The sequence below is a fragment of the Crossiella sp. NPDC003009 genome, from assembly GCF_053591555.1.
Window position 1 is genome coordinate 1 of the sequence record NZ_JBSFUA010000025.1, and the last position, 56908, is coordinate 56908.

The window sequence follows — 56908 nt, forward strand, 5'->3', positions numbered from 1 at the left end:
CGGCACCAAGGACTCCAAGGTGCGCCCGCGCTTCAACGAGGCGCTGTCCAGGATCGAGCAGGGCAAGGCCACCCCGGAGGCGGCCTTCGGCGAGTTGCGCGGCTTCTCCCGCATCTCGTAGGTCTCGATGATGTCCTCGACCTTGAGATCGGAGTAGTTGCCGAGCGTCAGACCGCACTCGAAGCCCTCGCGGACCTCGGTGACGTCGTCCTTGAACCGGCGCAGCGTCGAGATCGGCAGGTTCTCCGCGATGACGTTGTTGTCGCGGAGGAGCCGGGCCTTGGTGTTCCGCTTGATCTCCCCGGAGAGCACCATGCAACCCGCGATGGTGCCGACCTTGGAGGACTTGAACACGTCGCGGATCTCGGCACGGCCCAGCTGGATCTCTTCGTACTCCGGCTTGAGCATGCCCTTGAGGGCCTGTTCGATCTCGTCGATCGCCTGGTAGATCACGGTGTAGTACCGGATCTCCACACCCTCGCGGTTGGCCAGCTCGGTGGCACGCCCCTCGGCCCGGACGTTGAAGCCCAGGACGATGGTGTTCTCCGCGGTGGCCAGGTTGATGTCGCTCTCGGTGACCCCACCGACGCCGCGGTGCACGACGTGCAGCTGGACGTCGTCGCCGACCTCGATCTTCATCAGAGCGGCTTCCAGCGCCTCGACGGTACCGGAGTTGTCACCCTTGATGATCAGGTTGAGGCGGTTGGTCTCCTTCAGCGCGGAGTCCAGGTCCTCCAGGCTGATCCGCTTCCGCTTCGCCGCGTTCTGGGCGTTGCGGATACGGGCCTGGCGGCGCTCGGCGATCTGCCGGGCGACCCGGTCCTCCTCGACCACCAGGAAGGTGTCACCCGCACCCGGCACCGAGGTCAGACCGATGACCTGCACCGGACGCGACGGAGTCGCCTCGGTGACGTCCACGTTGTGCTCGTCGACCATGCGGCGGACTCGGCCATAGGCGTCACCGGCCACGATCGAGTCACCCACGCGCAGCGTGCCGCGCTGGACCAGCACGGTGGCCACCGGGCCGCGACCGCGGTCGAGGTGCGCCTCGATCGCGACACCCTGGGCCTCCATGGCCGGGTTGGCCCGCAGGTCCAGCGAGGCGTCCGCGGTGAGCAGGATCGCCTCGAGCAGACCGTCGATGTTGATGGCCTGCCGCGCGGAGATGTCCACGAACATGGTCTCGCCGCCGTACTCCTCGGCGACCAGCCCGTACTCGGTGAGCTGCTGGCGGATCTTGGCGGGGTTCGCCCCCTCCTTGTCGATCTTGTTGACCGCGACCACGATCGGCGCGTTGGCCGCCTGGGCGTGGTTGATCGCCTCCACCGTCTGCGGCATCACACCGTCGTCGGCGGCGACCACGATCACCGCGATGTCGGTGGAGTTCGCACCACGGGCACGCATGGCGGTGAACGCCTCGTGACCAGGGGTGTCGATGAAGGTGATGAGTCGGTCGTTGCCTTCCAGCTGAGTCAGCACCTGGTAGGCGCCGATGTGCTGGGTGATGCCGCCTGCCTCGCCCTCGTGCACGTTGGCCTTGCGGATCGTGTCCAGCAGTCGGGTCTTACCGTGGTCGACGTGACCCATGACGGTCACCACCGGCGGGCGGATGACGAGGTCTTCCTCGTCACCGGCGTCCTCGCCGTAGGTGATCGCGAAGGAGGACAGCAGCTCGCGGTCCTCTTCCTCCGGGCTGACGACCTGGACCTGGTAGTTCATCTCCGAGCCGAGGAGCTCGAGCACCTCGTCGGAGACGGACTGGGTCGCGGTGACCATCTCACCGAGGTGGAACAGCACCTGCACCAGCGCGGCCGGGTTGGCGCCGATCTTCTCGGCGAAGTCCGTCAGCGAGGCGCCACGGGGAAGCCGGATGGCCTCGCCGCTGCCCTTCGGCAGGCGCACACCGCCGATGGACGGGGCCTGCATGTTGTCGAACTCCTGGCGCTTCTGGCGCTTGGACTTGCGACCACGGCGAGCCGGACCACCGGGACGGCCGAAGGCACCCGCGGCACCGCCACGGCCACCGGGACCACCCGGACGACCGCGGAAGCCACCGCCGCCACCGGCAGGCGCGCCACCGGGGCCGCCACCAGGACCGCCGCGGAAACCGCCGCCGCCACCGCCACCACCGGGACCGCCGCGGAAGCCACCGCCACCGCCGCCGCCACCACCGGGACGGCCAGCGCCGCCACCGCCACCACCGGGGCCACCGCGGAAGCCACCGCCACCGCCGGCACCGCCACCGGGACGGCCAGCGCCGCCACCGGGGCCGCCACGGCCGCCGCCGGGACCACCCTGGCCACCGCGGCCACCGCCGCCGGGACCAGCAGGCCGTGCGGGCCGCGGAGGCATCATGCCCGGGTTGGGCCGAGGCGGCATGTTGCCCGGAGTCGGGCGCGGGCCACCACTGCCCGGAGCGGGCCGGTCACCACGCGGCGCGGCCGCGGGACGCCCGTCGCCGGGCCGCGAGTCGCTCGGCCGGGGCGGCATGGCGCCCGGCGAGCCGGGACGCGGGCCGGAAGGACGCGCGGGCGGCGCACCGGCGCCGACACCGAACGGGTTGTTGCCGGGACGCGGCGCGCGCGGACCGGGCTTCGGGGACTGCGGCTTCGGCGGCACGACACCGGCGTCCGGCGCCGGCTTGGGGCCGGGGCGCGGTCCGGGACGGCTTGCCGAGGGCCGGTCGGTCTTGGGCTGGTCGGACCGGGGCGCGTCGGCCTTCGGCTGCTCGACCTTGGGCTGTTCCACCCGCGGCTGCTCGACCTTGGGGGCCGGCTTCGGCTGTGCGGGCTTGGGGGCCGACGGCGCGGGAGCCGCCGCCGGAGCGGCCGCCGCCGCGGGGGCCGGGGCCTGCTCGGCCGGCTTGGGGGCCGGCGGGCGCGGACCGGGCTTGGGGCCGGGGCCGGGACGACCCGGCGTCGCGGCCGGGCCGGGAGCCGGCGCGGCCGGCCGGGGCTGCTCGGCGGACTTGGGCTTCACATCGGTCGGTGACGGACGGGAAGCGGGCGGCGTGGGTCGCGGAGCGGAGCGCTTCGGACTGTCGGTGGCGCCCAGGGAATCCCGAAGCCTGCGGGCGACGGGGGCTTCCACGGTGGACGACGCGGACTTGACGAACTCGCCAAGCTCCTTGAGCTTGTTCAGCACTTCCTTGCTGGTGACTCCGAGCTCCTTAGCGAGCTCGTGCACACGGGCCTTGCCTGGCACTGGTCTCCTTATCTGGAGGCCAAGCGGCAATCCCGCTCGACCTCGCCTACCGTCGAAACGCGCTCATGGCTTCAGCTTCACGGCTGACTCATGACGGGTCGACCTGCTTCCTTGTTCCGGACATGACTCGAGAGGTCCTCGTGTCGGTGGAGATTCTCAAGCGTGCTGTTCCAGGTGGTTCCTGACCTCGACCGCGTCCACCGGTCCCGGAACGCGCAACGCACGCGGGAACGCTCGACGCCGCTCAGCCAGGCGCAGGCATTCCGGGTCGGGGTGCAACCACGCTCCCCTACCGGGCAACCTACGCCGAAGATCGACAACGAGCGAGTCGTTATCGACCACCAGTCGCAGCAGCTCACGGGCCAACGCCCGGGACCGGCATCCGACACACGTCCGAACCGGACCTTCGTGCACGAAAACCGCTCCCCAGCGTTGCGCCAAGTTAGAGTCTAACGCTTCAGGCTCCGTCAGCCGAACCGGATGCCGTAGCACCGGCCGCCGCCGCCCCCGCCGCAGGTCCGGCAGGGTCCGCGTCGCTGCGGATGTCGATCCGCCAGCCGGTGAGCCGCGCGGCGAGCCTGGCGTTCTGGCCCTCCTTGCCGATGGCGAGGGAGAGCTGGAAGTCCGGCACGACCACCCGGGCCGTCTTCGCCCGCTCGTCGACCACCCGAACGGAGACAACCTTGGCGGGCGAGAGGGCATTCCCGACGAAGGTCGCGGGGTCCTCGGAGTAGTCGACGATGTCGATCTTCTCCCCGAACAGCTCGCTCATCACGTTGCGCACCCGCGCGCCCATCGGCCCGATGCACGCGCCCTTGGCGTTCACCCCGGGCACGGTGGAGCGCACCGCGATCTTGGAGCGGTGGCCGGCCTCGCGGGCGACCGCGGCGATCTCGACGGTGCCGTCGGCGATCTCCGGGACCTCCAGCGCGAACAGCCGGCGCACCAGGTGCGGGTGGGTGCGGGAGAGGGTGATCTGCGGGCCGCGCATGCCGCGGGAGACGCCGACCACGTAGCACTTGATCCGGTTGCCGTGCTGGTAGTCCTCGCCGGGCACCTGCTCGGCCGGGGGCAGCACGCCCTCGGTGTCGCCGATCTGCACCACGACCATGCCGCGGGAGTTGGCCCGCGCGTCGCGCTGCACCACTCCCGCGATGAGCTCGTTCTCCTTGGCCGCGAACTCGCCGAAGGTCTTCTCGTGCTCGGCGTCGCGCAGCCGCTGCAGGATGACCTGGCGCGCGGTGGTCGCGGCGATCCGGCCGAAGCCCTCCGGGGTGTCGTCCCACTCCTGGGCGATCGACCCGTCGTGCGCGAGGTCCTGCGCCAGCACCCGCACCATGCCGGTCTTGCGGTCGATGTCAACCCTGGCGTGCGGGGCGTGCCCGTCGGTGTGCTTGTACGCGGTGAGCAGCGCGGTCTCGATGGCTTCCAGGACGGTCTCGAAAGGGATGTCCTTGTCCCGTTCGATTGCCCGGAGTGCGGCGATATCGACGTTCACTTCGACTCCTCCTTCGATGCGTCCGTGCCCTGGCAACGGTCCAGCTTGATCAGGTCTTCGGCGGGCGGCTGGCGGAACTCCACCTCGACGACGGCCTTGGCCATCTCGCGGTAGGCGACCGTGCGCAGCTCGCCGTCCACCAGCAGCACCACGCCGCCGGTGTCGTGCTCGTCGGCGGGACCGACCCGGCCGACGTACTCGGCGCCCTCCAGCGGGCGCACCTTCACCAGCCGGAGCCGGTTGCGCCGCCAGTGGCGCGGGTGGGTCAGCGGGCGGTCGATGCCCGGCGAGGTGACCTCGAGGGTGTAGGCGCTGGCCAGGATCGCGTCGTGGGCGTCAAGGGTGGCCGACACCGACCGGGACACCTTGGCGATCTCGTCCAGCCCGATGCCGTCGTCGGAGTCGACGACCACCCTGACCAGCCGACGCCGTCCCGCCTGCCGGATGTCGAGCTCCTCCAGCTCGAAGCCCACCTCGTGCACGGTTTCCCGCACGAGGGGTTCGAGCTGGGCGACGAGCTCGTCGCGCGGCGCGCTGGACACGTGGTCACTCCTTGTCTGCGGTGCAGAGGGCTGCGACGGCGACCGCAGATGGCAAGAGCCGTCCCGCGTCCGGTGCTGCACTTCACCGGCCGAGGTTGCTCAGCGTATCTCGTCGGAGGAGGTGCCCGGGTCCAGACGATCACCCCTCGTTCGGTTGAGTCGCCGAGTGTGCGGTTCCGCGGCCCTGGTCGGCGGCCTGGCAGGATGACTCGGTGTGACCATCGTCCTCCCGCGTTTCGGCCGCCGCCGGGTGCTGCTGGCCGGCGCACTCGCCGTGACGGCGCTGCCGCTGGCCAGCGCGTGCACCCCCGAACCGGCCCCTGAGCAAGCCGATCCCCTGGAGGCGCTGCTCACCCGGGCCCAGGCGGACACCGCCCTGGCCAAGGCCACGGCGGCCACGCACCAGGGCCTGGCCGCGCAGGCCGACGCCGTGGCCGGTGACCGCCTGCAACACGTCCAGGCCCTGCGGAAGGAGCTGGACCGGGCCCGCCCCGCCCGCGCCTCCAGCACGGCCTCAGGCGCGCCGACGAGTGCGGCCCCGCCGCCGGTGGCCGGGCAGCAGAACGCCGCGCTGACCGCGCTGCGGGAGGCGGTGGCTGCTGCGGAGAAGGAGGCCGCGGGCCTGGTCGCCGGCCTGCCGCCGTACCGGGCGGGCCTGGTCGGCTCGGTCGCCGCCTGCTGCGCAAGCCTGCGGGAGGTGCTGGCATGACCTCGCCGCAGCCGAGCGGTTCGACCGCCGCGATGGAGCCAGAAGCGCTCGCCGCCCTGCAGCGCGCCCTGGCCGCCGAACACGCCGCGGACTGGGCCTACGGCCTGGCCACGGCGTTCGTGAAGGACACGCAGCAGAACGCGCTCCGCGAAGGCACGACGCAGCACCGGGCCCGCCGCGACACCACCGAGCGCCTGCTCCGCGACGTCGGCACCACGCCGGTGCCAGCCGAACCCGCCTACGCCCCGCCGCAGCCGGTCACCGACCAGCCGACGGCCATCACGCTGCTGGTCACCGCCGAAACCGACACCGCGGCCGCGTGGCGCGCGGTGCTGGAACGCACGACGGACGCGAACCTGCGCCGCACCAGCCTGGATGCCCTGACCGCGGCCGCGGTCCGCGCGACCCGGTGGCGCAAGGCCGGCGGTGCGACGCCGCTCACTGTGCCGTTCCCCGGCCAGCCCTGAGCCGCGGCGGAAGGCGCGAACCACGCTCAGCCAGTCGACCGCCGGAGGGTCCTGCGAGCAGCGCTGTCCGCACGCTCAGCTCATGATCGCGCCGAACCGCAACGCGTCGGTGCTGATCGCCTTGAGCAGCTCGACATCCGCCCGGCCCTCGGTGAAGAAGTCCGACTCGACGATGGTGACCACGGAACCGCTGACCCTGGAGGCATAGCCAGCCCCGGTCAGCTTCCGTGGCCCGTCCGGCACGGTGTAGCCGTCGCGGAGCAGGTCGGCGATGTTGCCGGTCTTGTCCCGCGACGCGAGCCGGTTCAACTCCACCGCGTCCTTGCTGTCCGCCATGCGCACCACGGCCACGGACACCACCACCTTGGTCCCGTCCGCGGTGCTCGTCGTGTGCAGCGACCGGACCACCTGCTGGCAGGAGGACTTCGCCAGGAACTCCGCGACAGCCCCGTAGGCCCGCTTCCCGCAGTCAGCGTCCCGGTGCTCGGCATGCGCCGCGAACTGGTACGCCGGCACCCCAGGCGGCGTGGTCGGCGTGCCAGCCACCAGAGAAGGCTGGAAAGCCACCCACAGCAACCCGGACAGAACGGCCACCCCGACCAAGCCCAGGCCCTTGATCGCGTAGTTGACCACCGGCCGCTCAGCAAGCGAGGGCGTCCCCGGCTCACCCACGAGCGAGTGACCCCCGTCCATCCCAAACGACACAGCCGGCAACTGCGAGGTACCGCCCCCGCGCCGCGGGTCCGACAGTTCCCTCACCGGTCCGGATGACAGATGCTCCGACACGGTCTCTCACCGTAATCGCATCCGCCCGGGACCACGAACCGAGTGGTCAATTGTGATTATCCCTGCTGGTAGGTCACCTCCAGCCGAGGCGGCCGCCCCTCAGTGGCCTCACTCGCCGACCACTTCTTCCACCCGAACACGTCGGCTTCGTTCTCAGCCCGCAAACCCAGCCCACCCAGCTCGGCACCGCCACCGGCCCACTCACGCACCAGCCCGGTCAACTCCACCTCAACGGCACCGTCCGGGCAACTCGCCGAGTGCCCCAGGGTCTTCGTCGAACCTGCCACCTGCCGCAACCATGCCGGCTGCCTGCTCCAAGCGGTCTTCGCGTCAGCGGCCCCGGTCTCCCACACCTGCCAGGCCCGAGCCTGACAAGACCACGAGTGCCAGTTCCACAGCTTCAGCTCCGCTCGCCGAACCTGCTTGCCCCGCAGCCCTGCCAACTGCCAGCTGAGAAACGACCGCGCCACGATCGTCCCGTCGAACGTCCCGACCCGGATGTCCGGCTGGTGTCCCATCGGCGCGGTCAGGATGTTGCTCTGCACGTAGGTGTCCAACACCGGCCCCAGGGACACGCTCGCGGGCTCGGCGACCACATCCGACCCCTCGCTCCCGGCACTTTCACTCGCCACCGTCAGCGGCACCGTTCCGCCACTAGGCACCAGTCGCTGGGTGAAGCCACTGCGCGTCACCGTCACTACCAGGTCCTCGCCAGGCCGCGCGCCGGGATAGGTGACGCGACTGCCCGCCAGCACTGGGGCCGGCAGCGGCGTCGGCCACGCTCGGGTGAACCGAGTCTGCCCGTCCACCATTCGCGCCAGCTCCGTGCTCCCCTGCCCACCGAGGCTCAACCGCCGCGGATGCGCCACCGGCTCGACCCGCCCGTCCGCGCTCGCTCGCAACGTGAGGTCGACCGGCCGCCAGCCACCGCCTTCCCGAACATGAACCGGCCCGGTGTGTAGCACCAGCGTTCGGGAGCCATCGGGGTTGGCGAACGTCGACGAGTACTCGGTCCGAGCATCTACGACTTCGACTGGCTGTGGCCGCGACTGCGCGGATCCAACCGGGACAAGAACGCTGACAAGGGCAAGGACAACTGCGGCACGGCGCACGGGCATGTCCTCCACCATTGTGGTCCACCCCAGACCACCGAAAGCCACCGCGGCAACGTTCACCGACCTGAGTGATTCCACAAAATCCACCCCCTCCCCAGCTCGAAAAATGTCGTCCCCTCCCCCTAGCGTCGAGCGCATGATGACTGACCTGCGAAAACAACTCCGCGACCAGTGGCGGCAGCTCACCCGGCTCCAGGCCGAGTTCAGCCGCACCATCGGCGAGGCGGACGCCCGCGCCGACTACAAACTCGACCGCCACACTTCGATGCGATCTTGGTTGGTCGGCGAATTGCGGATGACTGGATCTGAGGCGTCCCAACGGGTCTGCGTCGCCCGGCAACTCCGCGAGCTCCCCAAGGTCGCCACCCTGTTCACCGAAGGCGAACTTCCTTATCCCCACGTAAGCCTGTTCGCCCGGACCCGCGTGGGAATCGGGGCCACCGCGTTCACCGCCGCTCTGCCGGACCTGCTGACAACAGCTCGAACCCTCGACGCGAGCCGCTTCCGCGAGCACGTCCGGCAAGTCCGCAGGGCACACACCGCCACCCGCCGAGGCACTGCCCAGGACCAGCCTGAACGCGGCCGCCTGGCCATCCGCACGCACGAGGACGGCACCGTCACCCTGCACGGCAGGTTGGACCAGTCTGGCGGCGCGACCCTGCAAGAGGCACTGAACACCGTCCTGCCCACGCCAACCGGCAAGGCGCCAACCCCGAAATCCGAACGCCGGGCCGAGGCACTGGTCACCTTGTGCAACCGCCAACTCAACACGATGCGGCACACCAAATCCCGCACGATCCCCAGCTGGCTGGGCGCCCGCATGCGCCCACGCCACTCCGACCGCCACACCACGCCCAAGCACCGCGGCGGCGGCGCCCGCTCGTCCCTGATCGACCTTCCGCCGCTTCGTGCGGCAGCCACCCACACCCCGGCAGCAATCGCCTCGCCCGACCCTATCCCCTTGCCGCGCCGAGACCAGGAACCGACTTCACGCATGACTCCGGGCAGGAAGCTCACCCACGCCTCGGCTCGAGCCGGCCGATGGGGCGCTCGAACTACGTGAGCCCGTCCAGCACCAAATCGACGTCTGCCGCGGTGTTGTAGAGGTGAAAAGACAAACGCGCCCTGCCCGCCCGCATGCTGAACCGCACTCCCGCCGCGCGCACTCGTCCGATCTGGTCCGTCGAGAGGTCAAGAGAGGTGATCGCTGACCCGCCCTCGGGAAGCTCAAGCCCACGGCGCACAGCGTTGGCAAGCCCTACGCAATGGTCGCGAACCGCGCCCAAGTCCAGCCCTGCCAGCCACGGAAGCGCGGCCGCGGCACCCACTTGGGCAAGCCACGCTGGTGACAGGTCAAGACGTCGAGCATCGCTCGCCAGCCGCAACGGCAGTCCGTAGATCGAGGCCCAAGGGTCCTCTCCGGCGTACCAGTTGGCGGCCAGCGGACGCGTGCGCTCAAGCGCGTCCGGTCGCACGGCCAGCCACGCCGCGCCACGGGGCGACAGCAGCCACTTGTAGGCGGCGCCCACAACCCAGTCTGCCCAGTCGAGCGAGAGCGGCAGCCAACCGGCCGCCTGGCTGACGTCAAGCAGCACCGGGACGCCTGCGGCTGAGGCTGCCTCGCGGAGTGCGTTTGTGTCGAGCACAGCGCCCGTGGCCGACTGCACGAGGCTGACCACGATCAGGTCGGCCTGGTCCACAGTGGACGCGAGCTTCTCGGGCTCGACCTCGGTGACGGTGACGCCGCGATGGGCCTGAGCCGCGAAAGGGAACGTGACGCTGGTGAAGTCATCGGGCACGGTGAGCACGCGGGTGCCGTCGGGGATGCTGCCCGCGACCAAGGCCACCAACTGAGACACGCTGGCGCCGCTGGCCACCTGCTCCGGTGGGACACCGACGAGGGCAGCGAAGCCCGCGCGGGCTTTGGCGACGTGCTCGTCGAAGTCCGGGGCGGCGTCGGCGCCGGTGCGCCAGCGGGTGATGGAGTCGCTGACGGCGTCCGCCACGAAAGCGGGAGGGATGCCGATGCTGGCGGTGTTCAAGTAGCCGGGCGGGGTGTCGAACCTGTGTTCTGGGGTGGGACGCACGAACGCGACCCTAGGCCCGGATCGGTAGCGTGCAAGGGGTGTTGACTGAGGAGATCGAGATCCGGACCGGGTCGGTCGAGGTGGTCTACGACCTCACGGCCGAGTGCGAGCGGTTCCTGGCGAATGCTGGTGGGCGCGACGGCCTGCTGCACGTGTGGGTGCCGCACGCGACGGCGGGCCTGGCGGTGTTGGAGACCGGGGCGGGCAGCGACGACGACCTGTTGGCCGCGCTGCGGGAGCTGTTACCGAAGGACGATCGGTGGCGGCATCGGCATGGTTCGCCAGGGCACGGCCGGGACCACGTGTTGCCCGCGTTGTTGCCGCCGTATGCGACGGTTCCGGTGTTAGGTGGGCGAATGGCGTTGGGGACGTGGCAGTCGGTGTGCTTGGTGGACACCAATGTGGACAATCCGGTGCGGAAGGTGCGGCTCAGCTTGTTGGTGGGGTGAGTTGAGGGCTCGCGGTGTGGTTGACGATGATCGCCCCTCAGTCGTTGTCCGGATAGCGGACAAAGTCGTCCGAAAATCTTGACTCCGCGCTGGGGGCGCTTCAGGCTGCCGCGCATGGGTGACGGAGTGCGGGCGGGCTCTGACGGGACAGTGGCGCGTGGGCCGCTCATGCGGGTGGTGAGTGCCGGGGTCATCGGCACGACGGTTGAGTTCTACGACTTCTTCCTCTATGGCGCGGCCGCGGCGACGATCTTCGGGCCGGTGTTCTTTCCGCAGGCCGATGGCCTGGTCGGGGTGTTGCTCGCGCTGGTCACCTATGCCGTGGGGTTTGTCGCGCGGCCGTTGGGTGGCGTGGTGTTCGGGCATTTCGGAGACCGGGTCGGGCGGAAAAAGTTGCTCGCGGTCAGTCTGCTGCTCATGGGGGTGTCCTCGTTCCTGATCGGCTTGCTGCCGGGGTATGCCGAGATCGGGATCGTGGCGCCGCTGTTGCTGACATTGTTGCGCCTGGTGCAGGGGTTCGCGCTGGGTGGGGAGTTCGGTGGGGCGGTGTTGCTGGTCGCTGAGCACGGGCCTGCCCGGCAGCGGGGGTTCTGGACGGCGACGCCACAGACCGGGGGGCCGTTGGGCAACCTGTTGGCGACGGCCGCACTGGCGGCGACCGCGTACTCGATGAGCGGCGCCGACTACGCCTCCTGGGGCTGGCGGATTCCGTTCCTGGCCTCGGTCGTGCTGGTGCTGGTGGGGTTGTGGGTTCGGTTGCGGGTGGCGGAGTCGCCGTTGTTCGCGGAGGTGAAACGGGAGTCGGGACCGGAGCGGGCGCCGCTGGTGACGGCGTTTCGGCGGCATCCGCGGGAGTTGTTCAGCGTGTTCGCGGCACGAGTCGGGGAGAACGCGACGTTCTACGTGTTCACGATCTTCTTGTTGGTCTACGCGAACCACATCGGGTTGCCGGCCGGTGCCGCCACGGCGGCGGTGACCGTGGGTTCCGTGGTTCAGGTGCTGGCGATGCTCGCTGGTGGGGCCTTGTCCGACCGGTTTGGGCGGCGGCCGGTGTCGGTGGTCGCGGCGGTGCTGGCGGCGGGGTGGACGGCGGTGTTCTTCCCGCTGGTGGCGACCAGGGACCAGGCGTGGGTGTTGCTCGCGGTGGGCGTGGGGTTGCTGCTGCACGGGTTGCTCACCGGGGCGCAGGCGGCGTTCTACGCGGAACTGTTCGACACCACGGTGCGGTATTCGGGCGTGTCGATCGGCTACCAGGCGGCGACGATGCTGGCCGGTGCGGCCGCGCCGCTGGTCGGGACGCAGTTGCTGCGCAGCACCGGGTCGCCCGCACCGGTGGCGTGGATGCTGGCGGCGTGCCTGGGTTTGACGGTGGTCGGCATGTTGATCGTGCCGGAGACCCGGCGGTCTCAGCTGCGTTAGGTACGGTGTCCAGCCGTGACGTGGTCTGGGGATCAAGGCAACAGGGGCGGCGGCGAGTTCACCGGGGCCTACGGGGGTCTGGGCGTGTTCGGCGAAGGCCAGCCCGAGCCGCCGAAGAACCGCTGGCGAACGGCGATCATCGCGGCGTTGAGCCTGGTCATCGTGGTGGGACTGGTGCTGGTCGTGGTGCTGCTGTCCCGGGATGAGACCCCGCCACCGGTGGCGCAGACCACCCCAGCGACCTCGTCGGCCTCGGGCGGTTCCGGTACCGCGGGGGCCACGGCGGTGCAGACCATCACCAACGCCGAGGCCGGTCTGACCTACAAGGTGCCCGCCAACTGGGAGAAGGGCGCTGAGGGCATGTCGCGCACGACCTCGGGGCCGATCCTGCGCGGTATGGCGGCGAGGCACCCGTACACCTGCAACTCGTTGCAGTACACCCGCGCTGAGGTCGGTTCCGGCCGCACCGATGACAACAACCTGGCTCGCGCCGCCACCGACCTGGCCAAGAACGTGGCGACCAGGGGCTACACGGTCGACAAGGTCGAGCCGAAGGTGACCACGAACGAGCCGAAGAACTTCGACAACGCCGGGACGACCGGGGTGCTGGTGGTCGCGAACACCACGGCGGCGAAGACCAGCGAGTGCAACGCGCCGCGCGGACAGGTCGTCGCGCTGGCGACGAAGGGCGCGAAGGGCACCTCGGTGTTCGTGCTCGACGTGTCGTACGAGGGGAAGTTCGCCGATCGCGGGCCGACCGACGCCGAGGTGCGGCAGATCCTCGACTCGGTGCGGCTGGTCAAGTAGCCGGTCACTCCGGCTCGGGACCGGTACGGTCGCGGGGTGACATCGTCAGGACCCGGCAACGGACAGGATCCGGCCTACTGGGAGCGGTATCAGAACACCGAGTTCTACGGCTCGGGGCCGGAGTACGGCGGGCTGGGCGTGTATCGGAGCGACGGCCCGGCTCCGCCGCAGCAGCCGCCGCCTGGACGGTCCGGGCGCCGGATCGCGGTGGTGGCGCTGAGTGCGGTGATCGTCATCGGGCTGGTGTCGATCGTGTTCCTGGTCAGCGGTTCGGACGAGTCCGGGTCGGGTGAGTCGGCCGCGCCCGCCGCCGCCAGCTCAACCGCGCGGACCACTCGGAGCACCACCTCGCGCTCGATCCCGCCGACCACTACGTTGCCGAGCAAGTCCATGGTTCCGCAGGTCAGCGGGTGGCAGGCGGTGTGGACGAAGCGCGGGCTGGCCTATGACGTGCCGAAGGAGTGGAAGGTGCTCAACTCCTCCACGATCGTCGGGTTCGAGGACGGGAACGGGCCGAAGGTCGCGATGAGCGGGGTGTCGGCCTTCAAGGAGGGCTACTGCACCGCCGATCCGAAATGGCGCAATGCCCGGCGTGGGCTGGTCGGGGTCGGTGGCGCGAAGATCTCGGACGCGGGCGTCACCGCGGCCGAAGGGGCGAAGCTGTGGGCTGACGGCCGGTATGGCGAGAACGCGGGTGTGCAGCCGCGGGTGGAGCTGAGCACGGCGACACCGATGAAGGTGGGCAGCCGCTCGGCCGCGCGGGTCACAGCCAAGGTCGAGGTGACGTCCAAGCACGAGTGCAACCCGCGAGTGGGTGTGGTGCACGTGGTGGCGGTGGCGGGTGAGACGCCGGAGACCGGGGCGGTGTTCGTGGTCCAGGCTGACCAGGAGACGCCGGACTCGCCGAACCCTGGCGACCTGGAGAAGATCATCTGCAGTTTGCGGCCGGTGGACTGATGACGCCGCACACGCTGGTGCTGTGGGACATCGACCTCACCCTGGTCGACCTGCGCGGGATCGGCGCGGACTGGTACGGGACGGTGTTGCGGCGGGTCGCCGGGCAGGTGATCCGGCATGTGCCGTCGATGCAGGGACGGACGGAACGGGCGATCACCACCGAACTGCTCAACCGGCACGGCATCCCGGAGAGCGAGGACGAGGTTCGGCGGGTGTTCGCCGCGCTGGTCGACGTGGTCGCCGAGGATCGGCTGGTGCTGCCCGAGCGGGGTAGCGCGTTACCCGGCGCGGCGGCGGTGTTGCGGGCGTTGGCGGGCACGCCGGGGGTGGTGCAGAGCCTGGTCACCGGGAACCTGCCGGAGGTGGCGCGGTTCAAGTTGGACGCGTTCGGGCTGGATGAGCACGTGGACTTCGAGGTCGGCGGGTATGGGCACGAGTCGGTGGAGCGGCATCCGCTGGTGGGCACGGCGGTGACGCTGGCCGAGCGCAAGTACGGGGTCGCGTTTCCCGCGGGCCGGGTGGTCGTGGTGGGTGACACGCCGCATGACGTGGCGGCGGCGTTGCACCACGGGGCGACCGCGGTCGGGGTGGCGACCGGACGTTGTGACGCGGCTGAGCTGTGGGCGGCGGGGGCGCATGTCGTGCTGCCGGACCTGGCGGACACGGCGGGGGTGCTGGCGGCGTTGGTGCGCTGACCAACGGCGGGACTGCCCGTGACGTTGGTGCTGACCAATGACGGGATTGGCGCTGACCAGCCGCGTGATCGGCGGCGGCGTTGGTGCTGACCAGCAGCGGAACCGGTCGTGGGGCGGTTGCTGGGCTGGTGTGGACGTGACAGCGCCCCGGCGGTTGGTCGCCGGGGCGCTGTGGTCAGTGCTGGTGGTGCGGGCCGCCGGGAGTGCGCGGCCCCTGAGCGTCGGTCAGAAGCCGAGGGCCTTGCGGCCGCCGACCACCGGGAGCTCGACGTGGCTGGTCAGCAGCGAGATCGAGTTCTTGCCGGCCTTGGGGTCGACCGAGACGTAGCTCGCGTTGTTGGCCACCACGACCAGGCCGATGCGATGCCCGGCGGCGAAGATGTAGTCCTTCGGGTGCAGCTTCCAGCGCACGTAGTAGGACTGGCCGGGCTTCAGGTCGTGTTCCCAGCTCAGCGACAGGTGGTTCTTCACGTCGATCGCGCCGCGGGTGACCACGACGGGACGGAAGGCCGGGTCGCTGGCCGGGCCGTAGTCCACCAGCAGCGCGGTCAGCGGGGTGCTGGTGGTCTCCGGGGTGACCCGCACGGTGACCTCGGAGGTGCCGGAGATCCTGGCCGGCTGCTTCAGCTCCGGGGTCAGGTAGGCGAGGCGGTTGGCCTTCGCGGCTTCCGGGCCGCCGATCGCGTTGGCCTCGGTCTGCGCCGGGTCGTCGGTGAAGGACTGGGTGCCGGTGGGCCAGCTAGGCAGCGAGCCGAGGGTGCCCGCGACGCCGTTGGCGGCCGGGCCGAAGAACAGGTGGGTGTCCTCTGCCTTCTTGTCCGGCCAGCTGGTCTGGGTCTCCCACTTGCCGTCCGGGCGCTGAATGTCGGCGATCGGTTCCTTCATCACGCCGTTGTCCAGGCCGTACAGCCAGTGGTCCATCCAGCGGTGCATCGCGGCCTGCCACTCGGCCTGGCGCACGCCGTTGGGGTCGATGTGCCCACCTCGCAGCAGCCACAGCTTGCGCGGGATGTGGTTCTTCGCCAGCAGGTCCCACAGCTTGGAGTAGTGGGCGGGCTTGACGTTCCAGTCCTCCTGGCCGTGCACGACGAACACCGAGGCGCGGATGTTGTCCACGTCCGGCTTGTAGTCGCGTTCCCGCCAGAACGGGGTGTAGTTGAAGGTGTCGTCGCCGGAGTTGTCGCCGAGTGCCTTCAGTTGCTCCTTGCAGCGCTCACGCGCGGCGGGGCTGGCGACGTAGCTGGCGAGCCATTCCGCGTAGCGCTCGTCCCAGCCATTGCTGTAGCCGATGCCCTGGTCGCGGGTGTAGTCGTACCAGCTGGAGATCGCCGACATGGGGACGATCGTCTTGAGGCCCTTGATGCCGGTGGCCGCCACCGCGGTCGGCAGGGTGCCGTTGTAGGAGCCGCCGAGCATGCCCACCGCGCCGGTGCTCCAGGAAGCCACCGCGGGGGTGCCGTCGGCGTAGACGGCCTTGGCACGGCCGTTGAGCCAGTCGATGGAGGCCGCGATGGAGCGGGTGTCCTCCTTGCCGCCGGTGGTCGGGCAGCCGTCGGAGCGGGCGGTGCCCTGCATCTCGACCTCGACCACGGCGTAGCCGCGCGGCACGAAGAACTCGTCGTACCAGCGGCGGAAGTCCTTCGGCAGCATCGGGATCTGCCGATCGATCCGGTCCCTGGTCAGCAGCGGGGCCAGCTGGTAGTACGGGCTGGCCTCCATCACGATCGGGACCTTCAGGCCGGAGTTGGTCTCCTTGGGACGCATGACGTCCGCGGCGATCCGGTCGAGCTTGCCGTCCGAGTCGCTGTCGATCTTCGACTCGATGTAGACGGTCTCCTTCACCGCCTCGGCGTGGGAGTAGATCGGCTTGGTCTCGTTGCCGACCACCGGCCCCTGCGGGGTCGCCGCAGCGGAAAGCGGCATCATCAGCGCCGACGCGGTGGCTAGGGCCACCGCACTGGCGAGCAGCGCGACAGGTCTGCGCGCGTGTTCCATGAATCCTCCTCCGGCCATACCTGCCTCACCGAGGCATGGCCGCTGACAGCACACATGACGACCCGGTTCCGTGAATCGGCCTAATGGCCCAATGTTTTGGATCTGAACGACTTTCGGGTTGTTCGGTTGTGGACGTTGGCTACGAAACGACCGGTGGTCCCGCCCGGCGCGGTGCCGGACGGGACCACGGTTGACCTGGTGTTACCCGCTGTTGGGTGATCTGATGCGGTCAGCCGCCGAGTGCGGTGCCGCCGCCGACCAGGGGCAGGTCGATGCTGCTGTTGGCCAGGGACACCCGGACGCCGCGAGCGGCGGCGTCCACCGAGACGTAGCTGCTCAGGTTGGCCACCAAGACCACGCCGATGCGGTGCCCGGCCGGGAACACGTAGTCCTTCGGGTGCAGCTCGAACCGCACCCGGTAGGCGGTGCCCGGGGTCAGCGCGGTGCCGGTCTTGAGCGAGGCGTGGTTCTTCACGTCGATGGAGCCCTTGGTGACCACCTGGTAGGTGGCCGCCGCCTGGCTTTCCGCGGGCGGGGCCGCGCAGCCGGTGCGCATGGCCAGGTCAGCCGCCTCGCAGGACTCGGTGAGCAGCTGCTCCGGGGTCTTGTCCGACAGCGTGGTGGTGGTCGCCGGGCCGTAGTCGACGAGCACCGCGGTCAGCGGGGTGCTGTTGCTGTCCGGGGTGACCGTGACGTCGAGCTTGGTGGTGCCGGACAGGGTGGTGTTCTTGGCCAGCGGGGCGGTCAGGTAGGCGAGCCGGTTGGCCTTGGCGGTCTCCGGGGTGGACACCGCGGTGGCCTCGGTCTGGCTGCTGTTGTTGGTGAAGGACTGGGTGCCGGTGCTCGCGGTCTTGTTCAGCGAGCCGACCGCGCCCGCGGCGGCCGGGCCGAAGTAGAGCTTGGCGTCGGCGGTGCCGGCCTGCGGCCAGGTGGAGTGGGTCTCCCAGGCGCCGTTGGGGCGCTGGATGTCGGCCATCGGCTCCTTCATGACCCCGTTGTCCAGGCCGACCAGCCAGTGGTCCATCCACTTGTGCATGACCTTCTGCCACTCGGCCTGGCGGAACCCGATCGGGTCGAGGTGCGCGCCGCGGTGCAGCCAGATCTTGCGCGGGATGTTGTTCTTGACCAGCTCGTACCAGAGCTTGGAGTAGTGGCCGGGCTTGACGTTCCAGTCCTCCTGGCCGTGCACCACGAAGACCGAGGCCTTGATGTTGGCGGCGTTGGGCCGGTAGTCGCGCTCCTGCCAGAACGGGGTGTAGTCGAAGGTGTTGTCACCGGCGTTGTCGCCGAGGGCCTTCACCTTGGCCGCGCACTTGGTCTTGGCCTCGGCGCTGATGACGTAGTTCGCCAGGTACTCCGGGTAGCGCCGGTCCCAGCCGCCGCTGTAGCCGATGCCCTGGTCGCGGGTGTAGTCGTACCAGCTGGAGATGGCCGCGATCGGCACGATGGTCTTGAGGCCCTCGATGCCCGCGGTGGCCACCGCGTTGGGCAGGGTGCCGTTGTAGGAGACGCCGAGCATGCCGACCGCGCCGGTGCTCCAGGAGGCGACCGCGGGCTTGCCGTCGGCGTAGAAGGCCTTCTTGCGGCCGTTGAGCCAGTCGATGGAGGCCGCGATGGAGGCGGTGTCCTCCTTGCCGCCGGTGGTCGGGCAGCCCGCGGAGCGCGAGGTGCCCTGCATCTCGACCTCGACCACGGCGTAGCCGCGCGGCACGAAGAACTCGTCGTACCAGCGACCGAAGCCGCGGGGCGCGGTGCCGGGGATCTGGCGGTCGGCGTCGACGGCGCGTTCCCGCGCGGTGGTGCCGCGGTAGTACGGGCTGGCCTCCATGACCACCGGTGACTTCAGGCCCGCGGTGTTGGTCTCCTTGGGCCGCATCACGTCGGCGGCGATGCGGTCGGGCTTGCCGTCGGAGTCGCTGTCGATCGCGGACTCGATGTAGACGGTCTCGCGGATGGCCTCGGCGTGGGAGTAGATCGGCTGGGTCTCGTTGGCGACGACGGACATCCCGGGCGGGGCCGGGGCGGCGATGGCCGGCAGGGCGGCCAGGGTGCCCGCGAACGCGGCGGTCACCGCGGTCAGCAGGGTCAGTGTGGTGCGTGCAGGGCGCATGAGATCCAGCACACAAGATCGCTGTGACCAGCAGATACGAACTAAAGGAGGTGCGTTTCAACAGATACATAAGCGACGTGGGCGATTCCGCCTAGTCGGTTGCTCCATTCGGGCGCACATGGATGTAGACCTTGGTGGCGTTGCCCGCGGCGATGCCATGCACCAGGCGTTCGGCGGACCTGGTGGACAGGGCGTCGTCGGCGAGCCAGGTGTCGACCAGGCGGCCCAGGCCGCGGCGCCACAGCTTGGCGCCCAGGAACAGCAGCTCAGGCAGGCCGTAACCGTCGGAGGAGTAGCAGACCGAGCTGAACGGGGCCAGTTCCAGAAGTTCGGCGAGCACCTCATGGGCGCGCTCTCCGACGTAGGGCACGGCGAGTCCGACGTCAACCCTGACCTGTCCGTAGACGTGCGCGAGGTAGCCGGCGTTGCGGTGGAACGGCCAGCAGTGCAGCAGCATCACGGTGGCGCTGCCGTGCCGGGTGGCGGCGAGGAAGTCGCTGAGCAGCAGCGGGTCGGCGCGGTGCAGCCGCAGGTCGGGGTCGCCGAAGCCGGTGTGCAGTTGCAGCGGCAGGCCGAGCTCGGCGCCGACCCGCACGCCCAGGTGGGCGAGCCAGCCGAGCAGCACCGGGTCGGCCAGTCTGCCGCCGCCCTCGCGCAGCCAGTGGTCAGCGGCGCGGGTGAACTCCGCCGCCGAGGGTGGCTGGGCGGGCAGGTCGAGGCCGGTGCGGTAGGCGACGATGCTCTTCAGCCCGACCGCGTGCGCGCCGCGCGCCCGCACCGCCGCCTCCACTGCCTCGGCCAGGCCCGCAGAATCGGCTTCTCTGGAGATCTCCTCGAAGACCTGTTCCAGGCGGAGGACCTCGTGTGCCACGCCGCCGCCGAGTCCGGCCAGCTCGGCGGGGGTGGTCAGGGACACCGAGCTGTACCCGGTGTCCACCAGCCAGATGCCGACCCCGGCTGCGCTCAGCAACCGCCTGCTGACCTCGACCCAGCCCAGTTCCCAGCGTCGCGCGAGGTAGCGCTCGGGGTCGCAGTGCGGCTCCAGGTCCAGCAGCGGGGCGCACCAGCGCAGCACGGCCGCGCCGAGCAGCGAGTCGAAGCCGCTGCGGCCAGGGTGCGCGGTGGGCGCCTCGGTGAGCAGCGCCTCGAAGGCGGGCCGGTCCAGGTCGGCGTCGACCACGCCGTGGCAGTGGTGGTCGAGCAGGACCACCTCGTCGGTGATCATTCAGAACAGCCAGCGGGTGCGCGCGACGATCTCCTCGGGGTCGGCTTCGGCGAAGCGTTCCGCCTCGCCGCGGCGCACGGTGAGGATCGCGTCGTGCAGCGGCGCGCCCAGTGCCTCGGCCAGGATCTCCGAACCGGCGAGCGCGTCCGCGGCAGCGAGCACCGAGGTCGGCAGCCGGTGCACTCCGGAGGCGGCGCGCTGGTCCTCGGTCATGGCGACCGGGTCGCCGGTGATCTCCGGTGGCAGGGTCAGCTCGTCACGCACGCCCGCGAGTCCGGCCGCGATGATGCCGCCGACCACCAGGTACGGGTTGGCGGTGGCGTCGAAGCACTTGACCTCGGCGTTGGCCGCGCTGACCCGCTGACCGGCCGAGGGGGTGATGAACCGCAGCGCCGCCTCCCTGGTCTCCCGGCCCCAGCACTGCCAGGCCCCGGCCCAGAACGAGGGCTGCAGCCGCAGGAAGCTGGCCGGGTTCCCGGCGCCGATGGCCAGCAGGGCGGGCAGCTCGCGCAGCACCCCGGCCAGGAACGCCTCCCCCACCGGCCGCAGACCGTGGCGACCGGGTCCGCCGGAGAACACCGGCCCGTCCTTGCCGTGCACGGACAGGTGAACATGGGCGCCGGAGCCGGAACGGCCCGCGATCGCGGTCGGCGCGAAGCTGGCCCGCCAGCCGTGCGCCGCGGTGAGCCTGCGGATGGTGTGCCGGACCAGCAGCACGTCGTCAGCCGCGGCCACCGGGTCGTTCGGCTCGATGGACAGCTCCAGCTGGCCGGGCGCGTACTCGGGGTGGAACTGCTCGACCTGGATCTCCTGCCGGTCGAGCACCTGCACTAGTTCACGCGCGTAGTCGGCGACCGCGGACAACCGGGACAGCCCGTATCCCGGCCCCTCGAACGCGGGCGCGAACTCCGCGCCGGTGCCGGGCAGCCCGACCTGCCACTCGGTCTCGAACGCCATCCGCAGCTCCAGGCCGAGCTCGGCCGCCGCGGCGACCTGACGGGCCGCGAAGCTGCGCTGACAAGCGGTGAAGACCTCACCGTCCTGGGTGAACTTGGTGGCGGGGGCCAGCGCCCAGCCGGTCTGCCCGGCCAGTGGCACCAGCCGGTTCAGGTCCGGGATGAGCCGCAGGTCGCCGTCGGGTCCGCCGAGGTACTTGCCGACCAGCGGCCGGTCGTCGCAGGTGAAGGTCTCGAAGCAGGGCGAGGCGCCCACCCCGTGCCGGACGGCCGCCGGCAGCCTGCGGGTGGGCACCGCCTTGACCCGCGCGATCCCCGCGTTGTCCACAAAGGACAGTGCGATCAGGTCGATGCCCCCCGCCCGCAGGCGAGCCGCCAGTTCGTCCACGCCGTTGGCGTCCAGGGGTAGCTGCGCAGTCACCTACGCAGGTGTACCCGGTGCCTGGTTGTCACGCCAGATTCAGCCGCGCACCAGGGCGACCAGCTTGGCCACGGCCTCCTCGCGCGGCACGTCCTCGCGCTCGCCGGAGCGCCGGTCCTTGACCTCGACCACGCCGTTGGCCAGGCCGCGCCCGACCACCACGATGGTGGGCACGCCGATGAGCTCCGCGTCGGCGAACTTCACCCCCGGGGAGGCGGTGCGGTCGTCCAGGATCACCCGGATGCCCTGGGCGTCCAGCTCGGCGGCCAGCTTCTCGCCGCCCTCGCGCAGGGTCTCGTCCTTGCCCGCGATGACCACGTGCACGTCGGCGGGCGCGATCTCGCGCGGCCAGATCAGGCCGCGCTCGTCATAGCTCTGCTCGGCGACCGCGGCGACCGCGCGGGAGACGCCGATGCCGTAGGAGCCCATGGTGATCCGGACCGGCTTGCTGTCCGGGCCGAGTGCGTCCAGGCCGAAGGCGTCGGCGTACTTGCGGCCGAGCTGGAAGATGTGGCCGATCTCGATGCCGCGCGCCGTGACCAGGGTGCCGGCGCCGTCCGGCGACGGGTCGCCCGCGCGGACCTCGGCGGCCTCGATCACGCCGTCCGGGGTGAAGTCGCGGCCGGCGACCAGGTCGACGACGTGGTGGTCGGCCTGGTCCGCGCCGGTCACCCAGGCGGTGCCGGTGACGATGCGCGGGTCGGCGAGGTAGCGGACCCCGTTGTCCTGGATGGCCTTCGGGCCGATGTAGCCCTTGACCAGCCAGGGGTTGGCCTTGAAGTCGGCCTCCTCCAGCAGCGCGACCTCCAGCGGCGAGACCGAGGCTTCCAGGCGCTTGAAGTCGACCTCGCGGTCGCCGGGCACGCCCACGGCCAGCAGTTGCCACTCGGCGTCGCCGGGCTTGCGCACCTTGACCATGACGTTCTTCAGCGTGTCCGCCGCGGTGAACTCGCGGCCGAGACCGGCGGCGTTGAGGAAGTCGACCAGGGTCTCGATGGTCGGCGTGTTCGGCGTGTGGTGCACCTGGGCCGCGGGCAGTCCCTCGATCGGGCGAGCCGGGGGCACCGGAGTGGTGACGGCCTCGACGTTGGCCGCGTAGCCGGACTCCAAGGACCGCACGAACGTGTCCTCGCCGGTCTCGCTCTCGGCCAGGAACTCCTCGGAGGCCGAGCCGCCCATCGCGCCGGAGACCGCGGAGACGATCACGTACTTGAGGCCGAGCCGGTCGAAGATCCGGATGTAGGCCTCGCGGTGCAGCTCGTAGGAGCGCTTGAGGCCCTCGTCGTCGAGGTCGAAGGAGTAGGAGTCCTTCATGACGAACTCGCGGCCGCGCAGGATGCCCGCGCGCGGGCGCGCCTCGTCCCGGTACTTGTTCTGGATCTGGTAGAGCACGGCCGGGTAGTCCTTGTAGGAGCTGTACTCGCCCTTGACCATGAGGGCGAACAGCTCCTCGTGGGTGGGCCCGAGCAGGTAGTCCGCCCGCTTGCGGTCCTTGAGCCGGAAGAGGGTGTCGCCGTACTCGGTCCAGCGGTTGGTGGCCTCGTAGGGCTCGCGGGGCACCAGCGCGGGGAAGTGCACCTCCTGGCCGCCGATGGCGTCCATCTCCTCGCGGACGACCTTCTCGACGTTGCGCAGCACCCGGTAACCGAGCGGCAGCCAGGAGAAGATGCCCGGGGCGACCCTGCGGACGTAGCCTGCGCGCACGAGCAGCTTGTGGCTCGGCACCTCGGCGTCCGCCGGATCCTCACGCAGCGTGCGCAGGAACAACGACGACATCCTGGTGATCACGACGGGACTCCTGGGGTTTCGGTGTCGGGTGGGCGCGGTGTGACTGGGCGCGCACGGAAGCGTAGTGAAGGGTATCCGCGCAGCGCAGGCGGGTTGTCGGTGGCGGGGTCTAGCGTGCCCGCCATGACAGAGCAGACAGCAGCACTGAGCATCGGCATGGTGACCATCGACTGCGCGGATCCGCAGGCGCTGGCCGGGTTCTGGACCCAGGTGCTGGGCACTTCGGTCTCGGTCGACTACGGCGACTACGTGGTCACCGCGCCGGCCGTGCCCGGTGCGACCGTGCTCGGGTTCCAGAAGGTGCCCGAGGAACGAGCAGGCAAGAACCGGGTGCACATCGACCTCGGCGGCGTGGACCCGGCCGGGCAGATCGAGCGGGTGGTCGGGCTGGGCGCGAAGGTGCTGGCCACGCACGAGGTGCCGGGCCTGGCCTGGACCGTGCTGGCCGACCCGGAGGGCAACGAGTTCTGCATCGCCGACCACGGCGAGCTGACCGCCGCGAGCTGAGGACGGCTCAGCGCTGGTCGCTCTCCGGCGGTCGCGGTTCGTCAGTGGCGGGCGCCAGTCGTTCGCCGTGGCTGACCCAGCGCTGGGTGACCACGAACCCGGCGCGCCGGTACACACCGAGCGCGCCGGTCGGGTTGTCCGCGTCCACGCCGAGCACCGCGCGCGGCACCCCGGCGTCGACGAAGCGGGTGAGCACGTCGGCGATCATCGCGGCGGCCAGGCCGCGGCGGCGCCAGGGCCGTCGCACGCCGATGTCGCCGAGCCACACCCGTTCCTGACCATGGGCGCCGCGGTCGTGCTCGCCCTGGAAGCAGAGCACGTACCCGGCGATCTGGTCGCCGTCGTAGGCCACCCTGGACAGGTCGCGGCGGAACTGGCTGGAGCCGACGAAGTGGTGCTGCCAGTGCTCGGGGTCGGCGTAGGGGCTGCCCCAGTGGTCGCCGAAGGCCTCCACGTGGGCGAGCCGGACCGCCTCGTCCTCGCTGACCGGGAAGTCGGTCAGGTGCAGGCCCGCCGGCATCGGCGCGGCGGCCGGGGGTGTGGTCAGGTCGCATTCCATGTCGAAGAACCAGCGCACCGGCTCCATGCCGGCGACGGTGAGGATCTTCTCGTGGTCCGCGGCGTCCTGGTGGCGGCCCGCGGCGACGAAGCCGGGCAGCGCGCTGCCGCTGTCGCGGTGCATCTGCCTGGCGCGTTCGCGCTGCCAGCGCAGCAGGTTGGCGCCGATGCCGCGGCGGCGGTAGTCGGGGTGCACGTCGGCGTCCAGCCGGTACCACAGCTCGGGCTCGCCGGAGGGTTTGCGGTGGACCAGGGCGACCGCGACCAGCGTGTCGCCGTGGAAGACACCGAGCGAGTCCGCGGCCGGGTCGAAGCCGGGCACGGTCAGGTCCTCGGCGAGCTCGCTCGCGGAGAACTCCTCGGCGCCGGGGTCGGTCTTGGCCACGGCCGCGCTCAGCTCGGCCCAGGCCGGCGTGTCGGCCGTGGTGAGGGGCCGATGGACGAGGTCCGTGCCGGAGGTCCGCATGAGTAAGGAAGGTAGGGACCACTCGAGGAGGTGACGACTGAATTTCCCGGCGCTGTCCCCGGATAGGGTGCGTTGGTGCTGGTTCTGCTCCCCCCTTCGGAAACCAAGGCGCCCGGTGGCGACGGGCCCGCGCTCGCGGTGGACGGGCTGTTCGCGCCCGAGCTGAACCCGGTGCGGGAGAAGTTGTTGGACGCGCTGGTGGAGTTGTCAGCCGACGTGCCGGCCAGCCTGGCCGCACTGGGTCTGTCCGCGCGGCAGGCCGCTGAGGTGGCGCGCAACGCCGAGCTGCGGCGCGCGCCGACGCTGCCCGCGCTGCGGCGCTACACCGGGGTCCTCTACGACGCCCTGGACGTGGCCGCGTTCACCAAGGCGGAGCTGGCCAGGGCGAACGCGCGGCTCGCGGTGGGTTCGGCACTGTTCGGAGTGCTCGCCGCGGGCGATCGGATTCCGGCCTACCGGCTCTCCGGCGGCAGTGTGCTGCCCGCGATCGGGCCGTTGGGCTCACTGTGGCGGCCCGCGCTGGAGCCCGCGCTGGCCGCGGTGCATGGGCTGGTGGTGGATCTGCGATCCGGGGTCTACGCGAACCTGGCCAAGGTGCCGGGCGCGGTGGCGGTGCGGGTGCTGACCGAGGACGCGCGCGGCAAGCGGACCGTGGTCAGCCACCACAACAAGTCGCACAAGGGCAGGCTGGCGCGGGCGCTGGCGGTGTCCCGGTCCGAGCCGGGCACGGTGGAGGCGGTGCGCAAGGTCGCGGTGGCGGCGGGCATGCGGGTGGAGCGGGCCGGGGACCTGGCGCTGGATGTGATTGTCAGCGGCTGATGAATCGCTGCTGACAAGTAATTCGGTTGTGCGGCGCGCCGGTGGTCGGCATGCTGCCCTTCGCACGCACCGGCGCCGGTGAGCACACCGGCTGGGTCGAGGAGGTGGGACAGATGGATCTGACTGTCGCCATGGGCGCGGTCCGCCGCTGCCCACCCGTTCTCCCCGCCGGTCGCTGACCTCTTTTCCGCGCGCGGCTGGGGTGTAGTCACCTAGGAGACCCAGCGTGCGCAGGCACGAGTACGACAACGCCTTCAGTTCCACCCGCACCCCGCGTCGCAAGAAGCGCTTCGACGACGAGGAGCCGCGCGACGCGACCCGGCGACGGCGGTTCGAGGAGCTCTCCCGGTCCGAACGCGGACCCGCGCCGATCCCAGAATGGCTGGTGACCGACCCGGACGTCACCGACGTCGAGCTGGGTGTGCTCAAGACCGGCAAGGAAGCCGACGTGCACCTGATCGAGCGGACCGGCGCGGACGGGACCTCCTGTCTGCTGGCCGCCAAGCGGTACCGGGCCCGCGAGCACCGCATGTTCCACCGCGACGCCGGGTACCTGGACGGCCGCAAGGTCGCCGAGTCGCGGCAGATGCGCGCGATGCAACAGCGCACCTCCTTCGGCCGCGACGTGATCAGCCAGCAATGGGCGGTCGCCGAGTTCGCCGTGCTCAGCCGGTTGTGGCTGGCCGGGGCGCCGGTGCCGTACCCGGTGCAGCTGGCCAACACCGAGCTGCTGCTGGAGTTCCTCGGCGAGCCGGACGGCACCGCCGCACCCCGGCTGGCCCAGCTGCGCCCGGACCCGGACGAGCTGCGCGGCCTGTGGCGGCAGCTGGTCCAGGCGCTGCTGGAGCTGGCCGGACAAGGCCTGACCCACGGCGACCTGTCCGCGTTCAACCTGCTCGTGCACCGCGGGCGGTTGATGCTCATCGACGTGCCGCAGGCGGTGGACCTGGTCGCCAACCCGGCGGCGAGCAGCTACCTGGAGCGCGATGTGCGCGGGGTGTGCGACTGGTTCGTCAGCCGCGGCATGCCGCCGGCGGTGGCCGACCCGGAATGGCTGGTCGACCTGCTGGCCAGGGAGGCGGGAATGCGGTGATCAGCTGAGGTGCCGGGGCGGTGCGGTGGACAACGCGCGTCCGCCGGACCGCCCCTCCGCTGACCAGTGCCGACGTTAGCTCGCTCACTAGGAGCTGGATCGGTGCGGAGCTTGTTCGGACACCAGCTACACTGATCGAGTACCGCGATCGGGCGGATGACATATGTCCCCGCCCAGCCACACTGAACGGCCCGTGGTGCCAACCACACCCACCAGAGGCGCGCAACGCGCCGGGCTCGTCCTTGCGATCAGCTCCCGAACCGCCATCCATGGCGGGGGGCATCCCCGAGACGTGCCACGTCTCGGAGGTCATCTGTGTCCGTTGACACATCTGTCAGTCCCGTTCGCCCTGAGGACGCTGCCGGCGTCGTCGAGCAGGCGGTTCCTTCCTTCAGCGAGCTGGGCCTGCCCATCCAGTTGGTGCAGACGCTGACGCGCAAGGGCATCATCACCCCGTTCTCGATCCAGGCCGCCGCGGTGCCGGACGCGCTCGCCGGCAAGGACGTGCTCGGCCGTGGTCAGACCGGTTCCGGCAAGACCCTGGCTTTCGGCCTGCCGATGCTGACCCGCCTGGCCGGCTCGCACGCCAAGCCGCGCCAGCCGCGTGGCCTGGTGCTGGTGCCGACCCGTGAGCTGGCCATGCAGGTGCAGGACTCGCTCACCGACTACGCCGACGCGCTCGGCCTCAGCTGCCGCATGGTCGTCGGGGGCACCTCGTTCCCGAAGCAGATCAGCGCGCTGCGCCGCGGCGTCGACCTGCTGATCGCCACGCCCGGCCGGCTGGCCGACCACGTGCGCCAGGGCACCGCGGACCTGTCCGAGGTGACCGTGACCGCGCTGGACGAGGCCGACCAGATGGCTGACATGGGCTTCCTGCCCCAGGTCCGCGAGCTGCTCGACCTGGTCGACCCGAACGGTCAGCGGCTGCTGTTCTCCGCGACCCTCGACGGCGACGTGGACAAGCTGGTCCGCCAGTACCTGAAGAACCCGGTCACGCACTCGACCGCGCCTTCCTCGGCGAGCGTGACCACCATGGACCACCACGTGCTGTTGATCTCGGCCGAGGACAAGAACACCATCGTGGCCGAGGTCGGCGCGCGTGAGGGCCGCACGATCATGTTCGTGCGGACCAAGCACACCGTGGACCGCCTGACCAAGAAGCTGCGCAGCCTGGGCGTTCGCGCCGGCGCGCTGCACGGCGGCAAGACCCAGGGCGCGCGCACCCGCACGCTGGCCGAGTTCCGCGAGGGCATCGCCCCGGTGCTGGTCGCCACCGACGTCGCCGCCCGCGGCATCCACGTCGACGGCGTCAGCCTGGTGCTGCACGTGGACCCCCCGGCCGACCCGAAGGACTACCTGCACCGCGCCGGGCGCACCGCCCGCGCCGGCGAGTCCGGCACCGTGGTCACCCTGGTGCTGCACAACCAGCGCCGCTCGGTGCAGGCGATGACCGGCAAGGCCGGCGTCAGCCCGGTGACCACCAAGGTCCGCCCCGGCGACCAGGCGCTGATCGAGCTGACCGGCGCCCGCGAGCCCAGCGGCGTGGCGATCCCGGACGAGCCGGAGCGCCCGCAGGGCCGCCGCAAGTTCGGTGACCGGCCGGATCGCGGCGAGGGCGGTGGCTACCGCGGTCGCAGCAGCTGGGGTGACCGCGGCCAGGGCAGTCGTCCGAGCCGCTTCAAGCCGAGCACCGATGAGCGTGGCGGGGCCTCCCGCCGGGACTTCACCGACGCGCGGCGCGACGGCGGCGAGAGCCGGTTCGAGGCCAACCGCGGCGGTGACAACCGTTCGCAGGAGCGTGGCGAGTACCGGGGCAACGGCGGCGGCTACCGCAGCGCCGAGGGTTACCGGGGCGGCGACAACTACCGTCGCAACGATGACCACCGCGGCCCGCGTCAGGGCGGCTACCGTGACGGCGCCGCCAGGGACGCTGCCCCCAGGGACGGTGCGGCCAGGGACACCCGCGAGGGTGGCTACCGGGAGAACCGCTCCTACGGCAACCGCTACCCGGAGAACCGCAACGGCGGCTCCTACGGCGAGAACCGCTCCTCCTACGGCGAGAACCGCGGCACCGGTGAGCGCACCGGTGGCTACCGCGGCGGTGACAACCGCTACCGCTCGGACAACCGCGCCGGTGGCGAAAGCCGTTACGACAACACCCGCTCCGAGAGCCGGCACAGCACCGGCGGCAGTGGCGCTGGCGACAACCGCTACCGCACCGAGAACCGTTCCGGTGGCGACAACCGGCGCGCCGGCGGCGAAGGCTGGCGCGGCGAGGGCCGCCCGAGCGCCAACCGCGGCGGCTGGCAGCCGCGCAGGCACACCGGCGGCGCCGCCCGCCGCCCGAGTGCGGGTCGCTGACCAACAGCAGTACTGACGGGGACGGCCCCGGCGCCATTCATCTGGCGCCGGGGCCGTTCTCGTTGTGCGTGCCGCGCTTGGGTCCAGCCCAGCGCTCATGCGCTTGGCGCCCGGATCGCTCGCCGCCTCCGCAGTTTGCCGCTCAGCGTGACGCGGGAACGCCGGCGCTCGATCAGCCGGAACGGCCGGGCAGCTCCGCGGCGAGTCCCGCGACCGGCCCGACCACGATGATCGCGGGCGGCCGGATGTCCTCGTCCTTGATCGCCGCGCCCAGCCCGTCCAGCGTGCAGCGCAGCACGCGCTGACTCCGCGTCGCGCCTTCCTGGATCACCGCGACCGGCGTGTCCGCGGGCCTGCCGTGCTCCACCAAAGCGGCGGCGAACACCTCGGCCCGCTCCACCGCCATCAGCAGCACGAGCGTGCCGCGCATCCGCGCCAGCAGCGACCAGTCCACCAGCGAACGCGGGTCGTCCGGCGCGACGTGCCCGGAGACCACCACCACCTCGTGCGCCACCCCGCGGTGCGTCACGGGCACCTCGGCCAGCGCGGGCACGGCGAACGCGCTGGTCACCCCCGGCACCACGGTGACCGGCACGCCGGCCTCGGCGCAGGCGATGAGCTCCTCGAAACCGCGCCCGAAGACGTAGGAGTCGCCGCCCTTCAACCGGACGACGAACTTCCCGGCCAGCGCGTTCTCGATCAGGGTCCGGTTGATGAACTCCTGGCTGGCGGCGCGCCCGTACGGAATCTTGGCCGCGTCGACGACCTCGACCTGCGGCGGCAGGTCCTCCAGCAGCTCGCGCGGGGCCAGCCGGTCGGCGACCACCACATCCGCCCTGGCCAGCAGCCGCCGGCCGCGCACGGTGATCAGCTCCGGGTCGCCGGGACCACCGCCGACCAGCGCGACACCCGGCAGCTCACCGGCCTGGCTGTCCTCGCCTGCCCGCTCGGCGGTGCGCTCGTGGGCGTCGTCGAGCTGCCCGGTGCGCAACGCGTCCAGCACGGTGTCGCGCACGGCCGCGGAGCGCAACGGCCGTCCACCGGAGAGCACCCCGAGCAGCAGCCCGTCGTGCTCCCCCATCGCGGGCGTGACCGCGGTGCCCTTGGCGCCGATGTCGGCACGCACGCAGAACACCCGCCGCGCCTCGGCCTCGGCGACCACCGCGGCGTTGACCTCGGGGTCGTCCGCGCAGGCCAGCGCGTACCAGGCGGCGTCCAGGTCGCCCTCGGCGTAGCGTCGCCGGGTCCAGGTGATCTCGCCGGACTGGGCCATGGCATCCACCGCCGGAGTCGCCTCGGGGGCGATCACTTCGACCGCCGCGCCGACCGCGACCAACCTGGGCAGGCGGCGCTGGGCCACGGTCCCGGCGCCGATGACGACAACCCGGCGGCCGGTGAGGTCCAGCCCGGCCAGATAGTGGTGCTCTGCGTGCATGGCAGACAGCATGCCCCGGCACGCGGCGAAGTCCACGATCACGACACCGAGCTGTGTCGATGACCATAGCCACCGCCGAGTGGAATATTCGCCGTGCTGACATGACGAGGAGGGACGACCCGCACGGTCGCCCCTCCGTCCTGCTCGCCCGGCCGGTTGGCCGCCGCCGGTTCGTCAGTCCCGGCCGGCCAGCCGACCAGCTCGATCAGTCGGCCAGCTTTGTCAGCCGATCAACGTCGATCAACCAGCCAGCGCCGATCAGCCGGTCAGCGCCGGGTAGTCGGTGTAGCCGCGGTGGTCGCCGCCGTAGAAGGTCGCCGGGTCCGCCTCGTTCAGCTCCGCGCCGGTGCGGAACCGCTCCGGCAGGTCCGGGTTGGCCAGGAACTGCCTGCCGAAGGCCACCAGGTCGCTCGCGCCGTCGGCGATCGCCTGCTCGCCGTGCTCCTTGCCGGTCGGCAGGCCGTCGTTGACCGGGGAGAGGATGACGACACCCGGCCACTGCGCGCGCAGCTTCTGGGTGAACTCGCGGCCCGCGCTCTCCACGATGTGCAGGTACGCCAGGTTGAGCGAGGCGATCTCGCGCAGCAGCGCCGGGTACAGCTCCTCGGTGTCGGTCTCGGCGGTCCCGTTGAATGTGTTTGCCGGCGAGATGCGCAGGCCGACGCGCTCCGGGCCGATGGCCTCGGCGACCGCGGTGGTGACCTCGACGGCGAACCGGATGCGGTTGTCCACCGAGCCGCCGTACTTGTCAGTGCGCTGGTTGGTGTTGCCGGCCAGGAACTGGTGGATCAGGTAGCCGTTCGCGCCGTGCAGTTCGACGCCGTCGGCGCCAGCCCGGATCGCGTTGCGCGCGGCCTCGGCGAAGTCGCGGATGGTCTGCTCGATCTCGGCGGTGGTCAGCTCGCGCGGCGGTTCGTTGTCGAGCAGCCCCTCGTAGGTGTAGGTCTGCCCTTCCAGGAGCACCGGGGACGGCGCGACCTGCGGCTCACCGTCGTGCAGCGCGGGGTGGCCGACGCGGCCGGTGTGCATGAGCTGGATGAAGATGCGCCCGCCCTTGTCGTGCACCGCGTCGGTGACCCGCCGCCAGCCCGCGACCTGCTCCTCGGTGTGCAGGCCGGGCGTGGTCACGTAGCCCTGGCCGATCGCCGACGGCTGGGTGCCCTCGGTGACGATCAGTCCGGCGCCCGCGCGCTGGGCGTAGTAGGTGACCATCAGGTCGGTGGGCACCCCGGCCCGGTCGGCACGGTTGCGCGTCATCGGGGACATGACGATGCGGTTCGCCAAGCCCAGACCGCCGACCTTCGTCTCGTCGAACAGGATGCTCACGTACTTCCTCCAAGGTTGCCCACTGACTTACCTATCGTAAGAATGCTGACGAAAGGTGAGTTTGTCAAGCGGAAGGCGCTAATCGGAGGTAAGCTGCGCAAATGGACCAGATCACCCCCTACTGTCCGCAGTTCCAGGACGCCATGGAGGTGCTCGGTCGCCGGTGGACCGGGGCGATCGTGCGCGCCATGCTGGCCGGCCGGACCCGCTTCTCGGAGCTGACCGAGACCATCCCCGACCTGACCGACCGGCTGCTGTCGATCCGGCTCAAGGAGCTGGAGAGCGAGGGCATCGTCACCCGGCACGTGGAGCCGACCCGGCCGGTGCGCATCGAGTACCGGCTGACGGACAAGGGACGCGAGCTGGCCGACGTGGTGACCCTGCTCGGTGACTGGGCGCACCGGCACTCCACGCCCGAGCAGAAGGCCGCCTACGCCGCGGCCAAAGCGGCCGAGGCCGACGAGTCCGAGGCGACGGAACCAGTCAGACAAAGCTGAGTCTTATTCGGCAACAGAAAAAGCTCTGCCTGCCCCGGGCGGCGGATGGGGCAGGCAGAGCGGTCTCTCTTCGGCGCGATCAGCACACTGGGTGCGGAATTGACCGCCCGCCGCGAACGCGTCGCGGACTACCACTTCACACTCCGTTCTTCGGCACCGTGGCGTCGGGGGGCTTCGGATAATCATTTCGCCACTGCTCATGCCGCAGTGGCCACCACTTGCCTGCCGTGACAGGCCCGTTTCTCGACCTCCCCGAGTCTGGCCCGACTACGTCCCGGTGCTGACTCAATGCCAACACGCGGCCAACTAGCTGGTCAACTGCACGGAAGTTGGATTCGCGAGACCCTGTGGAAACACGAGCAGCGACGATCACACGACGGTCACGGCCACAGAAATGACCGAACCAGCGAGTTCCCGCCGCCCGGGTACACATTCGGCTGAACTCGCGCACGCGACCGGTTCCCACCGGCGCGATTTCCTCAGCGCTTCGCACCCCTGTGGACAACCGGGACACCGATCACGACGGCAGTGCTAGCGTCGAAATCGGCCGGGTCCAACTCGGCCAGCGGAATCCACCGGGCGGTCTGATCGGACCGGCCCGCGTCGCGGACCACACCGGCAGGGGTGTTCGGTCCACGGGACTCCACCAATACCGCGAGGACCTCGTCCGCCCGGGTTCGCCAGGCGGTCGTGGGACTCAGCCGCAACGGCAGATCGCTCGCGGCGAGCACACGCAGACGCTGTTCCTGTACGGGCCACGGTTCGGTCGCGGACAGGGTCAGCTCGATGTGGCCGCCGGGCGCGGTCGTGCCGCCATGAGGTGCCGCGTCCACATCCGACGCCGCGCCCGGGGAGAGCGCCGCGGTGAGCCGCGGTGCCGTGCCGGGGTGTGACGAGGTGTCGGGATGCGGCGCTGTGCCGAGGGCTGACGCCGCGTCGGGGGCTGCTTGCTGGCCTCGGTGCGGCGGCACACCTGCATGCAGTGGGGTGCCCGCCTGCAGCGGCATGTCCGTATGCGGTGACACGTCCGCGCGAGGTGGCGTCTCTGCGTGCGGCGGCGTCTCTGCGTGCGGCGGCGTCTCTGCGTGCGGCGGCGTCACTGCGTGCGGCGGCGTCTCTGCATGCGGCGGTGCCTCCGCGTGCGCTGGGGTCTCTGGGCGCGCTGGGATCTCTGGGCGCGCTGGGATCTCTGCGTGCGCTGGGGTGCTGCCGGGCTGAGTGCTGGCCGGGGCTGGGTCGGCGTTCGCCGTCGGCTCGGTGTTGCTGTCCGGGTCGGTGGCTGGGTGCGGTGGCTCGGCGGTCTGGTGCGCGCTGTCGCTGGGTGACGCGTTGGCTGGGGTGCCCAGCAAAGTGGTGGCCGCGACCGCTGCTGGGGACAGGCCCGGGACGGTGACCACGGTGACTTCTGGGCCGGTGGCTGGGGCTGTTGGGCTCAGCAGGGCCACGGCGCGGCCGGTGGTGGCCAGCTCGACTGCCTGGCGGGCCGCTTCGTCCGGGTTGCCGCTGGACCAGAGTTCGGTGCCGGGGCGGACCAGGGTGCGGACCTGGTTGAGGGTGTCCTCGGTGCCGACTACCACGGCGGCCTTGCGGAGTTCGGTTTCGGCGCGGGGGACGCGGAGGTCTGGGCTGCCGGGGCCGAGGTCGATCACGGCCAGGCGGCCCCGCGGGCGGATGCGGGCGGCTGCGACGGTGACGTTGCCGCGGATGGTTTTCTCGGCGGCGAGTTCGGTGGGGGCGCCGTGGGCGAGGGTGGCGGCGGCGTGCAGGGCGGCGGCTTCGGCGACGCTGGGGGTGCCGGTGGTGGTGTGGGTGTGCGGGCTGGGGTTGGGGACGGGGATGGTGGCCAGGGTGGAGGCCGCGTAGTGCAGCAGGCGGGGGGTGCGGGCGGTCCAGAAGCCGTGGTCCTCGACCGCTTCGAGGATGCCGGGTTCGGTGGCCTTCGCCTCGACGGTGGCGAAGGCGAGGATGGCGCGGTGGTCCAGGCGGTGCTCGTCGGTCAGGGCGGCGACCGCGGTGGTGACGGCGGTGGTGGACACGCCGCTGGTGGAGCCGACGCCGACGATCAGGGTGCGCGGGACGATGCGCAGCAGGTGGCCCTCGGGTTCGGGGCTGGGCAGGCGGTCGTCCAGCAGGATCGTCCACTGTGGACTTTCGTCGCCTAGGGGGGCGTTGGCGAGCAGGACGTTGGACGGCAGGGCGGGCAGGGGGAAACCGAGGGGGTTGGCCAGGCGGACGCGTTCGCCGGCCAGGACGGCGGCGCCGCAGGCGGTGAGGTCGCCGTCCACCGCGGCGTCGAGGAGTTCGACCAGGTCGTCCAGCGGGGTGGTGCCGGTGGCGTGGTCGGCGGCGGTGACCACGGCGGTGCCGCCGAGGATTTCGGCCACCTGCGCGGCCAGGTCGCGGGCGTTGCCCGCTGGGCCGTCGATGAGGGCCACGGCGAAGCGTTCGGCCTCGTCGACGCAGACCACGGCCGGGTCGTTGTGGCGTTCTCGCAGCAGGGGGGCGACCAGGCGGATGGCCGAGTCGGTGGCGAGCAGGAAGACCGCGGCGTCCAGCTGGGGCCACAGGCGTTCCAGGGCGGGGCGGATGGGGCCGTCGGCGAGGACGGCGGCCGGGCCGAGGCGGCCGGCGAGCTCAGCGGCGGCTTGCCTTCCGGCGGCGCTCGCCGCGAACAGCCCGATCACGCGCCAACGCTATCCGGCGTCCTCGCGGCGGCCGAACAGCAGGGTGGTCGGGTTGACCGCGGTGAGGGTGCTGGAGCCGTCGGCCAGGGTGCTGAGGCGGGCGGCGATGAGCTGGCAGCCGTCGACCTGGTAGCCGCCGGCGCGCAGCGCGTTGCGGCAGGAGGCGACCTCGTCCAGGGCGTTGAGGCCGACCACGACGCGTTCCGCGCCGACCGCGGCGCAGGCCTCGACGACCTTCGGGCCACCGCCACCGATGTACACCGCGTCCGGGGTGGGCAGGCCGGACAGCACCGCGGGGGCCTCACCCTCGACCATGCGGACGTCCACGCCGTGGTTGACCGCGTTGGCCACGATCCGCATGGTGTGCACCGGGTTGCGCTCCACCGCGATCACCGCGGCGCCCAACCGTCCACATTCGACACCGATCGCGCCGGAGCCCGCGCCGACGTCCCACACCAGCATGCCCGGCCGCGGCGCGAGCCTGGCCAGTGCGACCGCGCGCACCTCGGCGCCGGCGACCATGCCATCGCGGTGGGCGAAGGCGTCCTCGGGCAGTGCCCAGCCGCCGACCGCGGGCACCGGCTCGCCGCCGAGGTACCAGCCCGGTTCCGGCACCAGACCGGGATCGGTCAGGCACAGCACCAGGTTCGGGTCCTTCCAGCGGCGCTTCGCGGCCTTGGCCGGGGAGATCGAGGTGACCTTCTCATCGGGGCCACCGAGGTCCTCGGCCACGATCAGCGTGCGCCGCCAGCCCAGCAGACCGGCGGCGATCTCGGCGGGACCGGCCACACCCTCGGTGAACACCGCGACCGCTGGGCGGGCGCGGCAGACGTTGAGCGCCTTGCGCAGTTCGCGGCCCAGCGCGTTGACCACCGTGACGTCGTCGCTGGGACGGCCGACCCGGGCGAGCAGGCGTTGCACGGTGGACAGCGCGGGCACCACCTGGGCGCGGATGTTGTGCGCCCGGATCTCCCGCAGGATCCCGAAGAACCCGGGGTCGCCGTGGTCGAGCACCACGGCGGGACCGTCCTCGTCGGTGAGCGAGCCGAGCGCGGCGAGCGCGGGCCCGACCGGACCGAACTCGATCCGGCGCGCCCCCTCGGGCGCGTGGAGTTCCAGCAACCGGCGCTTGCCGATGACCAAACGCGCGTCGGCAAGGGCTTTCTGCGCGTCGGGGACCAGGGGACCGCCGTCGACGCCGACCACCGTGACCGTCATGTCGCCACCCACTCCGCCTCGGTTACGGCCACCACCGGCCGCCCTGAAGTCGATCATGGCAACGCCGCGCCGGATCCGCTGGCTCGGCTCGCCGATGAACCGTTGAAGTACCCGAGTGGCGGCAGGCCGGCGGCGGTGACGCCGCGCGTCCCGCTAAGTCGTCGTCGGCCGTCATCGGGTCAGCTGTTCCGCGGAGTCCGTTTGGTCCGCCGGGCGGCGGTGGACTTCGCCTTGCTCTTGCCCGCGGTGGACTTGGCCGCCGCGGGCGCTTTCACCGCGGGCATGGCCGGGGTGGCCGCCTGCGGTTCGCTGTGGGGGGCCTCGACGGAGACGGCGACCTTGACGGTCTCGACTCGCGGGGCCGGGGCGGGGGAAGTGGGCTGGGGGCTCGCGGCCGAGGTGCCGGCGGGGCGGGCACTCGCGGACTGGGCGCTGCCGGAATCGGAGCTGCCGGGCCGGGCGCTCGGGGACTGCGTGCTCGCGGGCTGGGCGCTGGATGGCCGGGTGCTCGCGGGCTCGGCGCTGGCGGGCCGGGTTCCGGCGAGCTGGCCATCGTTGGACTGGGTGCCGGTGGACACAGCGCCGATGGGCCGCGTCTCGGTGGGCTGCGTGCCGGTGGGCCGTGGGCCGGTGCCGGCCGCGGGCGTGGCCGGAAGTTGTTGAGCCGCAGGGGTTTGTGCGCCGGCGCCGGCCTGGGGAGCGCGCTTCTGCTCGTGCAGGGCCAGAGTCACCTGGCCGGAGCGGGTGGCGGCCGCGGCGGCGGCGCGCTTGGAGGCGCCGGTGCGGTAGCGGGCGCCTGCGCGGGAGGAGCGGGTGGACTCGAGTTGGTCGCGGCCGGACCAGCGGGTGCTGGGGGTGGCGGCCGGGGCCTCGGCCTCGACGATCTGGTCCGGGGGCTGGGCGGCGGCGAGGCGTTCGGCTCGGCGGGCGGTGAAGTCGCCGCGGCGGTAGCTGGTGGGGCGGGCGCCGGGCTGGTAGAGCCGGGCGCGCTGGCTGCCGGGGCGCAGGACCTGGCCGATGAGGAACAGGGTCTGGCGCCAGAGCTTGTGTTCCTTGACCGTGCCGGCGAGCTCGCCGAGGGTGGTCTGCACCAGGAGCTCGTCGGGCCAGCTGGTCTTGTAGGCCACCACGACCGGGGTGTCCTCGGCGTAGCCGCCCGCGCGCAGTTCCTCGACCAGCTGCTCGGTGCGGGCCGCGGACAGGGCGACGGCCATGGTGCCGCCGTGGGCGGCCAGTTCGCGCAGCTTGGCGCCGTCGGGCAGGGCGCCGGTGTCGCCCTCGGGCCTGGTCAGCACCACGGGGGCGGAGTCCGCGACGGGGCTCAGCTCACGTCCGGCGCTGGCCGCGGCGGCGGAGAGGGCGGAGACGCCGGGGATGATCTCGACTTCCAGGCCGATCTTCTGGGCGGCGTCGTACTGGTCCTGCACCGCGCCCCACAGGGCGGCGTCGCCGGAGTGCAGGCGGACCACCGACTGCTTCTTCACCGCGGCCCTGCGGTAGACGTCGAGGACCTGTTCGTGGTTCACCCGGGAGCAGTCGACCAGCTCGGCGTCCTGGCTGGCGTGTTCGCGCACGCAGTCGGCGTCGACCACGGCGGGCGACCACACCACGATGTCCGCCTCGGCGATCCGTCGCGCGCCCCGCAACGTGATCAGGTCGGCGGCACCGGGCCCCGCGCCGATGAACGAGATCCGACCACTCACAACTGTTCCCCTCTCCCGCGGCAGGCGGAAGGACTTCTCTGTCCACTTCGGACTTGGCGCCGGGGTCGCGAGTCGGTGTGCACCGAGCCCCCGGCGAGTAGGCGACGACGTTACCGCCTGCGATCCCGGCCACTCGCAGCCTGGTCCCCGCTAAGTCAAGATCGCCACTTCACGTAGCCGCCGCTGCGCCGATTTGTCGGAGCTGTGGCTGTCCACCTAGGACAGTTGTGACTGTGTGTGTCGGGCAATCGATGGCTTTTGCTTATTGCGGGTCGGTCTAGACCCTCGATCCGGCGTTCAGGGTTCGCGGGTGGCGAACTCGGCGCAGTGCCGGACGAAGCGGGCGATCGCGGCCGGGTCCTCGGCGGGGTGGGTGTGCAGATAGGAAGCATGCACGCCGCCGAGCACGTAGCCCTCGGCGCGCGGGTGGCCGTCCTGTCGCCAGGCCCAGGCCGCCGTGTCGCTCGCGGCGGGGACGAGTTCGGTGCGGTGGAACTCGTGTGCGGTTCGGCGCGTTCCGGCCTGCTGCAGCGCGGAGTCGGTGATCGCGACCGCGTCCCGGTAGCCCAGGGTGAGCTTGGGGGTCATCCGGGCGGCGGCGGGCAGCACGCCGCACATCGGGCGGCCGTCGAGCTCGCGGGCCAGGTAGAGCAGGCCGCCGCATTCGGCGTGCACGGGCGCGCCCGCGGTGGCCAGCGCGGCGACCGCGGCGCGCAGCGGGGCGTTGGCGGAGAGCTCCTCGGCGTGCTGTTCCGGGAAGCCGCCGGGCAGCACGAGTCCGGCGGTGCCCTCGGGCAGGGACTCGGCGCGCAGCGGGTCGAACACCGCGACCTCCGCGCCCGCGGCGGCGAGCAGTTCGGCGTGCTCGGCGTAGCCAAAGGTGAACGCGGCGCCGCCGGCGATGGAGATGACCGGTCGTCTCGGGTCCGGGTCGAGGCCGGGGTCCCAGGTGGCGGGCGGCAGGGGCGGGGCGGAGCGGGCCAGGCGCAGGACCGCGTCCAGGTCGACCGCGCCGGCGACCTTGTCCGCGAGGGCATCCACCACCTCGGTGGCGGCACGGCCGTGTTCGGCGGCGGTGACCAGGCCGAGGTGCCGGGAGGGCAGCTCGAAGGCCGGGTCGCGGGGCAGGCTGCCGAGCACGTCCAGGCCGACCTCGGCGCAGGCCTCGCTGAGCACCTGGGTGTGCCGTTCGGAGCCGACCTTGTTGAGCAGCACCCCGGCGATCCGCACGGCCGGGTCGTAGCTGCGGAACCCGTGCAGCAGCGCGGCCAGGCTGCGGCTCTGCCCGCGCGCGTCGACCACGAGCACGACCGGCGCGTCCAGCAGGGTGGCCACGTGCGCGGTGGAACCGTGGCCCGGGGTGCCCAGGCGGCCGTCGAACAGGCCCATCACGCCCTCGATGACGGCCAGGTCGGCATCCCGCGCGCCGTGCGCGAACAGCGGGCGGACGCGATCCTCGCCGCAGAGCACCGGGTCCAGGTTGCGGCCGGGGCGGCCGGTGGCCAGCGCGTGGTAGCCGGGGTCGATGTAGTCGGGGCCGACCTTGCCCGGCGCGACCCGCAGTCCGCGCCTGCGCAGCGCGGCCATCAGGCCGGTGGCCACCGTGGTCTTGCCGGCGCCGGAGCCGGGGGCGGCGATGACCAGCCGGGCTACCACTCGATCCCCCGCTGCCCCTTCTGCCCGGCGTCCATCGGGTGCTTGACCTTGGTCATCTCCACCACCAGGTCGGCGGCCTCCAGCAGCGCGGGCGGCGCGTACCGGCCGGTGATGATCACGTGCTGGTGTCCAGGGCGATCGCCCAGGGCGGCCACGACCTCCTCGACGTCGACCCAGCCCCAGTGCATCGGATAGGTGAACTCATCCAGCACGTACATGCCGTGCCGGGCCTCGGCGAGGCGGCGGGCGATCTCCTGCCAGCCTTCGCGGGCGGCCTCGGCGTGGTCGGTCTCGGTGCCCTTCTTGCGGGTCCAGGACCAGCCCTCGCCCATCTTGTGCCACTCGACCGCGCCGCCCTCGCCGGTCTGCTCGTGCAGGCGGCCGAGCGCGCGGAAGGCCTCTTCCTCGCCGACCTTCCACTTGGCGGACTTGACGAACTGGAACACGCCGATGGACCAGCCCTGGTTCCAGCCGCGCAGCGCCATGCCGAACGCGGCGGTGGACTTGCCCTTCATCTCGCCGGTGTGCACCACCAGCAGCGGCCGGTTGCGGCGTTGCCGGGTGGTCAGGCCGTCGGCGGGCACACTGGTCGGCTGTCCTTGGGGCATCGGGTTTCCTCCCGGCTCAGGCCGCGCGGGCGGCGCGCACGACGCCTGCCATGCGGTCGGCGGACAACTCGTCGAGGCTCAGGCAGGTCGCGCCCAGGGCGAGCGCGAGCCGGGCGGCCAGGTCGAGGCGGACCATGCCGTGCTCGCAGTCCACCACGATCGCGGCCACGCCGTCGGCGGCCAGCAGGGCGGCGGCGCGCAGGGCGTCGCGGACCGGGTCACCGTGCACGCCGACGGTGGCGCGGCCGTCGGTGACCACGACCAGCAGCGGGCGGCGGCGCGGGTCGCGCAGGCGTTCGGCGGCCAGGGTCTTGCGGGCGCGCAGCAGGCCATCGGCCAGCGGGGTGCGGCCGCCGGTGCGCAGCCGCTTGAGCCGGGCGGCGGCCGCGTCCACCGAGGAGGTCGGCGGCAGGGTCAGCTCGGCGCCACCGCCGCGGAAGGTGACCAGGCCGACCTTGTCCCTGCGCTGGTAGGCGTCGCGGAGCAGGGACAGCACCGCGCCGCTGACCGCGGACATCCGCTTGCGGGCGGCCATCGAGCCGGAGGCGTCCACCGCGAAGAGCACCAAGTTGCCCTCCTTGCCCTCGCGGACCGCGCGGCGCACGTCCTCACCGCGCAGCAGCAGGCCGGGTCCGGTGCGGCCGCGGCCGGCCTGGTGCGGGGCGGCCGCGGCGACGGTGGCGGACAGGTGCAGGCCGTGGCCGTCCACTGTGGACGGACGGACCACCCGGCCGAACTCCGAACGGGACCGGGACCGGCGGCCGGGCGCGCCCTCGCCGAGGCCGGGGACCTGGAGCAGGCGGGCGCGGAAGGCGGGGGCCGGGGCGGCCGGGGCCTGTTCGCCGCCGCCCGAGGGCTGGTCGCCGGAAGGGCTGGACTGGTTGTCAGGAGCGGGCTGCTGGCCGTCGGCGGGCGGGGTGGCGTTGTCGCCGTGGTCCTGGCCGCAGCCGGGGCCGTTGGGGTCGTCATCGGGGTCCGGCCGCGGCGGTTCGGCTTCCTCGGCCGCGGCGGCGAGGGCCTGCTGGAGCTGCTCCTCCTCCAGGCCGGGCTCGTCGAAGGGGTCACGGCGCTTGCGGTGCGGCAGGGCGAGGCGGGCGGCGACCTCGATGTCGCTCGCGTCGACCTCGGCCGCGCCGCGCCAGGCGGCGTGCGCGAGCGCGGTGCGCGCCACCACCAGGTCCGCGCGCATGCCGTCGACCTCGAACGCGGCGCACAGCGCGGCGATCCGGCGCAGCTCCACATCGGGCAGCACGACCGCTGACAAAGCAGCGCGGGCGGTGGCGATGCGGGCGGCCAGGTCGCGGTCGTCGGGGGCGAAGCGGGCGGCGAAGGCGGCCGGGTCGGCCTCGTAGGCCAAGCGGCGGCGGACCACCTCGGTGCGGGTGTCGGTGTCGCGGGCGGCGAGCACGGTGACGGTGAGGCCGAAGCGGTCCAGCAGCTGCGGCCGCAGCTCGCCCTCCTCCGGGTTCATCGTGCCGACCAGCAGGAAGCTGGCCGCGTGCGAGATGGACACACCTTCGCGCTCGACGTGCGCGCGGCCCATGGCGGCGGCGTCCAGCAGCAGGTCGACCAGGTGGTCGTGCAGCAGGTTGACCTCGTCCACGTAGAGCACGCCGCGGTGCGCGGCCGCGAGCAGGCCCGGCTGGTAGGCGCGGACACCCTCGGTGAGCGCGCGTTCCAGGTCCAGCGAGCCGACCAGGCGGTCCTCGGTGGCGCCGACCGGCAGCTCGACCAGCCGGGCCGGGCGGGTGGTGGCCGCGCCGTCGTGCGGGGCGTCCGGACAGTTCGGGTCGGGGCGGGCCGGGTCGCAGGCGAAGCGGCAGTGCTCGACCACGTCGGCCGGTGGCAGCAAGGCGGCCAGGCCACGCACGATGGTCGACTTCGCGGTGCCCTTCTCCCCGCGCACCAGCACCCCGCCGATGCCAGGGTGGACGGCGTTGAGCAGCAGGGCGAGCCGGAGGTCGGGATGTCCGACCACAGCGGAGAACGGGTAGCCGACGGTCATGCGCGAGGTCCTTCCTCGGGTGTCCACGCCCGGGTCGGGAGGCCGAGGGGGACGAGTCTCCTGACTCCCGGAACCGTTCCTGACGAAACCGTTCCGGTCACAGTGGCGGGACCGTCCCGGACTCGCACCGGGTTCCTCGCTCACCCCTCGCTGACAAAGCAGTTCGCATCGTCGCACACGATCAGGCGACTCAGGCCGTCTCGCTGATCACGCTTGTCATCGGGTGGCGAGCACGCGCAGCGGGGCGCGGAAGGAGAGCAGGCCCAGCATCGGCGGTTCCGGCTCCAGCAGGCGCAGGTGTGGCAGGCGGCTGGCCACCTCGGTGAGCACCACGGCGGCCTCCGTCCTGGCCAGTCCGGCGCCGAGGCAGAAGTGGCGGCCGTGGCCGAAGGCCAGGTGGCGGCGCGGGTCGGGGCGGGCCGGGCAGAAGGACTCGGGGTCGGCGAAGACCTCCGGGTCCGAGCCCGCGCCGGCGAGCAGGAGCAGCAGGTGCGCGCCCTGCGGCACCCGCACCCCGGACAGGGTGGCCGGGCGGGCGGCGACGCGGCGCCAGGTGTTCACCGGCGGTTCGCGGCGCAGCACCTCCTCCACGCAGGCCGCGGCCAGCTCCTGGTCACCGGCGGCCAGGCGCGGCCAGAGGTCGGTGCGCGGGATGAGCCGGTGCAGCAGGGTGCTGAGCAGCTGGCTGGTGGTCTCCTGACCGGCGATGAGCAGGAAGTAGCAGACGCCGACCGCCTCGGCCACGCGCAGCGGCCGGTCGCCGGGCGCGCGGTGCGCGGCGAGCTGGCCGAACAGGTCGGGGCTGCCGGGGGTGGCGGCGCGGATGCGGGCGGCCAGCCACTGGTGGAACTCCCCCGCCGCCTCCGCGAGGGCCTGGTGGCGGCCGGGGCCGGGGCGGCCCCAGAACAGTTCCAGCGAGGCCGCGCTCCACGCCTTGAGCACCGGCAGGTCGACCCCGGTGATGCCGAGCAGCTCCAGCAGCACCCGGCAGGGCAGCTCCGCGGCCAGCCCGGCGACCAGGTCGAACTCGCCGCTGGCCGGCAGGCGGTCCAGGTACTCGGTGGCGAGGGCGCGGATGCGGGGTTCGGCGGCGCGCACCTTGGCCGGGGTGAAGTAGCCGGCGACCAGGCGGCGCAGGCCGGTGTGGCTGTCGGTGCCGTTGTTGGCCAGCGTGGGCGGCAGCGAGAACCGGGCCCTGGCCAGCACGCGCAGCTGCGCCGGCGGGACCGGGGTGATCGCGGTGAGCGCGTTGTCCGGCACGAACCCGGCGGGGTCGGCCAGCACGGCGCGGATGTCGGCGTGCCTGCTGACCAACCACAGCCCGGTGTGCCGGTCGTGGTGCACGGGAGCGCGCTCACGCAGCTCGGCCAGGTGCGGCCAGGGGTCGCTGACAAAACCCGGACCGAAGAGGTCCAGGTCGTCGAGGGAACGCCGCGCTGCCCGCACGGGCAGAACGGTAGCCCGGCTGATGCGACACTCCGGGCGTGACCTCGACCACCAACGACGTCTTCGGCTGGCTGGACACCCGCTCGCGGGCCCGAGCCAAGGCCGGGCTGACCCGCTCGCTGCGGCCGCGCGCCGCCGGGTCCGCGGACCTGCTGGACCTGGCCTCCAACGACTACCTCGGCCTCACCAGGGACCCTCGGATCACCGAGGCCGCCGCGGCCGCCGCCCGCCGCTGGGGCGCGGGTGCGACGGGATCGCGGCTGGTCACGGGCTCGACCGAGCTGCACGCGGAGCTGGAGCACGAGCTGGCCGAGCACTGCGGGGCGGAGGCGGCGCTGGTCTTCTCCTCCGGTTTCCTGGCCAACCTGGGCGCGCTCACCGCGTTGTCCGGACCGGGCACGGTGCTGGTCGCGGACGCGCACAACCACGCTTCGCTGATCGATGGCTGCCGGTTGTCCAGGGCCGAGACGGCCGAGGCCGGGCACCGCGATCCGGCCAGGGTCGCCCGGCTGCTGGCCGAGCGGGTGAAGAAGCGGGCCCTGGTGGTGACCGACTCGGTGTTCTCCGTCGACGGCGACCTGGCGCCGCTGGCCGAGCTGGCCGCGGCCTGCCGGGCGCACGGCGCGGCGCTGGTGGTCGACGACGCGCACGGGCTGGGCGTGCTGGGCGAGGGCGGGCGCGGCGGGGTGCACGCGGCCGGGCTGGCCGGGGCGCCGGACGTGGTGGTCACCACCACGCTGTCCAAGTCGCTGGGCAGCCAGGGCGGGGCGGTGCTCGGGCCGCGGCGGGTGATCGCGCACCTGGTGGACACCGCGCGCGGGTTCATCTTCGACACCGGCCTGGCCCCGGCTTGCGCGGGCGGCGCGCTGGCCGCGCTGCGGGTGCTGCGGGCCGAGCCGGAGCTGGCCGGGCGGTCCCGGGGGGTGGCGCGGGAGCTGGCGGAGCGGCTGGGCACGGCCGGGCTGGCGGTCAGCTCGCCGAGCGCGGCGGTGGTGTCGGTGCGCGCACCCTCGCCGGCGGAGGCGGTGGCGTGGGCCGGGCGGTGCCGGGCGGAGGGGGTGCAGGTCGGCTGTTTCCGGCCGCCGTCGGTGCCGGACCAGGTGTCGCGGCTGCGGCTGACCGCGCGGGCGGACCTGTCCGCGGCGGAGCTGGACCACGCGGTCGCGGTGATCACGCGCACCGCCCCGCGACCGGGCGGCTGACGCGAACAGCGGTGTCGGCTACTCCATCCGTGCCCGATGGAAGGACAGCCAGGACAAGGGATTCGACATCTCCTTGATATTCACTCGAATGGCCCTAGGCTGCCGCGCATGACCATCAACCGGAGGCGCGCGCTCGGTCTGGGGACCGTGGCGGCGGCGGGTGCTGTGCTGGGGGCCGCGCCGTCGGCGGCGGCGCAGACCGATCCCATCGACGACGAGAGCGTCATCCCTGCCTCCGCGGCGCAGGCCCGGCGGCGGATCGAGCGGGTGTACCGGCGCGAGGCGCACCGCGCGGGTGGCACCTGGTCGTCCTTCATCAGCGTGACCGACCCGGACGGCACCCCGGTCGCCGCGGTGGAGGACGAGGCGGACCGGGTGGTGGAGGCCTACTCGGTCAACAAGATCGCGGTGGCGGCCGCGGTGCTGGACAAGATCGACCGCGGGCTGCTCACCCTGGACCAGCGGGTGGACGTCACGGCGGCCATCGTCAGCAAGGACGGCGACGGCATCTTCGGCTTCGACGGCGCCTACCCGAGCTCGGTGACGCTGGGTCACGCGATGGCGAACCTGCTGACCGTCTCGGACAACACCGCGGTCCGGCTGTGCGGCCTGGTCTGCCCGGCCGCGGAGCTGAACGAGATCCTGCGCGCCAAGGGGTTCACGCACACCCAGGTGAAGCCGGTGGCGAACCCGAACCGGTTCTTCCTGGGCACCACCACCCCGCGCGAGACGCACACGCTGCTGCGCAAGCTGGTCGACGGCACGCTGGTCTCGGCGGCCTCCACCCAGTACGTGCTGACGCTGCTGCGCTCGATGGCCGCGTTCACCGACGGGACCCGGCTGGAGCTGAACTCGGCCGAGCGGGCCAGGGTGGCGACCAAGGCCGGTTGGTTCAACGACGGCCGCAACGAGGCCGGCATCGTCTTCGACGCCGAGGGCAAGCCGATGGTCACCTACTCGCTGTTCGCCTCCGGGGAGTTCCGCGGGGACGCGGCGGCGAACCTGAACGACTACAGCACCACCCACCCGGCGCTGCGGGCCAGGGTGAAGCTCGGCCGCAGCATGGTCGACGCGGTCTCCCGGATCACCTGCGCGGCCGCGCGCACCCACCGCCAGCCCGTCTACCAGCCCAGCAACGGCGGCTGACCAGCGGTGACAAGACGGGATCTCAGGGACCGACCCGGAATCGGCCCCTGAGATCCGGGCGGATGGTGCTCCCTCGGGCGGGGGAGCACCATCACGCCGCGGCGGGAATCCAAGCCGGGACCGGGTCGCGAGGCTCGGGGCATGACAAGGACAACACGCGGTTTGTTGATGGCCGGGCTGACCACGGCGGCGGTGCTCGCCGGTGTGACACCGGCATTCGCGGCCGAGGCGCCGATCCGGATCAGCGGGTCGGCCGGCGGCACGCTCGGGCCCGAGTTCGGCCCGATGGTCGGTGATCCGGTGCGGTTCGAGATCGAGGCCAGTGCCACCGATCCAATGAAGCCGACCGGTCACTTCAAGGTCACCCACCACAAGCCGGACGGCTCGCTGCTGGCCCGGTTCTCCGGCGAGGTCACCGGCGCGCACGCGGTCGGGCAGGTCGGGGTGGTCAACGGGAAGATCACCTGGGCCGAGCATCCCGGGGCGCCTCAGGTGGAGTTCGTGGGCAAGCCGATCTCACTGACCGTGCAGGACGAAGGGACGCGCGGGGACCGGATCGGGTGGGTGTGGGGGTTCTTCGGGCAGCCGGTGAGCCCGTTGCAGGGGACGGCGCCGGTGTTGCGGCTGCGGGACGGGGACTTCTCGGTGCGCGGGCCGGTGCCGGGGGTGGACGGCGCTGACAAGACTTCGGGTGGCGGGGGTGGCGGGCTCGCTGACAAGACTTCCGTTGGCGGGCTGGCCGGCCAGGCAGCGGGTGTCGGGGCCGCTGACAAAACTTCCGGCGGTGGGCGCGCTGACAAGGCGGCCAGGGGCGGGCTTGCGGCTGCGGGCGGTGGCGACCGGGGGCACGTGCTCGCCGGGACGGTGCGCGGGACCAGCAAGGACCCGGAGTTTCTCAACGACCCGCTGATGTTCTCGGTGCGCGCGGCGGTCGCGCCCGGCAGCACTCCGGACTCGGCCACCGGGCGGTTCCACGTCACCCACCACAAGCCGGACGGCGCGCTGGTCGCCGACTTCAGCGGCGACATCACCTGCCTGGTGGTGGGCGGGCGGGTCGGCATGGCCACCGGGGTGGTGCGGGCCAGCGCCGATCCCGCGCACATCGGGCTCAGGGTGTCCTTCTCCGTCTACGACGGCGCGCGCGGGGACCGCATCGGGTGGCTGTGGGGGCTGCCGGGGTCGCCGCCGGTGCACGACTGTCAGGGGTTCTCGCCGTTCTTCACCCCGTCCTCCGGCGGCTTCCTCGCCCGAGGCCTGTAGCTAGGGGCGGCTCATCGGGACGTGGGCGACGCCGCCGTCCAGGAACTCCGGGCCGGTGACCTGGTAGCCAAAAGCGCTGTAGAACCTGGTCACCGTGGTCTGGGCGTCCAGCACGGACGGGGCGTCGCCGATGTCGTCGAGCGCGGCGCGCATGAGCTCGCGGGACAGGCCCTTGCCCCGGGCGTCCGCCCTGGTGACCACCCGGCCGACGCGGATGGTCCGGCCGTCCGGTTCCACCAGCAGGCGCAGGTAGGACAAGGGGTCGCCGTCGGTGTCGGCGAACCAGAGGTGGCGGGTGGCCGGGTCCAGGTCGCGGCCGTCCAGGTCCGGGTAGGGGCTTTCCTGTTCGACGATGAAGACGTCCACGCGCAGGCGCAGCAGGGCGTAGAGGGTCGTGACGTCCAGCTGGTCGCCGGTGGCTCGGTGCGGGGTGCTCACCCCGCCGTTCCTACCAGGTGAGGGATCACACGTAGTTTCCGCGTCAAAGACCGCAAGACTTCCTGTTAATGTTCCATCAATGCGAAAGATTGCCCGTCTGATTATGGATTGACCCTCGGTTGTCCTGCTGACCACGATGGGAGGCGACATGTCCCTGGACCTGACCCAACTGCCCACGTTCCTGATCGCCTGTGCCGTCGTGGTGCTGACGCCGGGAGTGGACGCGTTCCTGCTGCTGCGCACCTCGCTGCGCCAGGGCACCCGGGCCGGGCTGCTGGCCCTGGCCGGGATCCACTCGGCGGCGCTGGTGCACGTGGCGCTGGTGGTCTCCGGGCTCGGCCTGCTGATCAGCCACTCGCCGGGCGTGCTCACCGCGCTGCGCTGGCTGGGCGCGGCCTACCTCGGCTTCCTCGCCTACTCGATCATCCTCGGCCTGTGGCGGGCGCGCGGCGAGCTGCGCACCGCGACCGCCGGTGAGCGGGAGGACGAGCGGCCGGGCAGCGGGCCGTTCCTGCGCGGGTTCCTGTGCAACATCACCAACCCGAAGATGCTGCTGTTCTGCCTGGCGTTCCTGCCGCAGTTCCTCGGCGCGGCCGGCAACCCCGTGCTTCAGCTGGGCGTTCTCGCCGCGGTGTTCCTGGTGCTGGCCTTCGCCTGGGAGCTGGCGATCGTGCTGGCCGCCAGCAGGCTGCAGGAACGGCTGGCGCGTCCGGCCGTGCTGAACGGGCTGGACGCCTTCTGCGCGGTAGCCTTCCTGACCATGTCGGTCGGGCTCGTGCTCGGCAGCTGAGCCGCACGGCCGGCCGCCGTCCGACTCAGGGAGCCGCCCGTGTTCTTCGTTCTCCAGGTAGTGATCACCGCCGTGGCGCTGTGGGTGTCCACCGCGTTGCCCGGCATCGACATCGGGCCCGGCCCGGTCTCGGTCGGTGCGAAGATCGGCACGCTGCTGCTGGTCGGCCTGGTCTTCGGTCTGGTCAACGCGATCATCAAGCCGGTGGTCAAGCTGGTCGGCTGCGTCTTCTACCTGCTCACCCTCGGCCTGATCGGCCTGGTGGTGAACGGCCTGCTGTTCTGGCTGACCGGCTGGGCCGCGGGCAAGCTGGGCCTGCCGTTCGAGGTGACCGGGTTCTGGCCCGCGTTCTTCGGCGCGATCATCGTCGCGGTGGTCAGCTGGGCGCTGAACGCGGTTCTCCAGGCACGTGAGGCCGTCGAGGACTGAGCTGTGACAGCCGCTGCTAGGACCTGAGCACCAGGTCCAGCAGCGGCTGGTACGTGCTGACCCGCACGTACACGCCGGGCTGGAACGGGCGCGCGCAGCCGATGCCCCACGAGGTCACGCCGACCAGCTTGCCGCCGGCCACCAACGGGCCGCCCGAGTCGCCCTGACAAGTGTCCACGCCACCGTGGGCGTAGCCGGCGCAGAGCATCGAGCCTGCCTCGAAACCGGCCAGCACGGACTGGCAGAGCGGGTCGCTGACCACCGGCAGCGCGGCCTTGAGCAGGTAGCGGGACGGGAAGCCGCCCTCGGCGGTACGGCCCCAGCCCAGTGCGGTGGCGTAGGAGCCTGGTCCGTAGAGCAGGGTGTCAGCCGGGGTCGCCAGCGGCAGGGTGGGCAGCGCCAGCGGCAGGGTCAGGCGCAGCACCGCGACGTCGTGGCCGGCGCGCACGTCGGTGTAGAACGGGTGGATCCAGATCCCGGTGAGCGTGCGGACCTCGCCGCCCAGCGCGAGCAGGTCTTCCCGGCCCGCGAGGACCAACAGGTCCTTGGGCTGGCGGCCGACCGCGCAGTGCGCAGCGGTGAGCACCATGGTCGGCGTGACCAGGGTGCCGCCGCAGATGACCGAGCCTTCGGCCTTGGCGATCGCGACTGTCCAGGGGAACTCGAAGATCGAGGCCCTGGTGCCGCCGACGACCTTGGTGTCCGGCGGCGGGATGGGGGCCGCGAGCGCGGGTGCGGGCGCGGCGCACAGGAGCAGGACTCCCACGATCGCCGCGCGGATGCCGGACCAACCGAGCCGTGCACGCGTGCCAGACCTCATCGTCCGCTCCCCTCTGCTCGCCTCACCTCCCCAGGACAGCCCGGGTGGCGCGGGCGGACAAGTCGAGTCGGCGAACGCAACCCACGCGGGTGACCTTGGCTGGACAAACCGGAGACAGCCCGATGGGGCGGCCCGCGTGCACGGACCGCCCCATCGAGGTGCAGGGATATTCAGTTGTGGCCGTGTGGCAGGGGCTAAGAGGTGATCTGCTGGCTCAGCACCGCGTGGTACGGGGCGATCCGGGCGTACACGCCGGGGTAGTTCGGCGCGGCGCAGCCACGGCCCCAGGAGGTGGCGCCGATGAGCTTGCCGCCGACGATCAGCGGGCCGCCGGAGTCACCCTGGCAGGTGTCCACGCCGCCCTGCGGGAGACCGGCGCACACCATCGAGGTGTTGCTGTACTGCGAGTACGCGGTCTTGCAGGTCTGGTCCGAGGTCAGCGGCACGTTCGCCTTGAGCAGGTAGCGCGAGGCGGAGCCGCCCGAGCTGGTGGTGCCCCAGCCGAGGATCAGCCCGCTCTGGCCCGCGGCGTAGAGCGCGGTGTCCGACGGGGTGGCCAGCGGCACGGTCGGGCCGCTGATGTTGCGGTCCAGGGTCAGCACCGAGACGTCGTAGCCCGCGGTGGCGGTGGTGTAGCTGGGGTGCACCCAGATCTTGGTGACCCGGGCGACGGTGCCCGCGGTGCTCTGCTTGTCCTCGCGGCCGTGCACCACGTAGGTGCTCGACGGAGAACGGCCCTTGGTGCAGTGCGCGGCGGTGACGACCTTGTTCGCCGCGACCAGGGTGCCGCCGCAGAACTGGCCGGAGCCGGAGCTGCCGGAGGCCAGGTACACCGTGTACAGGTGCTGGCTGATCGATGCCCGGGTGCCGCCGACGATCAACGGGTCGACGTCGGATGACGGCGAGGCGTTCACGGCTGCCGCGGAGGAGAAGCTGACCGCCGCGACCGCGGCGACGATGCCGAGCATTCGGCCAAGGCGACGCAGGGTTACCGCCATGGTGGGGCTCCTTTTCTCGTGCCCTCGAACGAGTGGGAGACGCATACCAAGAGCAACAGAGGAGTGACCCGCCACACAACGGTCGTTCGGTGTGGGCCAATCGGGCGGCGGGCCACTCCGTGCCTGTTAAGAGCCGATTTGCGCAGCCAGCTGGCTGTAGTAGCTGGACACGCGGGCGTACACACCGGGCTTGCCGGCCTGTGCGCAACCCTCACCCCAGGAGGTGATGCCGACCAGCTTGCCGCTCACCACGAGCGGGCCACCGGAGTCGGCCTGGCAGGTGTCCTTGCCGCCCTGCGGGTAGCCCGCGCAGACCATGGACGCGCTCTTGTACTCCGAGTACGCGCTGGCGCAGGTCTGGTCGGAGGTCAGCGGCACGACGACCTGACGGAGCGTGTCGGAGTAGTCGCCGTTGCCGGTGGTGTCGCCCCAGCCGAGCGCGCGGGCCTGGGTGCCGGCCTGGTACAGCCCCGAGTCCGCGGGCTTGGCCAGCGGCAGGGTGGTGTAGTTGAGGTTGCGGTCCAGCGTCATGACCGCCACGTCGTCACCCTGGGTGACGCTGCGGTAGTTCGGGTGCTGCCAGATCTTGGTCACCCTGGCCGTGTGGCCCTGGCTGGTGCGCAGGTCGGTGCGGCCGGCCACGATCTGCCAGCGGGAGACGGCCTTGCCCGCGGTGCAGTGCGCGGCGGTGACGACCTTGTTCGGCGCGGCGAGCGTGCCGCCGCACCACTGGGTGCCGTCGAGCAGCAGCGCGACGGTCCACGGGTACTGCTGGGTGGTGGCCGCGGTGCCGCCGACGATCAACGGGTCGACCGTCGTCTCCGGCGGCGGTGCCGCGCTGGCCATGGCGCCGGGCGCCAGGCCGAGGGTCACGGCGGCTGCCGCGACCCCGATGAACTTGACCAGGCGATGCAGGGTGGTCGCCAACGGTCACTCCTTCCTCGTGCCCTCGTACGAGGTCCCAGCCCAGGTGGCCGGGTTGCGCTGTAGGCAACGCGAGGAGTGTTTGCGTCGACAACCGCCCTTCGTCGTGACCCATTCGGCCTAATCAGTTTCTGGCCGTGCGGACCACTGCTGAGCAGGCAGAACCCAGCTCAGGACGGCGTGGTTAATCTGTTGTTGCGTGAAGACGTAATGATCGGAAACGCGGCGGTTACCAGTCGGACTGAATTTTCACCTGGGCGCGCGGCGCTGGCCGAGCTGGGCGTGGATCAGGTCGAGGTAGTTGCCGATCTTGGTGTAGACGCCCGGCTTGTTCTGCTGGGCGCAGCCCTCGCCCCAGGAGGTGATCCCGATCAGCCGTCCCTCGGCGACCAGCGGACCACCCGAGTCGCCCTGGCAGGCGTCGATGCCGCCCTTGTCGTACCCGGCGCAGAACATCTCCGCCGGGTCGTAGGTGCGGTAGGGCCGCGAGCAGCTGGTGTCCGGCAGCACCGGCACGGTCGCCTGCATCAGGTAGCGGGAGGTGGGCCCGGCCTCCTTGGTCGCACCCCAGCCGACCACGGTCGCCTTGGTGCCCGGCCGGTAGCGCCGGTCGTTGTGCTCGGCCAGCGGCAGGGTCGGCACGTCGAAGGCCTCACCGAGGGTGAGCACGCCGAGGTCGTCGCCGTTGAACACCGACTCGAACTCCGCGTGCGTCCAGATCCGGTTGACCGGCAGCACCCGGCCGGTGGTGCGGCTCTGCGTGTCGGTGCGCCCGGCGACCACCCTGATGTCGGCGGGCGCGCGGTTGGCCACGCAGTGCGCGGCGGTGAGCACCTTGGTCGGCGCGATCAGGGTGCCGCCGCAGTACTGGTTGCCCGCGCGGCTGGTCAGGTAGACCGCCCACGGGTGCGCCGAGGTGTTGGTGGTGGTGCCGCCGACGATCCGGGCCGAGCGCAGCTGGACGTCGTCACGCTGGGCCTCCGGCGCGGGCGCGGGGCTCAGCACCGAGTAGACCAGTCCGCCGAGGAGCACCAGCGCCGCCGCGGGCGCCAGCAGCCACCACCGGTTGCGCGGTGGTTCGGTGTTCGTCATCGACATACCTCTCACGATCGGCACGCTGTGCGACTGATCAGGCACCCAGCGCACGCACGGAGAAGCATACTCCGTCGTTTGGTCGAGGAATCATTACGCCGAACGGGTGTAGACGCGGTTCATGTCATGCTGGACGGGTGGGGAGCGGAAGCTGGGCCGGCACGGCGGTCGCACTGGGTCTCGCGGTGGCGCTGACCGCCTGTCAGGGCCCAGCGGAGCCGGTGACCACCAGCACGCCCGCGCCGCCGCTGACGTTCCGGTTCGAGACCAGCACCCCGCCACCCAGCAGCACCCCGCCCGGCGGTGAGCAGCGGCCCGCTCCCCCGCCACCGGTGTGGACGGTCGGCGCGCGACCGCTGCCCAAGCGGCCGGACGGTTTCGGGCAGGTGCTGCCCACCCCGCCCGAACTGGCCCAGCGCAGGCTGCCCAGCGCGGACCGGCTGCCGCCGCCGAAGGACGGGCGGTTCGCCGCGGCCGTGGTCCCGGTGCCCGCGGAGGTGCTCGCGCGCAGCACCTGGCAGCCGGCCTGCCCGGTCGGCAAGGACGAGCTGCGGTACCTGACCGTGTCGTTCTGGGGTTTCGACGACCGGCCGCACACCGGCGAGCTGATCCTGGCGGCGGGTGTGGCGGAGCAGGTGCGCGCGGTGTTCGAGCGGCTGTACGCGGCCCGGTTCCCGATCGAGGAGATGCGGGTGACCACCAAGGCCGAGCTGGACGCCCCGCCCACCGGCGACGGCAACAACACCAACGGCTTCGTCTGCCGGCCCGCGCGTGGGCAGACCCGCTGGTCCGCGCACGCCAAGGGCCTCGCGGTGGACCTCAACCCGTTCGCCAACCCCTACCTGCGCGGGGACCTGGTGTTGCCGGAGCTGGCTTCGGCGTACGTGGACCGGCGGCAGCGCAAGCCCGGCATGATCCACGCCGGGGACGCGGTGGTGCAGGCCTTCGGCGCGATCGGGTGGACCTGGGGCGGGAACTGGCGGACGCCCAAGGACTACATGCACTTCTCGGCCACCGGGGACTGAGCGGGGCCGGAGACCGAGGGCCGGGCAGGGGCCGGACGGTCGCCGCGGGGGCCGGGCGACGGACGCGAGGGTCGGACACAGCGCGGGGTCGCGCGCGGCGCAGGGGTCGGGCACGCGCGGGAGCCGCGCACAGCGGGAGCCGCGCACAGCGGGAGCCGCGCACAGCGGGAGCCGCCCGCCGAGCCTGGGCTCAGCGGGCGGTCGTGTTCGGTGTGCGCGTTCGGCTCAGTTCGCGGACGGGCCGGAGCCCTTGCCCGCGTCGCCGCCGCCGCTGTCACCGCGGTTGCCGCCGGTGAAGGAGTTCCACACCTTGCCCGCGGTGTCCGAGACCAGGTTGCCGACCTCGCTGAGGACCTTGGCCAGGGGGTCCGCCGAGGAGGTGATGGCCTCCTTGTAAGACTTCGCCGCGCCCTTGATGTCGTCCTTCCAGTTCGAGGTCGTGCTGTCGTCCTCGCGGCGCGGGTAGTTCCCGGCCAGGATGTCGCGGTACTGCTCGCTCGCCGCCCACTGCTGCAGGTCGGCGGCCCGCACCACGGGCAGCGGGTGGGTGAGCCCGTCCAGGTGGATGAGCTTGAGCACGCTGTCGCGCACGTCCTCCACGCCGTCGTAGTCGGCGGCCTGCTTGAGGTACTCGGCGGTATTGATCTTGGAAGGGTCGGTGACGCCGGAGAGGATCATGTGCACCCGCAGGACCACGGCCGCGTCCTGCACGCACAGCAGGCCGGCGCGGTCGGCGGAGAGCTGGGAGCGGCGGTGCCAGTCCTGCAGCGCGAGGATGATCGCGCGCAGGCCCCAGTACCCGACCGGCATCCAGGCCATGCCGGCGGCCAGGCCGATCAGGCGGCGCAGGATCGTGTAGTACAGGACGTGCCCGGACAGGATGTGGCCCATCTCGTGGCCGAGCACGAACCGGAGCCCTTCCTCGTCCAGCAGCTCGACCAGTCCGGTGGTGATGACGATGAACGGCTCGTCCATCCCCATCGCGTAGCTGTTCGGGTGCGGGTCGCGGGCGACGAAGAGGTCGGGCACCTGCTCGAGGTCGAGCGCGGTGGCGCATTCGACCCGGAGGCGGTGCAGCTCCGGGTACTGGTTCTCGGAAACCTTGATCGAGGTCGCCAGGGCGAGCAGGCGTTCGCTGCGCTCCGGAAGGGCGCCGTAGATCGCCTTGAGGACGGCCGGGAAGCCGGGCACCGCGCGTGCGGTGGCCAGGGCGCCCCGGTCGGCCGGGTGTTCGTAGGCCCTCGGGCTGATCTGTGGGAACCGGGTGCGCCCAGTCGCCACGGGCACCTGGGCCGCGTCGTCCGCCATCGTCAACCCCCGTTAGTCGGTGTAAAGCGGTACTGCATTCGAGCGTACAGACGCATGGGCGCTCGTGCGGTCGGTCTCAGGGACAACTCAGGGACAACTCAGGGTCCGGCACTTCGGTAGTCCGAATAGGCCGGGCGGCCCAGCCTTCGGGACTGGACGGCGCAGCCGGGTGCGGATGGCCGAAGTACTAAGGAAATTCCACGAAGGTGAGAACTACGCCTATCCCGAAGTACGGTTCCGCTTTTCTGCGGCTTCGGTCGCCGGTCTTGTCCGCGATTACCGCGCACTGTTCTGATTATCCGGTCGGACCGCGACCCGACAGGGCAATGACGAAATCTCCGAATAAATGGGAGTGAACAATGCGCAACGTCACCAAGTTCCTGGCCGCTGGCACCTCCGCGCTCGCCCTCTCCGCCGGCCTGCTGCTGACCGGCGGCACCGCCTCCGCCGCCCCGGCGGCCACCGCCGCCGAGCAGTCGGCGGGCTTCCACTTCTCCAGCGCCACCGTACTGTCGGTGACCACTAAGAAGCTCACGCTGAAGCTGGCTTCCGGCGCCACCGTGGACGTGGTCATCGGCAAGGACACCAAGATCCAGGGCTCGCTGGCCGTCGGCGGCAAGGTCAACGTCCGCGGGATCAGCGTCGCGGGCTCGCTGCTGGCGAACCTGGTGATCGTGCTCTGACCCAAATATCGCAATCGAACCACCGGCGAGAGTGACCATGGTCAACCGATTTGATGGACCTCGGTCACTCTCGGCCGTTCGCATACCTGTCGGTAATGACGAATGGGATGAGAATGGCCCATCCACCCTGCCATCTCCCTAGTGAGGAATGTTCACTGGGAGTTGAGCCCGATTTGGGCTCACGCTAGGAACGAGGGAGCCAGGACCATGCGATCCTTCACCAGACGAACCGTCGCCACCGTTGCCGCCACCGCGATGTCAGCAGGATTGTTCCTCATCGCCGCACCCGCCATGGCAGCGACCCCTGCGCAGGCAGCGACCAGCACGGTCGCCGCCGCGCACGACTACGACTACGAGGACGCCGAGGTGGTCGCCGTTCTCGAGGGCGCCATCAAGGTCAGGCTGGACACCGGCGAGATCATCACGCTCAGGGTCGGGCCGGGCTGCCCGATCCTCAAGGGGGGCGTCCTGGTCGACCTGGACTCGATCCACGTCGGGCTGGAGGTCGACATCGACCTCGGGCTCAGTGTCAACATCCTCGGCATCATCAAGATTCACGGAGTCGCCGGATTGATCTCGATCGGCTAGTCGCCGCCTGGCGCACGCCGGACCCACGACTGGCCGCCGCTCCTGCTCAGCAGGGCGGCGGCCAGTTGCGAGCGGCGGGCGATGCCCAGCTTCCGGTAGATCCTGGTCAGGTGCTGCTCCACCGCCCGGGAGGTGACCAGGAAGCCCTCCGCGATCTCCCGGTTGGTCCGGCCGCGCACCACCTGCTCGGCGATCCGCAGCTCGTGCGGGGTCAGCTCGCCGCCGTCCACCGCCTCGCCGCGGCGCAGCTCGCCGAGGCCGGCGGCCTGGCGGCGGATCGAGTCGGCGAGCACGTCCGCGCCGCAGTCCTCGGCCAGCCGCAGCGCGCGCCGCAGCAGCGCGCCGGCCTGGGTGGGCTTGCCCTGGGCGCCCAGGTGCAGCGCCAGCTCGGCCAGTGAGCGGGCCAGCTGGGGGCGGGCCGGGGAGTTCTCGAGGTGGCGCACCGACTCGGTGAGCAGGGTGGTTCGCTCGGCTTCCGGCGCGGTCAGCGCGGCGGTGCGCAGCGCGACGCCCAGCGGGCCGGGGCCGCCCCAGCGGCGGGCCAGCGCGAGCTCCTCGGCGGCGAGCCGTTCGGCCTCCGCGCGCCGGCCGGT

The 56908-nt window shown here is 71.8% G+C and carries 50 protein-coding genes and 1 riboswitch (1 of these 51 cut by a window edge); of the genes, 21 read left to right on the forward strand and 29 right to left on the reverse strand.

The genetic code is table 11. From position 1 onward, the window contains the following. From infB to rimP, 4 genes are all read right to left on the reverse strand, one after another. Positions 1-3204 (reverse strand): translation initiation factor IF-2 (infB, locus tag ACWDY5_RS24285; RefSeq protein WP_449724460.1); only part of this gene is annotated, 3204 nt, incomplete at its 3' end. Positions 3205-3360: 156 nt separating this feature from the next. Then, entirely contained in the window at positions 3361-3696 is a 336-nt protein-coding gene (locus tag ACWDY5_RS24290) for a YlxR family protein (protein ID WP_449724461.1), read from the reverse strand. Then, complete coding sequence (gene nusA / locus ACWDY5_RS24295) at positions 3662-4702, reverse strand: transcription termination factor NusA (protein ID WP_283660919.1); 1041 nt, start codon at positions 4700-4702, stop codon at positions 3662-3664. The genes ACWDY5_RS24290 and nusA overlap by 35 nt, the downstream gene beginning before the upstream one ends. Continuing rightward, positions 4699-5244 (reverse strand): ribosome maturation factor RimP, encoded by a 546-nt coding sequence (gene rimP / locus ACWDY5_RS24300; protein WP_283660920.1) that lies wholly within the window; start codon positions 5242-5244, stop codon positions 4699-4701. The genes nusA and rimP overlap by 4 nt, the downstream gene beginning before the upstream one ends. Positions 5245-5458: 214 nt before the next feature. Here rimP and ACWDY5_RS24305 point away from each other — a divergent pair, with 214 nt between their 5' ends. Both ACWDY5_RS24305 and ACWDY5_RS24310 read left to right on the forward strand, forming a co-directional pair. Then, complete coding sequence (locus ACWDY5_RS24305; protein WP_449724462.1) at positions 5459-5953, forward strand: hypothetical protein; 495 nt, start codon at positions 5459-5461, stop codon at positions 5951-5953. After that, on the forward strand, positions 5950-6420 hold the full coding sequence (locus tag ACWDY5_RS24310) for a ferritin-like domain-containing protein (protein WP_449724463.1): 471 nt from the start codon (positions 5950-5952) through the stop codon (positions 6418-6420). The genes ACWDY5_RS24305 and ACWDY5_RS24310 overlap by 4 nt, the downstream gene beginning before the upstream one ends. A gap of 75 nt (positions 6421-6495) precedes the next feature. On the opposite strand, the gene ACWDY5_RS24315 is transcribed toward ACWDY5_RS24310, so the two are convergent. Together ACWDY5_RS24315 and ACWDY5_RS24320 are read right to left on the reverse strand one after the other, a co-directional pair. After that, positions 6496-7092 (reverse strand): hypothetical protein, encoded by a 597-nt coding sequence (locus tag ACWDY5_RS24315; protein WP_449724464.1) that lies wholly within the window; start codon positions 7090-7092, stop codon positions 6496-6498. 170 nt (positions 7093-7262) lie between these two features. Further along, positions 7263-8336, reverse strand: coding sequence for a DNRLRE domain-containing protein (locus ACWDY5_RS24320; RefSeq protein ID WP_449724465.1), 1074 nt, complete (start codon positions 8334-8336; stop codon positions 7263-7265). A gap of 121 nt (positions 8337-8457) precedes the next feature. Here ACWDY5_RS24320 and ACWDY5_RS24325 point away from each other — a divergent pair, with 121 nt between their 5' ends. Continuing rightward, on the forward strand, positions 8458-9384 hold the full coding sequence (locus ACWDY5_RS24325; protein ID WP_449724466.1) for a DUF222 domain-containing protein: 927 nt from the start codon (positions 8458-8460) through the stop codon (positions 9382-9384). On the opposite strand, the gene ACWDY5_RS24330 is transcribed toward ACWDY5_RS24325, so the two are convergent. Continuing rightward, on the reverse strand, positions 9377-10408 hold the full coding sequence (locus ACWDY5_RS24330; protein WP_449724467.1) for an aminotransferase class V-fold PLP-dependent enzyme: 1032 nt from the start codon (positions 10406-10408) through the stop codon (positions 9377-9379). The two genes, ACWDY5_RS24325 and ACWDY5_RS24330, sit on opposite strands and share 8 nt — an antisense overlap. A 38-nt stretch (positions 10409-10446) precedes the next feature. Between ACWDY5_RS24330 and ACWDY5_RS24335 the strand changes: the two genes are divergently transcribed. From ACWDY5_RS24335 to ACWDY5_RS24355, 5 genes are all read left to right on the forward strand, one after another. Beyond that, positions 10447-10857, forward strand: coding sequence for a secondary thiamine-phosphate synthase enzyme YjbQ (locus ACWDY5_RS24335; protein ID WP_252480742.1), 411 nt, complete (start codon positions 10447-10449; stop codon positions 10855-10857). Between the two features lie 168 nt (positions 10858-11025). Continuing rightward, positions 11026-12276: an MFS transporter gene (locus tag ACWDY5_RS24340; protein WP_449724468.1), complete on the forward strand. Its 1251-nt coding sequence runs from the start codon at positions 11026-11028 to the stop codon at positions 12274-12276. A gap of 15 nt (positions 12277-12291) precedes the next feature. After that, entirely contained in the window at positions 12292-13083 is a 792-nt protein-coding gene (locus tag ACWDY5_RS24345) for a hypothetical protein (RefSeq protein WP_449724469.1), read from the forward strand. Positions 13084-13119: 36 nt separating this feature from the next. After that, a complete protein-coding gene (locus ACWDY5_RS24350) occupies positions 13120-14040 on the forward strand; it encodes a hypothetical protein (RefSeq protein ID WP_449724470.1) in 921 nt (306 codons plus the stop codon). After that, entirely contained in the window at positions 14040-14735 is a 696-nt protein-coding gene (locus ACWDY5_RS24355) for an HAD family hydrolase (protein WP_449724471.1), read from the forward strand. Before ACWDY5_RS24350 ends, ACWDY5_RS24355 begins: the two co-directional genes overlap by 1 nt. A gap of 225 nt (positions 14736-14960) precedes the next feature. On the opposite strand, the gene ACWDY5_RS24360 is transcribed toward ACWDY5_RS24355, so the two are convergent. The 5 genes from ACWDY5_RS24360 to ACWDY5_RS24380 all read right to left on the reverse strand — a co-directional run bounded on the left by ACWDY5_RS24360 (position 14961) and on the right by ACWDY5_RS24380 (position 23230). Then, a complete protein-coding gene (locus tag ACWDY5_RS24360) occupies positions 14961-16730 on the reverse strand; it encodes a Xaa-Pro dipeptidyl-peptidase (RefSeq protein WP_449724472.1) in 1770 nt (589 codons plus the stop codon). Positions 16731-16959: 229 nt separating this feature from the next. Further along, the gene (locus ACWDY5_RS24365; protein WP_449724473.1) at positions 16960-18840 is read right to left on the reverse strand and encodes a Xaa-Pro dipeptidyl-peptidase; all 1881 of its coding nucleotides are present in this window, start codon (positions 18838-18840) and stop codon (positions 16960-16962) included. Between the two features lie 91 nt (positions 18841-18931). After that, positions 18932-20065, reverse strand: a complete 1134-nt coding sequence (locus ACWDY5_RS24370) for an amidohydrolase family protein (RefSeq protein ID WP_449724474.1) — start codon at positions 20063-20065, stop codon at positions 18932-18934. Next, the gene (locus tag ACWDY5_RS24375) at positions 20066-21442 is read right to left on the reverse strand and encodes a glutamine synthetase (protein ID WP_449724475.1); all 1377 of its coding nucleotides are present in this window, start codon (positions 21440-21442) and stop codon (positions 20066-20068) included. 39 nt (positions 21443-21481) lie between these two features. Next, entirely contained in the window at positions 21482-23230 is a 1749-nt protein-coding gene (locus ACWDY5_RS24380; protein WP_449724476.1) for a proline--tRNA ligase, read from the reverse strand. A 123-nt stretch (positions 23231-23353) separates the two neighbouring features. Here ACWDY5_RS24380 and ACWDY5_RS24385 point away from each other — a divergent pair, with 123 nt between their 5' ends. Then, a complete protein-coding gene (locus tag ACWDY5_RS24385; RefSeq protein WP_449724477.1) occupies positions 23354-23737 on the forward strand; it encodes a VOC family protein in 384 nt (127 codons plus the stop codon). Between the two features lie 7 nt (positions 23738-23744). Here ACWDY5_RS24385 and ACWDY5_RS24390 read toward each other — a convergent pair whose 3' ends face one another. After that, positions 23745-24761 (reverse strand): GNAT family N-acetyltransferase, encoded by a 1017-nt coding sequence (locus ACWDY5_RS24390; protein ID WP_449724478.1) that lies wholly within the window; start codon positions 24759-24761, stop codon positions 23745-23747. A gap of 75 nt (positions 24762-24836) precedes the next feature. On the opposite strand from ACWDY5_RS24390, the gene yaaA reads away from it, so the two are divergent. The 3 genes from yaaA (at position 24837) to ACWDY5_RS24405 (ending at position 29034) form a co-directional block, all read left to right on the forward strand. Continuing rightward, positions 24837-25580, forward strand: a complete 744-nt coding sequence (gene yaaA, locus ACWDY5_RS24395) for a peroxide stress protein YaaA (RefSeq protein ID WP_449724479.1) — start codon at positions 24837-24839, stop codon at positions 25578-25580. A gap of 226 nt (positions 25581-25806) precedes the next feature. Then, entirely contained in the window at positions 25807-26673 is an 867-nt protein-coding gene (locus ACWDY5_RS24400) for a serine protein kinase RIO (protein ID WP_449724480.1), read from the forward strand. A 411-nt stretch (positions 26674-27084) separates the two neighbouring features. Continuing rightward, positions 27085-29034, forward strand: coding sequence for a DEAD/DEAH box helicase (locus ACWDY5_RS24405; protein WP_449724548.1), 1950 nt, complete (start codon positions 27085-27087; stop codon positions 29032-29034). Positions 29035-29206: 172 nt separating this feature from the next. Here the strand turns inward: ACWDY5_RS24405 and cobA are convergent, their stop codons facing one another. Together cobA and ACWDY5_RS24415 are read right to left on the reverse strand one after the other, a co-directional pair. Next, positions 29207-30469 (reverse strand): uroporphyrinogen-III C-methyltransferase, encoded by a 1263-nt coding sequence (gene cobA, locus ACWDY5_RS24410; RefSeq protein WP_449724481.1) that lies wholly within the window; start codon positions 30467-30469, stop codon positions 29207-29209. A gap of 258 nt (positions 30470-30727) precedes the next feature. Further along, positions 30728-31795 carry an alkene reductase gene (locus ACWDY5_RS24415; RefSeq protein ID WP_449724482.1) on the reverse strand — a complete coding sequence of 356 codons (1068 nt, stop codon included), beginning with the start codon at positions 31793-31795 and terminating at the stop codon, positions 30728-30730. 101 nt (positions 31796-31896) lie between these two features. On the opposite strand from ACWDY5_RS24415, the gene ACWDY5_RS24420 reads away from it, so the two are divergent. Continuing rightward, positions 31897-32292 (forward strand): winged helix-turn-helix transcriptional regulator, encoded by a 396-nt coding sequence (locus tag ACWDY5_RS24420; RefSeq protein ID WP_449724483.1) that lies wholly within the window; start codon positions 31897-31899, stop codon positions 32290-32292. Between the two features lie 479 nt (positions 32293-32771). Here the strand turns inward: ACWDY5_RS24420 and ACWDY5_RS24425 are convergent, their stop codons facing one another. The 7 genes from ACWDY5_RS24425 to ACWDY5_RS24455 all read right to left on the reverse strand — a co-directional run bounded on the left by ACWDY5_RS24425 (position 32772) and on the right by ACWDY5_RS24455 (position 43612). Next, a complete protein-coding gene (locus ACWDY5_RS24425) occupies positions 32772-34976 on the reverse strand; it encodes a cobalamin biosynthesis protein (protein WP_449724484.1) in 2205 nt (734 codons plus the stop codon). 9 nt (positions 34977-34985) lie between these two features. Continuing rightward, a complete protein-coding gene (gene cbiE / locus ACWDY5_RS24430) occupies positions 34986-36194 on the reverse strand; it encodes a precorrin-6y C5,15-methyltransferase (decarboxylating) subunit CbiE (protein ID WP_449724485.1) in 1209 nt (402 codons plus the stop codon). A gap of 179 nt (positions 36195-36373) precedes the next feature. Further along, entirely contained in the window at positions 36374-37897 is a 1524-nt protein-coding gene (locus tag ACWDY5_RS24435) for an SAM-dependent methyltransferase (RefSeq protein ID WP_449724486.1), read from the reverse strand. Between the two features lie 297 nt (positions 37898-38194). Further along, complete coding sequence (locus ACWDY5_RS24440; RefSeq protein ID WP_449724487.1) at positions 38195-39553, reverse strand: cobyrinate a,c-diamide synthase; 1359 nt, start codon at positions 39551-39553, stop codon at positions 38195-38197. Then, positions 39547-40161, reverse strand: a complete 615-nt coding sequence (gene cobO / locus ACWDY5_RS24445; RefSeq protein WP_449724488.1) for a cob(I)yrinic acid a,c-diamide adenosyltransferase — start codon at positions 40159-40161, stop codon at positions 39547-39549. The genes ACWDY5_RS24440 and cobO overlap by 7 nt, the downstream gene beginning before the upstream one ends. Before the next feature lie 16 nt (positions 40162-40177). After that, positions 40178-42166: a putative cobaltochelatase gene (locus ACWDY5_RS24450; RefSeq protein ID WP_449724489.1), complete on the reverse strand. Its 1989-nt coding sequence runs from the start codon at positions 42164-42166 to the stop codon at positions 40178-40180. A gap of 33 nt (positions 42167-42199) precedes the next feature. Continuing rightward, positions 42200-42348, reverse strand: a riboswitch (cobalamin riboswitch). 34 nt (positions 42349-42382) lie between these two features. Then, positions 42383-43612, reverse strand: coding sequence for a cytochrome P450 (locus ACWDY5_RS24455; protein WP_449724490.1), 1230 nt, complete (start codon positions 43610-43612; stop codon positions 42383-42385). A 38-nt stretch (positions 43613-43650) separates the two neighbouring features. Between ACWDY5_RS24455 and ACWDY5_RS24460 the strand changes: the two genes are divergently transcribed. From ACWDY5_RS24460 to ACWDY5_RS24470, 3 genes are all read left to right on the forward strand, one after another. Next, positions 43651-44814: an 8-amino-7-oxononanoate synthase gene (locus ACWDY5_RS24460; protein ID WP_449724491.1), complete on the forward strand. Its 1164-nt coding sequence runs from the start codon at positions 43651-43653 to the stop codon at positions 44812-44814. Between the two features lie 108 nt (positions 44815-44922). Beyond that, entirely contained in the window at positions 44923-45960 is a 1038-nt protein-coding gene (locus ACWDY5_RS24465) for a serine hydrolase (protein WP_449724492.1), read from the forward strand. A gap of 141 nt (positions 45961-46101) precedes the next feature. Beyond that, the gene (locus tag ACWDY5_RS24470) at positions 46102-47220 is read left to right on the forward strand and encodes a hypothetical protein (RefSeq protein ID WP_449724493.1); all 1119 of its coding nucleotides are present in this window, start codon (positions 46102-46104) and stop codon (positions 47218-47220) included. Here the strand turns inward: ACWDY5_RS24470 and ACWDY5_RS24475 are convergent, their stop codons facing one another. Continuing rightward, entirely contained in the window at positions 47221-47658 is a 438-nt protein-coding gene (locus ACWDY5_RS24475; protein ID WP_449724494.1) for a GNAT family N-acetyltransferase, read from the reverse strand. It lies immediately after the preceding gene. Positions 47659-47806: 148 nt separating this feature from the next. On the opposite strand from ACWDY5_RS24475, the gene ACWDY5_RS24480 reads away from it, so the two are divergent. Next, positions 47807-48448, forward strand: coding sequence for a LysE family translocator (locus ACWDY5_RS24480; protein WP_449724495.1), 642 nt, complete (start codon positions 47807-47809; stop codon positions 48446-48448). Positions 48449-48487: 39 nt separating this feature from the next. Further along, the gene (locus tag ACWDY5_RS24485) at positions 48488-48877 is read left to right on the forward strand and encodes a phage holin family protein (RefSeq protein WP_252480712.1); all 390 of its coding nucleotides are present in this window, start codon (positions 48488-48490) and stop codon (positions 48875-48877) included. 16 nt (positions 48878-48893) lie between these two features. Here ACWDY5_RS24485 and ACWDY5_RS24490 read toward each other — a convergent pair whose 3' ends face one another. The 4 genes from ACWDY5_RS24490 to ACWDY5_RS24505 form a co-directional block, all read right to left on the reverse strand. After that, on the reverse strand, positions 48894-49697 hold the full coding sequence (locus tag ACWDY5_RS24490; RefSeq protein WP_449724496.1) for a S1 family peptidase: 804 nt from the start codon (positions 49695-49697) through the stop codon (positions 48894-48896). Between the two features lie 194 nt (positions 49698-49891). Beyond that, positions 49892-50695: a S1 family peptidase gene (locus tag ACWDY5_RS24495; RefSeq protein WP_449724497.1), complete on the reverse strand. Its 804-nt coding sequence runs from the start codon at positions 50693-50695 to the stop codon at positions 49892-49894. A 126-nt stretch (positions 50696-50821) separates the two neighbouring features. Then, positions 50822-51622 (reverse strand): S1 family peptidase, encoded by an 801-nt coding sequence (locus ACWDY5_RS24500; RefSeq protein WP_449724498.1) that lies wholly within the window; start codon positions 51620-51622, stop codon positions 50822-50824. A gap of 246 nt (positions 51623-51868) precedes the next feature. Then, positions 51869-52711, reverse strand: coding sequence for a S1 family peptidase (locus tag ACWDY5_RS24505; protein WP_449724499.1), 843 nt, complete (start codon positions 52709-52711; stop codon positions 51869-51871). Between the two features lie 137 nt (positions 52712-52848). On the opposite strand from ACWDY5_RS24505, the gene ACWDY5_RS24510 reads away from it, so the two are divergent. Beyond that, positions 52849-53736, forward strand: coding sequence for a M15 family metallopeptidase (locus ACWDY5_RS24510; protein WP_449724500.1), 888 nt, complete (start codon positions 52849-52851; stop codon positions 53734-53736). A 225-nt stretch (positions 53737-53961) separates the two neighbouring features. Here the strand turns inward: ACWDY5_RS24510 and ACWDY5_RS24515 are convergent, their stop codons facing one another. Continuing rightward, positions 53962-55044, reverse strand: a complete 1083-nt coding sequence (locus ACWDY5_RS24515) for a M48 family metallopeptidase (protein ID WP_449724501.1) — start codon at positions 55042-55044, stop codon at positions 53962-53964. Between the two features lie 359 nt (positions 55045-55403). Between ACWDY5_RS24515 and ACWDY5_RS24520 the strand changes: the two genes are divergently transcribed. Together ACWDY5_RS24520 and ACWDY5_RS24525 are read left to right on the forward strand one after the other, a co-directional pair. Next, positions 55404-55727, forward strand: a complete 324-nt coding sequence (locus ACWDY5_RS24520; protein WP_449724502.1) for a hypothetical protein — start codon at positions 55404-55406, stop codon at positions 55725-55727. A 207-nt stretch (positions 55728-55934) separates the two neighbouring features. Beyond that, entirely contained in the window at positions 55935-56315 is a 381-nt protein-coding gene (locus ACWDY5_RS24525) for a hypothetical protein (protein ID WP_449724503.1), read from the forward strand. Here the strand turns inward: ACWDY5_RS24525 and ACWDY5_RS24530 are convergent. After that, positions 56312-56908, reverse strand: partial view of an AAA family ATPase gene (locus ACWDY5_RS24530; protein ID WP_449724504.1) — the 3' end only. It continues 2313 nt past the right edge of the window; the window shows 597 of its 2910 coding nt (coding positions 2314-2910); its start codon lies beyond the right edge, outside the window; its stop codon occupies positions 56312-56314. The two genes, ACWDY5_RS24525 and ACWDY5_RS24530, sit on opposite strands and share 4 nt — an antisense overlap.

What these genes read in the sequence shown, in the direction of transcription:
- ACWDY5_RS24310 (WP_449724463.1), top strand. Translation starts at nt 5,950, where the DNA reads ATGACCTCGCCGCAGCCGAGCGGTTCGACCGCCGCGATGGAGCCAGAA.
- ACWDY5_RS24320 (WP_449724465.1), bottom strand. Translation starts at nt 8,336, where the DNA reads ATGGTGGAGGACATGCCCGTGCGCCGTGCCGCAGTTGTCCTTGCCCTT.
- ACWDY5_RS24325 (WP_449724466.1), top strand. Translation starts at nt 8,458, where the DNA reads ATGATGACTGACCTGCGAAAACAACTCCGCGACCAGTGGCGGCAGCTC.
- ACWDY5_RS24340 (WP_449724468.1), top strand. Translation starts at nt 11,026, where the DNA reads ATGCGGGTGGTGAGTGCCGGGGTCATCGGCACGACGGTTGAGTTCTAC.
- ACWDY5_RS24355 (WP_449724471.1), top strand. Translation starts at nt 14,040, where the DNA reads ATGACGCCGCACACGCTGGTGCTGTGGGACATCGACCTCACCCTGGTC.
- ACWDY5_RS24360 (WP_449724472.1), bottom strand. Translation starts at nt 16,730, where the DNA reads ATGGAACACGCGCGCAGACCTGTCGCGCTGCTCGCCAGTGCGGTGGCC.
- ACWDY5_RS24365 (WP_449724473.1), bottom strand. Translation starts at nt 18,840, where the DNA reads ATGCGCCCTGCACGCACCACACTGACCCTGCTGACCGCGGTGACCGCC.
- ACWDY5_RS24370 (WP_449724474.1), bottom strand. Translation starts at nt 20,065, where the DNA reads ATGATCACCGACGAGGTGGTCCTGCTCGACCACCACTGCCACGGCGTG.
- ACWDY5_RS24385 (WP_449724477.1), top strand. Translation starts at nt 23,354, where the DNA reads ATGACAGAGCAGACAGCAGCACTGAGCATCGGCATGGTGACCATCGAC.
- ACWDY5_RS24390 (WP_449724478.1), bottom strand. Translation starts at nt 24,761, where the DNA reads ATGCGGACCTCCGGCACGGACCTCGTCCATCGGCCCCTCACCACGGCC.
- cobA (WP_449724481.1), bottom strand. Translation starts at nt 30,469, where the DNA reads ATGCACGCAGAGCACCACTATCTGGCCGGGCTGGACCTCACCGGCCGC.
- ACWDY5_RS24420 (WP_449724483.1), top strand. Translation starts at nt 31,897, where the DNA reads ATGGACCAGATCACCCCCTACTGTCCGCAGTTCCAGGACGCCATGGAG.
- cbiE (WP_449724485.1), bottom strand. Translation starts at nt 36,194, where the DNA reads ATGACGGTCACGGTGGTCGGCGTCGACGGCGGTCCCCTGGTCCCCGAC.
- cobO (WP_449724488.1), bottom strand. Translation starts at nt 40,161, where the DNA reads ATGCCCCAAGGACAGCCGACCAGTGTGCCCGCCGACGGCCTGACCACC.
- ACWDY5_RS24450 (WP_449724489.1), bottom strand. Translation starts at nt 42,166, where the DNA reads ATGACCGTCGGCTACCCGTTCTCCGCTGTGGTCGGACATCCCGACCTC.
- ACWDY5_RS24465 (WP_449724492.1), top strand. Translation starts at nt 44,923, where the DNA reads ATGACCATCAACCGGAGGCGCGCGCTCGGTCTGGGGACCGTGGCGGCG.
- ACWDY5_RS24470 (WP_449724493.1), top strand. Translation starts at nt 46,102, where the DNA reads ATGACAAGGACAACACGCGGTTTGTTGATGGCCGGGCTGACCACGGCG.
- ACWDY5_RS24480 (WP_449724495.1), top strand. Translation starts at nt 47,807, where the DNA reads ATGTCCCTGGACCTGACCCAACTGCCCACGTTCCTGATCGCCTGTGCC.
- ACWDY5_RS24490 (WP_449724496.1), bottom strand. Translation starts at nt 49,697, where the DNA reads ATGAGGTCTGGCACGCGTGCACGGCTCGGTTGGTCCGGCATCCGCGCG.
- ACWDY5_RS24495 (WP_449724497.1), bottom strand. Translation starts at nt 50,695, where the DNA reads ATGGCGGTAACCCTGCGTCGCCTTGGCCGAATGCTCGGCATCGTCGCC.
- ACWDY5_RS24505 (WP_449724499.1), bottom strand. Translation starts at nt 52,711, where the DNA reads ATGACGAACACCGAACCACCGCGCAACCGGTGGTGGCTGCTGGCGCCC.
- ACWDY5_RS24515 (WP_449724501.1), bottom strand. Translation starts at nt 55,044, where the DNA reads ATGGCGGACGACGCGGCCCAGGTGCCCGTGGCGACTGGGCGCACCCGG.
- ACWDY5_RS24520 (WP_449724502.1), top strand. Translation starts at nt 55,404, where the DNA reads ATGCGCAACGTCACCAAGTTCCTGGCCGCTGGCACCTCCGCGCTCGCC.
- ACWDY5_RS24525 (WP_449724503.1), top strand. Translation starts at nt 55,935, where the DNA reads ATGCGATCCTTCACCAGACGAACCGTCGCCACCGTTGCCGCCACCGCG.